52 protein-coding genes and 1 pseudogene (1 of these 53 running past the window's edge) are annotated in these 55,922 nt (G+C 74.3%); 31 read left to right on the top strand and 22 right to left on the bottom strand.

What is annotated here, in order from left to right; translation table 11 throughout:
- Positions 1 to 775 carry the 5' portion of an SIR2 family NAD-dependent protein deacylase gene (locus IQ279_RS18600; RefSeq protein WP_206349757.1) on the bottom strand. 29 nt of this gene lie to the left of the window's left edge, so 775 of the gene's 804 nt are visible here — the first part of the coding sequence; the start codon lies at positions 773 to 775; the stop codon falls past the left edge of the window.
- A 144-nt stretch (positions 776 to 919) separates the two neighbouring features.
- Here IQ279_RS18600 and IQ279_RS18595 point away from each other — a divergent pair, with 144 nt between their 5' ends.
- From IQ279_RS18595 to IQ279_RS18580, 4 genes are all read left to right on the top strand, one after another.
- Positions 920 to 2,725, top strand: a complete 1,806-nt coding sequence (locus IQ279_RS18595; protein ID WP_206349755.1) for a gamma-glutamyltransferase family protein — start codon at positions 920 to 922, stop codon at positions 2,723 to 2,725.
- Positions 2,726 to 2,843: 118 nt separating this feature from the next.
- A complete protein-coding gene (locus IQ279_RS18590) occupies positions 2,844 to 3,653 on the top strand; it encodes an inositol monophosphatase family protein (RefSeq protein ID WP_206349754.1) in 810 nt (269 codons plus the stop codon).
- Between the two features lie 36 nt (positions 3,654 to 3,689).
- A complete protein-coding gene (locus IQ279_RS18585) occupies positions 3,690 to 5,114 on the top strand; it encodes a phytoene desaturase family protein (RefSeq protein WP_206349752.1) in 1,425 nt (474 codons plus the stop codon).
- A gap of 98 nt (positions 5,115 to 5,212) precedes the next feature.
- Positions 5,213 to 5,416 carry a type II toxin-antitoxin system VapB family antitoxin gene (locus tag IQ279_RS18580; RefSeq protein ID WP_206349750.1) on the top strand — a complete coding sequence of 68 codons (204 nt, stop codon included), beginning with the start codon at positions 5,213 to 5,215 and terminating at the stop codon, positions 5,414 to 5,416.
- Between the two features lie 150 nt (positions 5,417 to 5,566).
- Here the strand turns inward: IQ279_RS18580 and IQ279_RS18575 are convergent, their stop codons facing one another.
- Entirely contained in the window at positions 5,567 to 7,282 is a 1,716-nt protein-coding gene (locus IQ279_RS18575) for a BCCT family transporter (protein WP_206349748.1), read from the bottom strand.
- 150 nt (positions 7,283 to 7,432) lie between these two features.
- Between IQ279_RS18575 and IQ279_RS18570 the strand changes: the two genes are divergently transcribed.
- From IQ279_RS18570 to IQ279_RS18545, 6 genes are all read left to right on the top strand, one after another.
- Positions 7,433 to 8,581: a glycerate kinase gene (locus tag IQ279_RS18570; RefSeq protein ID WP_307792421.1), complete on the top strand. Its 1,149-nt coding sequence runs from the start codon at positions 7,433 to 7,435 to the stop codon at positions 8,579 to 8,581.
- Positions 8,582 to 8,866: 285 nt separating this feature from the next.
- On the top strand, positions 8,867 to 9,715 hold the full coding sequence (locus IQ279_RS18565; protein ID WP_241028350.1) for an ABC transporter ATP-binding protein: 849 nt from the start codon (positions 8,867 to 8,869) through the stop codon (positions 9,713 to 9,715).
- Positions 9,716 to 9,777: 62 nt separating this feature from the next.
- Positions 9,778 to 10,542, top strand: a complete 765-nt coding sequence (locus IQ279_RS18560; RefSeq protein WP_241028363.1) for an ABC transporter ATP-binding protein — start codon at positions 9,778 to 9,780, stop codon at positions 10,540 to 10,542.
- The gene (locus IQ279_RS18555) at positions 10,539 to 11,429 is read left to right on the top strand and encodes a branched-chain amino acid ABC transporter permease (RefSeq protein WP_206349744.1); all 891 of its coding nucleotides are present in this window, start codon (positions 10,539 to 10,541) and stop codon (positions 11,427 to 11,429) included. The genes IQ279_RS18560 and IQ279_RS18555 overlap by 4 nt, the downstream gene beginning before the upstream one ends.
- Positions 11,422 to 12,588: a branched-chain amino acid ABC transporter permease gene (locus IQ279_RS18550; RefSeq protein WP_206349742.1), complete on the top strand. Its 1,167-nt coding sequence runs from the start codon at positions 11,422 to 11,424 to the stop codon at positions 12,586 to 12,588. Before IQ279_RS18555 ends, IQ279_RS18550 begins: the two co-directional genes overlap by 8 nt.
- Entirely contained in the window at positions 12,585 to 13,868 is a 1,284-nt protein-coding gene (locus tag IQ279_RS18545) for an ABC transporter substrate-binding protein (protein WP_206349740.1), read from the top strand. The genes IQ279_RS18550 and IQ279_RS18545 overlap by 4 nt, the downstream gene beginning before the upstream one ends.
- 319 nt (positions 13,869 to 14,187) lie before the next feature.
- Here the strand turns inward: IQ279_RS18545 and pssA are convergent, their stop codons facing one another.
- From pssA to IQ279_RS18500, 9 genes are all read right to left on the bottom strand, one after another.
- Entirely contained in the window at positions 14,188 to 15,045 is an 858-nt protein-coding gene (gene pssA / locus IQ279_RS18540) for a CDP-diacylglycerol--serine O-phosphatidyltransferase (protein ID WP_241028349.1), read from the bottom strand.
- Positions 15,032 to 15,679, bottom strand: a complete 648-nt coding sequence (locus tag IQ279_RS18535; RefSeq protein ID WP_206349738.1) for a phosphatidylserine decarboxylase — start codon at positions 15,677 to 15,679, stop codon at positions 15,032 to 15,034. Before IQ279_RS18535 ends, pssA begins: the two co-directional genes overlap by 14 nt.
- A 180-nt stretch (positions 15,680 to 15,859) precedes the next feature.
- Complete coding sequence (locus tag IQ279_RS18530) at positions 15,860 to 17,065, bottom strand: acyl-CoA dehydrogenase family protein (protein ID WP_206349736.1); 1,206 nt, start codon at positions 17,063 to 17,065, stop codon at positions 15,860 to 15,862.
- Position 17,066: 1 nt separating this feature from the next.
- The gene (locus IQ279_RS18525; RefSeq protein WP_206349734.1) at positions 17,067 to 17,600 is read right to left on the bottom strand and encodes a MaoC family dehydratase; all 534 of its coding nucleotides are present in this window, start codon (positions 17,598 to 17,600) and stop codon (positions 17,067 to 17,069) included.
- 138 nt (positions 17,601 to 17,738) lie between these two features.
- The gene (locus tag IQ279_RS18520; protein ID WP_206349733.1) at positions 17,739 to 18,704 is read right to left on the bottom strand and encodes an HpcH/HpaI aldolase/citrate lyase family protein; all 966 of its coding nucleotides are present in this window, start codon (positions 18,702 to 18,704) and stop codon (positions 17,739 to 17,741) included.
- A complete protein-coding gene (locus tag IQ279_RS18515; RefSeq protein ID WP_206349731.1) occupies positions 18,701 to 20,713 on the bottom strand; it encodes an ethylmalonyl-CoA mutase in 2,013 nt (670 codons plus the stop codon). Before IQ279_RS18515 ends, IQ279_RS18520 begins: the two co-directional genes overlap by 4 nt.
- Positions 20,714 to 20,724: 11 nt before the next feature.
- Positions 20,725 to 22,062: a crotonyl-CoA carboxylase/reductase gene (ccrA, locus tag IQ279_RS18510; RefSeq protein WP_206349729.1), complete on the bottom strand. Its 1,338-nt coding sequence runs from the start codon at positions 22,060 to 22,062 to the stop codon at positions 20,725 to 20,727.
- A 387-nt stretch (positions 22,063 to 22,449) separates the two neighbouring features.
- Positions 22,450 to 23,250, bottom strand: coding sequence for a TetR family transcriptional regulator (locus tag IQ279_RS18505; protein WP_206349724.1), 801 nt, complete (start codon positions 23,248 to 23,250; stop codon positions 22,450 to 22,452).
- Between the two features lie 107 nt (positions 23,251 to 23,357).
- Positions 23,358 to 25,142 (bottom strand): 3-hydroxyacyl-CoA dehydrogenase family protein, encoded by a 1,785-nt coding sequence (locus IQ279_RS18500; RefSeq protein WP_206349722.1) that lies wholly within the window; start codon positions 25,140 to 25,142, stop codon positions 23,358 to 23,360.
- Positions 25,143 to 25,481: 339 nt separating this feature from the next.
- Here IQ279_RS18500 and IQ279_RS18495 point away from each other — a divergent pair, with 339 nt between their 5' ends.
- Entirely contained in the window at positions 25,482 to 26,051 is a 570-nt protein-coding gene (locus tag IQ279_RS18495) for a HEAT repeat domain-containing protein (protein WP_206349875.1), read from the top strand.
- A 388-nt stretch (positions 26,052 to 26,439) separates the two neighbouring features.
- On the opposite strand, the gene IQ279_RS18490 is transcribed toward IQ279_RS18495, so the two are convergent.
- A complete protein-coding gene (locus IQ279_RS18490) occupies positions 26,440 to 26,679 on the bottom strand; it encodes a hypothetical protein (RefSeq protein ID WP_206349720.1) in 240 nt (79 codons plus the stop codon).
- A 260-nt stretch (positions 26,680 to 26,939) separates the two neighbouring features.
- Here IQ279_RS18490 and IQ279_RS18485 point away from each other — a divergent pair, with 260 nt between their 5' ends.
- Positions 26,940 to 27,524, top strand: coding sequence for a GNAT family N-acetyltransferase (locus IQ279_RS18485; RefSeq protein ID WP_206349718.1), 585 nt, complete (start codon positions 26,940 to 26,942; stop codon positions 27,522 to 27,524).
- On the opposite strand, the gene IQ279_RS18480 is transcribed toward IQ279_RS18485, so the two are convergent.
- A complete protein-coding gene (locus tag IQ279_RS18480; protein ID WP_206349717.1) occupies positions 27,511 to 28,539 on the bottom strand; it encodes an Rv2578c family radical SAM protein in 1,029 nt (342 codons plus the stop codon). The genes IQ279_RS18485 and IQ279_RS18480 overlap by 14 nt on opposite strands.
- A gap of 187 nt (positions 28,540 to 28,726) precedes the next feature.
- On the opposite strand from IQ279_RS18480, the gene IQ279_RS18475 reads away from it, so the two are divergent.
- From IQ279_RS18475 to IQ279_RS18450, 6 genes are all read left to right on the top strand, one after another.
- Positions 28,727 to 29,197 carry an SRPBCC family protein gene (locus IQ279_RS18475; protein WP_206349715.1) on the top strand — a complete coding sequence of 157 codons (471 nt, stop codon included), beginning with the start codon at positions 28,727 to 28,729 and terminating at the stop codon, positions 29,195 to 29,197.
- A gap of 174 nt (positions 29,198 to 29,371) precedes the next feature.
- On the top strand, positions 29,372 to 30,178 hold the full coding sequence (locus tag IQ279_RS18470) for a class I SAM-dependent methyltransferase (protein WP_307792420.1): 807 nt from the start codon (positions 29,372 to 29,374) through the stop codon (positions 30,176 to 30,178).
- Positions 30,179 to 30,241: 63 nt separating this feature from the next.
- Positions 30,242 to 31,078 (top strand): M55 family metallopeptidase, encoded by an 837-nt coding sequence (locus IQ279_RS18465; RefSeq protein ID WP_206349713.1) that lies wholly within the window; start codon positions 30,242 to 30,244, stop codon positions 31,076 to 31,078.
- Positions 31,071 to 32,399, top strand: a complete 1,329-nt coding sequence (locus IQ279_RS18460) for a M20/M25/M40 family metallo-hydrolase (protein WP_206349711.1) — start codon at positions 31,071 to 31,073, stop codon at positions 32,397 to 32,399. Before IQ279_RS18465 ends, IQ279_RS18460 begins: the two co-directional genes overlap by 8 nt.
- A gap of 97 nt (positions 32,400 to 32,496) precedes the next feature.
- The gene (locus IQ279_RS18455) at positions 32,497 to 34,512 is read left to right on the top strand and encodes a S9 family peptidase (RefSeq protein ID WP_206349709.1); all 2,016 of its coding nucleotides are present in this window, start codon (positions 32,497 to 32,499) and stop codon (positions 34,510 to 34,512) included.
- Positions 34,509 to 35,465 carry a S66 peptidase family protein gene (locus IQ279_RS18450; protein ID WP_206349707.1) on the top strand — a complete coding sequence of 319 codons (957 nt, stop codon included), beginning with the start codon at positions 34,509 to 34,511 and terminating at the stop codon, positions 35,463 to 35,465. The genes IQ279_RS18455 and IQ279_RS18450 overlap by 4 nt, the downstream gene beginning before the upstream one ends.
- Positions 35,466 to 35,517: 52 nt before the next feature.
- On the opposite strand, the gene IQ279_RS18445 is transcribed toward IQ279_RS18450, so the two are convergent.
- Complete coding sequence (locus tag IQ279_RS18445; RefSeq protein ID WP_206349705.1) at positions 35,518 to 36,462, bottom strand: aminoglycoside phosphotransferase family protein; 945 nt, start codon at positions 36,460 to 36,462, stop codon at positions 35,518 to 35,520.
- 95 nt (positions 36,463 to 36,557) lie between these two features.
- Here IQ279_RS18445 and IQ279_RS18440 point away from each other — a divergent pair, with 95 nt between their 5' ends.
- From IQ279_RS18440 to IQ279_RS18420, 5 genes are all read left to right on the top strand, one after another.
- Positions 36,558 to 37,346 (top strand): SDR family NAD(P)-dependent oxidoreductase, encoded by a 789-nt coding sequence (locus IQ279_RS18440; protein ID WP_241028348.1) that lies wholly within the window; start codon positions 36,558 to 36,560, stop codon positions 37,344 to 37,346.
- A gap of 144 nt (positions 37,347 to 37,490) precedes the next feature.
- Positions 37,491 to 38,198, top strand: coding sequence for a class I SAM-dependent methyltransferase (locus IQ279_RS18435; RefSeq protein WP_206349703.1), 708 nt, complete (start codon positions 37,491 to 37,493; stop codon positions 38,196 to 38,198).
- A 28-nt stretch (positions 38,199 to 38,226) separates the two neighbouring features.
- Positions 38,227 to 38,871: a 4'-phosphopantetheinyl transferase family protein gene (locus IQ279_RS18430; protein ID WP_241028347.1), complete on the top strand. Its 645-nt coding sequence runs from the start codon at positions 38,227 to 38,229 to the stop codon at positions 38,869 to 38,871.
- Positions 38,872 to 38,918: 47 nt separating this feature from the next.
- Entirely contained in the window at positions 38,919 to 39,149 is a 231-nt protein-coding gene (locus IQ279_RS18425) for a LapA family protein (protein WP_101254413.1), read from the top strand.
- A gap of 100 nt (positions 39,150 to 39,249) precedes the next feature.
- The gene (locus IQ279_RS18420) at positions 39,250 to 40,173 is read left to right on the top strand and encodes an NADP-dependent oxidoreductase (protein ID WP_206349701.1); all 924 of its coding nucleotides are present in this window, start codon (positions 39,250 to 39,252) and stop codon (positions 40,171 to 40,173) included.
- Positions 40,174 to 40,313: 140 nt separating this feature from the next.
- Here the strand turns inward: IQ279_RS18420 and IQ279_RS18415 are convergent, their stop codons facing one another.
- The 3 genes and pseudogenes from IQ279_RS18415 to IQ279_RS18405 form a co-directional block, all read right to left on the bottom strand.
- Positions 40,314 to 40,658 (bottom strand): VOC family protein, encoded by a 345-nt coding sequence (locus IQ279_RS18415; RefSeq protein ID WP_206349699.1) that lies wholly within the window; start codon positions 40,656 to 40,658, stop codon positions 40,314 to 40,316.
- Positions 40,659 to 40,766: 108 nt separating this feature from the next.
- Positions 40,767 to 41,045, bottom strand: a pseudogene (locus tag IQ279_RS18410) (SAM-dependent methyltransferase); the annotation flags it as partial.
- A 184-nt stretch (positions 41,046 to 41,229) separates the two neighbouring features.
- Entirely contained in the window at positions 41,230 to 42,429 is a 1,200-nt protein-coding gene (locus tag IQ279_RS18405) for a baeRF2 domain-containing protein (RefSeq protein WP_206349695.1), read from the bottom strand.
- Positions 42,430 to 42,530: 101 nt separating this feature from the next.
- Here IQ279_RS18405 and IQ279_RS18400 point away from each other — a divergent pair, with 101 nt between their 5' ends.
- Together IQ279_RS18400 and IQ279_RS18395 are read left to right on the top strand one after the other, a co-directional pair.
- The gene (locus IQ279_RS18400; RefSeq protein WP_206349693.1) at positions 42,531 to 42,758 is read left to right on the top strand and encodes a DUF6158 family protein; all 228 of its coding nucleotides are present in this window, start codon (positions 42,531 to 42,533) and stop codon (positions 42,756 to 42,758) included.
- Positions 42,759 to 43,154: 396 nt separating this feature from the next.
- On the top strand, positions 43,155 to 43,673 hold the full coding sequence (locus IQ279_RS18395; RefSeq protein ID WP_206349691.1) for a ribonuclease FAU-1 family protein: 519 nt from the start codon (positions 43,155 to 43,157) through the stop codon (positions 43,671 to 43,673).
- 139 nt (positions 43,674 to 43,812) lie between these two features.
- On the opposite strand, the gene IQ279_RS18390 is transcribed toward IQ279_RS18395, so the two are convergent.
- On the bottom strand, positions 43,813 to 44,784 hold the full coding sequence (locus IQ279_RS18390) for a TIGR03557 family F420-dependent LLM class oxidoreductase (RefSeq protein ID WP_206349689.1): 972 nt from the start codon (positions 44,782 to 44,784) through the stop codon (positions 43,813 to 43,815).
- A 236-nt stretch (positions 44,785 to 45,020) separates the two neighbouring features.
- On the opposite strand from IQ279_RS18390, the gene IQ279_RS18385 reads away from it, so the two are divergent.
- Positions 45,021 to 45,890, top strand: a complete 870-nt coding sequence (locus IQ279_RS18385) for a SigB/SigF/SigG family RNA polymerase sigma factor (protein WP_206349687.1) — start codon at positions 45,021 to 45,023, stop codon at positions 45,888 to 45,890.
- Between the two features lie 167 nt (positions 45,891 to 46,057).
- On the opposite strand, the gene IQ279_RS18380 is transcribed toward IQ279_RS18385, so the two are convergent.
- Positions 46,058 to 47,209, bottom strand: a complete 1,152-nt coding sequence (locus IQ279_RS18380) for a PAS domain-containing protein (protein ID WP_206349685.1) — start codon at positions 47,207 to 47,209, stop codon at positions 46,058 to 46,060.
- Positions 47,210 to 47,464: 255 nt separating this feature from the next.
- On the opposite strand from IQ279_RS18380, the gene IQ279_RS18375 reads away from it, so the two are divergent.
- The 3 genes from IQ279_RS18375 to IQ279_RS18365 all read left to right on the top strand — a co-directional run bounded on the left by IQ279_RS18375 (position 47,465) and on the right by IQ279_RS18365 (position 50,744).
- Positions 47,465 to 48,232, top strand: coding sequence for an ANTAR domain-containing response regulator (locus tag IQ279_RS18375; protein ID WP_241028346.1), 768 nt, complete (start codon positions 47,465 to 47,467; stop codon positions 48,230 to 48,232).
- A gap of 83 nt (positions 48,233 to 48,315) precedes the next feature.
- Positions 48,316 to 49,641: a pyridoxal phosphate-dependent aminotransferase family protein gene (locus tag IQ279_RS18370; protein ID WP_206349683.1), complete on the top strand. Its 1,326-nt coding sequence runs from the start codon at positions 48,316 to 48,318 to the stop codon at positions 49,639 to 49,641.
- Entirely contained in the window at positions 49,638 to 50,744 is a 1,107-nt protein-coding gene (locus IQ279_RS18365; protein WP_206349681.1) for an MBL fold metallo-hydrolase, read from the top strand. The genes IQ279_RS18370 and IQ279_RS18365 overlap by 4 nt, the downstream gene beginning before the upstream one ends.
- Here the strand turns inward: IQ279_RS18365 and IQ279_RS18360 are convergent.
- Complete coding sequence (locus IQ279_RS18360) at positions 50,741 to 51,376, bottom strand: DedA family protein (protein ID WP_206349679.1); 636 nt, start codon at positions 51,374 to 51,376, stop codon at positions 50,741 to 50,743. The two genes, IQ279_RS18365 and IQ279_RS18360, sit on opposite strands and share 4 nt — an antisense overlap.
- The gene (locus IQ279_RS18355; protein WP_206349677.1) at positions 51,373 to 52,149 is read right to left on the bottom strand and encodes an MBL fold metallo-hydrolase; all 777 of its coding nucleotides are present in this window, start codon (positions 52,147 to 52,149) and stop codon (positions 51,373 to 51,375) included. The genes IQ279_RS18360 and IQ279_RS18355 overlap by 4 nt, the downstream gene beginning before the upstream one ends.
- 276 nt (positions 52,150 to 52,425) lie before the next feature.
- Between IQ279_RS18355 and IQ279_RS18350 the strand changes: the two genes are divergently transcribed.
- Positions 52,426 to 54,504 carry a phage holin family protein gene (locus IQ279_RS18350; protein ID WP_206349865.1) on the top strand — a complete coding sequence of 693 codons (2,079 nt, stop codon included), beginning with the start codon at positions 52,426 to 52,428 and terminating at the stop codon, positions 54,502 to 54,504.
- Positions 54,505 to 54,642: 138 nt separating this feature from the next.
- On the opposite strand, the gene IQ279_RS18345 is transcribed toward IQ279_RS18350, so the two are convergent.
- On the bottom strand, positions 54,643 to 55,464 hold the full coding sequence (locus IQ279_RS18345; RefSeq protein WP_206349675.1) for a helix-turn-helix domain-containing protein: 822 nt from the start codon (positions 55,462 to 55,464) through the stop codon (positions 54,643 to 54,645).
- 51 nt (positions 55,465 to 55,515) lie between these two features.
- Between IQ279_RS18345 and IQ279_RS18340 the strand changes: the two genes are divergently transcribed.
- Positions 55,516 to 55,824 (top strand): 4a-hydroxytetrahydrobiopterin dehydratase, encoded by a 309-nt coding sequence (locus tag IQ279_RS18340; RefSeq protein ID WP_206349673.1) that lies wholly within the window; start codon positions 55,516 to 55,518, stop codon positions 55,822 to 55,824.
- Positions 55,825 to 55,922 lie beyond the last annotated feature (98 nt).

Genomic DNA, 55,922 nt, shown 5'->3' with positions numbered 1-55,922 from the left:
CCGGCAGCGCCCGCCCGATCGGCTCGCGCACCACCCGCTCGGCCAGCGGGTCGTACGGCGTGCGCTCGGCGTTGATGATCACCAGCCGCGCACCGTGCTCGGCGGCGATCCCGGCCAGCGAGGCGGCGGGCTGCACCTGCAGGCTGGTGCCGACCGCGACGAACACCTCGCACGCCCTGGCGATCGCCAGGGCCTCGCCCAGCACCTGCGGGTCCAGCGCCTCGCCGAACATCACGGTGGCCGACTTCAGGACGCCGCCGCACCGCAGGCACTCGGGGTCCGCGACCCCGGCCCGCACCCGCTCCAGCGCCCGCTCCATCTCCGAACGCGCGCCGCACCCGGTGCACACCGCGGCCCGCGCGGTCCCGTGCAGCTCCAGCACCTTGCGCTCGGGCATCCCGGCCATCTGGTGCAGCCCGTCCACGTTCTGGGTGATCACCCGCACCGGCACCCCGGAGCGCTCCAGGCGCACCACGGCCTCGTGCGCGGCGTTGGGCCGGGCCCGCAGCGCCGGGCTCTCCAGCCGCATCCGCCAGGAGCGGCGGCGGATCTCCGGATCGTTCATGTAGTGCTCGTAGGTGACGAGCTTCTCCGCCTCGGGATCCTTGCGCCACACCCCGTCCGGGCCGCGGTAGTCGGGGATCCCGGAGTCGGTGGAGACGCCCGCGCCGCTCAGGAGGGCCACCAGCGGCCTCCGGCCCGCCCCGGCCTCCCCGCCCCGGCCCTCCCCGCTTCCACCGGGGGCCTGCGCGCCCTGCCTGCCCTGCGTGCTCATGCTCCCGAGCCTACGCAGCCGGAAGCCCGGACCTCGACCGCGTTTTCCGGGGTCCCGCCGTGCGGTGGTGGCACACTGCGCCCGGACACGCCCGCACCCGCCGGCCGTGCCGCCCCCTGCCGACCACCCCCGGGAGCCGCGCCGATGACGTTCACCACCCGCCCGACCCTGCAGGGCACCTTCGGAATGGTCTCCAGCACCCACTGGCTGGCCTCCGCCTCCGCCATGGCCATCCTGGAGGACGGCGGCAACGCCTTCGACGCGGCCGTCGCGGCGGGCTTCGTCCTCCAGGTCGTCGAGCCGCACCTCAACGGCCCCGCCGGGGAGGTGCCGATCATCCTGGCGCCCGCCGGCGGCCCGGTGCGGGTGCTGTGCGGGCAGGGGCCCGCGCCGCGCGGCGCGACGGTGGAGCACTACACCTCGCTCGGACTGGAACTGGTGCCCGGCACCGGCCCGCTGGCCGCCGCCGTCCCCGGCGCGTTCGACGCCTGGATGACGCTGCTGCGCGACCACGGCACCCGCGAGCTCACCGACGTGCTGAAGTACGCCGTCGGCTACGCCGAGCACGGCCACCCGGCCGTACCGGGGGTCGGGGCGACGGTGGAGCGGGTGCGCGAGCTGTTCGAGACGGAGTGGACGACCTCCGCCGAGCTGTATCTGCCCGGCGGGCGCTCCCCGGTGCCCGGCGCCCTGCTGCGCAACCCCGCCCTCGCCGCCACCTGGCGGCGGCTGCTGGCCGAGGCGCAGGCGGCCGGGACGGGACGCGAGAGGCGCATAGAGGCCGCCCGGCGGGTGTGGCGCGAGGGCTTCGTGGCCGAGGCGCTCGCCGACTTCGCCGCCCGTCCCGCCGTGGACACCTCCGGCGAGCGCCACGCCGGCACCCTCACCGGCGACGACATCGCCTCCTGGTCGGCCGCCTACGAGGAGCCCGTCACCCACGACTGGAACGGCTGGACGGTCTGCAAGGCCGGACCCTGGTCACAGGGCCCGGTGATGCTCCAGCAGCTCGCCCTCCTGGCGGACCTGCCCGGAAACGGGCCGGAGTACGGCACGGGGGAGTACCTCCACACCGTGATCGAGGCGAGCAAGCTCGCCTTCGCCGACCGAGAGGCCTGGTACGGCGACGCGCGGGGGGCCGGCACCGTACCGCTGGACGACCTGCTCTCGGGCGCCTACACCGCGCGGCGCCGGGCCCTCGTCGGCGAGAGCGCCTCCCACGAGCTGCGCCCCGGCGGCCCCGGAGGACGCACCCCCCGGCTCGGCGCCCACGCGGCCGCGGCCGCCGCACGGGCGCAGGACAGCGCGGCCGGCACCGGCGAGCCCACCGTGGCCCGCGACGGCGCGACCTCCGGCGACACCTGCCACCTGGACGTCGTGGACCGCTGGGGCAACATGGTCAGCGCCACGCCCAGCGGCGGCTGGCTCCAGTCCAATCCCGCCGTGCCCGCCCTCGGCTTCCCGCTCGGCACCCGGCTCCAGATGGCCTGGCTGGAGCCCGGACTGCCGAACACCCTCACCCCCGGCCGCCGCCCGCGCACCACCCTCACCCCCTCGCTCGCACTGCGCGACGGGGAACCGGTCCTGGCCTTCGGCACACCCGGCGGGGACCAGCAGGACCAGTGGCAGACCCACTTCCTCCTCGCCGTCGCCCTGCGCGAGCCGGTGCGCGGCGGATACGACCTCCAGGGCGCCGTCGACGCCCCGAACTGGCACCACGAGGGCTTCCCCGGCTCGTTCTGGCCGCGCGCCATGCGTCCGGGCGCCGTCACGGTCGAGTCCCGTATCGGCGAGGCGGCCGTACGCGAGCTGCGGCGGCGAGGGCATCTGGTGACCGTCGGCGGCCCCTGGACGGAGGGGCGGCTGTGCGCGGTCGCCCGCGACCCGGAGACGGGCGTGCTGTCGGCGGCGGCCAACCCGCGCGGCATGCAGGGCTACGCGGTCGGCCGCTGACGGCGCGGAGCGGGCCGGGCGGCCGGGCGGCCGGGCGGGTGGGCCGCGAAGGGGGCCGTTCACCCCGCGGCCACCCGCCGTCCGGCGGGAACCCCCGGCGGCGTGCTTCCATGGACGGATGATCGACGACGAACTGCTGGCGGGTGTCGAGGAGGCCGTGCGCAAGGCCGCCGCGGCCGAGGTCATGCCGCGCTGGCGGCAGCTTGCCGAGCACGAGGTGACCGAGAAGAGCGGCCCGCACGACCTGGTGACCATCGCCGACCGGCGCGCCGAGGAGTACCTGACCGGGGCCCTGACCGCCCTGCTGCCCGGCTCGGTGGTCGTCGGCGAGGAGGCGGTGCACGACAACCCGGCGGTCTACGGGGCGCTGGGCGGCCAGGCGCCGGTGTGGATCGTGGACCCGGTGGACGGCACGCACCAGTTCGTCCACGGCGACCCCGGCTTCTGCACCCTGGTGGCCCTCGCCCGCGGCGACACGCTGCTGGCCTCCTGGACGTACGCGCCGGCCCGCGAGGAGCTGGCCGTCGCAGTGCGCGGCGAGGGCGCGCACCTCAACGGCGAGGAGATCCGCTCCGGCGGCCCCGTGCCGGGCGCGCCTTTGGAGGTCGCCCACTCCCACCCGGACTTCACCACCGACGCGCAGAAGCGCTCCCTGGAGGGCCTGTACGCCGACGGGATCAGGCCCCGGCCGTGCGGCTCGGCGGGTCTGGAGTACCTGAACGTGGCGCGCGGCGCGCTCGACGCGGTGGCCTTCACCTGGGAGAACGCCTGGGACCACGCCGCCGGGCTGCTGCTGGTGGCCGAGGCGGGCGGCGGCCACGCCACGCGCACCGGGGAACCGTTCCGCCTGGCGGGCGGCAACGCGCTGCCCTTCACCGCCGCACGGGACGCACTGACGGTGCGTCGTATCCTCTCCCTGCTGGCCTGAGCCGGTCAGACCTCAGCGCCGAGGGGAGAATCCGACGTGGCGTCGATGCGGGACGTGGTCGTGGTGGGAGCCGGTCCGAACGGGCTGACCGCCGCGGTGGAGCTGGCCCGGCGGGGCTTCTCCGTCGAGTTGTTCGAGGCGATGGAGTCGGTCGGGGGAGGGGCGCGCACCGAGGAGCTGACGCTGCCCGGCTTCCGGCACGACCCCTGCTCGGCCGTGCACCCGCTGGGCGTCGGCTCGCCCGCCTTCTCCGCGATGCCGCTCACCGAGCGGTACGGGCTCGAATGGCTCCACCCCGAACTGCCCCTGGCCCACCCCTTCCCCGACGGCACGGCCGGGGTGCTGGCCCGCTCGCCGGCCGAGACGGCCGCCTCGTTCGGACCGCGCGACGCGGGGACGTACCGCCGGCTGGTGGCGCCGTTCCTGGGCCGCTGGACGACCCTGGTCGGGGACTTCTTCAAGGTGCCGTGGGACGGGCTGCCCCGCGACCCGGTCACCCTGGCCCGCTTCGGGCTGCTGGGGCTGCGGCCGGTGGACTGGCTGGCGCGCCGCTTCCGCGACGACACCGCCCGCGCCCTGATGTTCGGACTGGCCGCCCACGCCATCGGCCCGACCACCTCGCCCGCCACCGGCGGCATCGCCCTGGTCTTCGCGCTGGCCGCGCACGAGGTCGGCTGGCCGATGCCGCGCGGCGGCTCGCAGTCCCTGTCCGACGCACTCGCCGCCTACCTGCGCGACCTGGGCGGGCAGGTCCACACCGGGGTGGAGGTGCGGCGGCTGGACGAGCTGCCGCCCGCCCGCGCCTACGTCTTCGACACCTCGCCCACCGCACTGGCCCGGATCGCCGGGCTGGGCGACGCCTACCGGCACTTCCGCTACGGCGCCGGCGTCTTCAAGATCGACTACGCGCTGGACGGCCCGGTCCCGTGGACGTCCGAGGCCGCCCGCCGCGCCGGGACCGTCCACATCGGCCCCTCCAGCGGCGAGATCGGCGCCGCGCTGCGCGCCGCCTCCGCCGAGGGCGTCCAGCCCGACCCGCCGTTCCTGATCACCGCCCAGCCCACCGTGGTCGACCCGGGCCGGGCGCCGGAGGGCAAGCACGTCCTCTGGGCGTACGGCCATGTGCCGCGCGGCTGGAGCGGGGACGCCACCGAGGCGATCGAGCGGCAGATCGAGCGCTTCGCGCCCGGTTTCCGCGACCGGGTGCTGGCCCGCGCCACCGCGGGCCCGCCGGAGCTGGCGGCCCGCAACGCCAACTACGTCGGCGGTGACATCGCCTGCGGCGCCTTCACCGGGCTGCAGACGCTGCTGCGGCCCAAACTGGCCCGCGTCCCGTACGCCACCGCCCACCCGGCCGTCTACCTGTGCTCCTCGGCCACCTGGCCGGGCCCGGGCGTCCACGGCATGCCCGGCCACAACGCGGCCAAGGCGGTCTGGCGCCGCCTGCGGGCGCGCGCCTAGCGCGCGGCCCGGACTCCGCACGGCGCTCCGGGCTCCCGGCTCCGGTGGGTTCCCGCGACGGGCTCCCGACCCGGCCGGGCGGTGGCTAGAGTGCCGCCATGGCGAAGACTGAGATCCCGCTCGACACCGAACTGGTCGTCGAGGTGATGGTGTTGAGCGGGATCGGCGATCCCCGCGACGCTATCGAGGCGGTCGTGCGCGACTACGTCGCACGCGGCCACCGCACGGAGACGCGCACGGGCGAGGAGGCGGAGGCCCGGCTGCGGGAGATCGACACGACGCCCAGGATCCAGGAGGGCTGAGCCCGCCGCGGGGGCGGGCCCGGAGCCCGGTGCCGCGACCGGACAGGTCACGCCCGTGAAGAAGTCGCGCCCCCGGCCGTACCCGCCGGGAGCGCCGGGCCCGGCGCTCCCGGCGGGGCGGGGCCCCGCCGGGAGGGGTGCCCAAAGGCGTCAGGAACCCTGGGAGTCCTCCCCGTCCCGTGCGGACGTCTTGCCACCCCCGGCCGCGCGCCGCAGCCGCGGGTGGCGACGGGAGCTCTGCTGCTCGCTGACGGCCTCGCCGACCATCGCCCGGATGGCCGCGCGCGCCCCGTGCAGCGGATGGTGGCGGGGCGGCCCCGCGCCCGGGTCCTCGCGCAGCTCCTTCACCAGAGACCAGCACAGCGCCAGCATCACCATGACGAAGGGCAGCGCCACCAGGATCGTCCCCGTCTTCAGCCCCTCCAGGCCGCCGGCGACCAGCAGCACGGCGGCCACCGACGCCATCAGCACACCCCAGGTGACGACCAGCCACTCGCGCGGGTGCAGCGCGCCGCGGGAGGTGAGCGAACCCATCACCAGGGAGGCGGAGTCGGCGCTGGTGACGAAGTAGGTCATCACCAGGATCATCGCGATCACCGAGGTGACCGTGCCCAGCGGCAGGGCCTCCAGCAGGCCGAACAGCGAGGCCTCCACGCCGTCCTCCAGCCTCCCGGCCAGGTCGGCCTCGCCGGTGGCGTCCAGCCGCATGGCGCTGCCGCCCATCACGCAGAACCAGACGACCGTGGCGCCGCTGGGCACCAGCAGGACACCGGTGAGGAACTCGCGGATGGTGCGGCCGCGGGAGATGCGGGCGATGAAGGTGCCCACGAACGGCGCCCACGACAGCCACCACGCCCAGTAGAAGATCGTCCAGGTGCCCAGCCACTCCTTGCTGCCGAACGCGCCGGTCCGGGAGGAGAACACGACGAGGTCCTGGAGGTAGGCGCCGACTCCGGCCGGGATCGCGTCCAGGATGAACACGGTCGGGCCCAGCAGGAAGACGAAGAGCATCAGCGCGGCCGCGAGCACCACGTTCATGCTGCTGAGCCACTTGATGCCCCGGTGCAGTCCGGAGAACGCCGAGATGACGAACGCGGCCGACAGCACCAGGATGACGAGCAGATGCAGCTCCCGGCTGTCGTCCCAGCCGACCGTCAGGTTCAGGCCCTTGGCGACCTGCAGGGCGCCCAGGCCCAGACTGGTGGCGGTGCCGAAGACCGTGGCGAAGACGGCCAGCAGGTCGATGACCCGGCCGGGCCAGCCGTTCGCGCGGCGCTCGCCCAGCAGCGGGACGAAGACCGAACTGATGCGGTTGCCGCGGCCCTTGCGGAAGGTGACGTAGGCCAGCGCGAGGCCGGCCACGCCGTAGATCGCCCAGGGGTGCAGCGTCCAGTGGAAGAAGGAGTACTCCAGCGCGATGCGCTCGGCGGCGCCGGTGCCGCTCTGCACGTCACCGAAGGGCGGCGGGTCGACGTAGTACGTCAGAGGCTCGCCGACGCCGTAGAACATCAGGCCGATGCCCATACCGGCGCTGAACATCATCGCGATCCACGCAAGGTTGGAGAACTCCGGCTCGTCGGAGTCCTTGCCGAGCCTGATCCGGCCGAAGCGGCTGATCGCGATCACCAGGCACAGCACCAGGAAGAGGTCGGCCGCCAGGGTGAACAGCCAGCCGAAGTTGCCCAGTACCCAGCTCAGCGCCGTGGTGGAGACGGAGGAGAAACCGTCCGTGCCGATGGCAGCCCAGGCCACCACGGCCAACACGGTCACCACCCCGATGGCGATCACCCCGGTGTCCGGGGGCGGGTCCTTCCGGGCCGTCTCCGGGGCGGGTTCCTGGGGCGGATTGCTCACATCGGTGCTCATATCACCCAACTATTAAATGGTTCTTCCGGTTCGCCGGACGGGCGCGCCGAGCGGCCGCGGGCCGTCCAAAGGCGCATCGTGGTCCCGCGTGCCCGCCGCCGGTAGGGTCTAGACGGCGCGACAGCCTGTTCGAGACACAAGAGAGACCGCGTGGAAACGACACACACCGAGACAGGCCGCGTGCTGATCGCCGCGGACAAGTTCAAGGGGTCGCTCACCGCCGCCCAGGTGGCCGAGCACACCGCGGCCGGGATCCGCCGGGTCCGCCCCGGTACCGAGGTCGAGGCACTGCCCGTCGCGGACGGCGGCGACGGCACCGTCGACGCGGCGGTCGCCGCCGGGTTCGCGCTGCGCCAGACGGCGGTCACCGGGCCGCTGGGCAAGGCGGTCACCGCCTCCTACGCGCTGCGCGGCGACACCGCCGTGGTGGAGATGGCCCAGGCCTCCGGCCTCCAGAAGATGCCCGAGGGCGTCCTCGCCCCGCTGTCGGCCACCACCTACGGCACCGGCGAGACGCTGCTGGCGGCCCTGGAGGCCGGAGCGCGCACGATCGTCCTGGGCGTGGGCGGCTCCGCCACCACCGACGGCGGCGCGGGCATGCTCACCGCGCTCGGCGCCCGCTTCCTCGACGCCGGCGGCAGGCCGCTGCAGCCCGGCGGCGGACCGCTGCGCCACCTGGCGACGGCCGACCTGTCGGGCCTGGACCCGAGACTGAAGGACGTGGAGATCGTCCTGGCGAGCGACGTCGACAACCCGCTCACCGGCCCCCACGGAGCCGCGGCCGTCTACGCCCCCCAGAAAGGGGCGCGGGAGGCGGACGTGGAGCTTCTGGACGCCGCGCTCGCCCACTACGCCCGCGTGCTGGAGGGCGTCCTCGGCCCGCGCGCCGCGCACCTGGCACAGCGGCCCGGTGCGGGCGCGGCCGGCGGTGTCGGCTACGCCGCCCTGGCCGCGCTCGACGCCTCCTTCCGCCCCGGCATCGAGGTGCTGCTGGAGGTGCTGGGCTTCGCCGGGGCCCTGGAGCGCGCCGATCTGGTGATCACCGGCGAGGGCTCGCTGGACGCCCAGACCCTGCGCGGCAAGGCCCCCGCCGGGGTGGCCGCCGCCGCCCGGCGGGCGGGCCGGCCCGTGGTCGCGGTGTGCGGGCGCCTGGCGATCGGCGAGGAGGAGATGCGGGCCGCAGGGATCGAGGCGGCGTACGCCCTGACCGACCTCGAACCGGACCCGGCCGTCTGCATGGCGCAGGCCGGGCCGCTGCTGGAGCGGGCGGCCGGAAGGCTGGCGGCCGACCGCCTGTGACCTGCCCCGAGGGCCCGGACCGCACCGCGCGGTCCGGGCCCTCGGCATGTCCGGAGCGGCCTTTCCCCCGCGTTCGACCGCGCCATCTTCCGCGACGCCCCGCCACCCGCCCGGGAGCGGAGGGCGCAGCTCCGCTGTGCCCGTGCACAGCCGGGTCCGGGCACCTCTGGTCACCGGCAGCGATTCGCCCACCGGCCGTGGACGGCCCTTCCGGCCGGTGCTGGGGTGAGCGCCGTGATCCCGGTGGAGCCCACCGGGGGACAGGACGGAAGAAGAGGAGGGCCGATGACGGCCGCTTCGCTGGAGGTCCGGGAGGTGTCCGTGGGCTACGGCCCGGTACGGGCGCTGAACTCGGTCTCCGTTGATGTACCCGAGGGCGCGGTGGTCGCCGTCCTCGGCGGCAACGGCGCCGGCAAGACCACCCTGCTGCGCGCCGTCTCGCGCACCCTGCGCTTCCACGGCGGGACGATCTCCTCCGGCACGGTCTCCTTCGACGGACGGCGGCTGGACGGGCTGACCCCCGCTCAGGTGGTGGCCGCCGGAGTGGTGCAGGTGCCCGAGGGACGGCAGGTGTTCGCCCGGATGACCGTGGCCGACAACCTCCGCGCCGGCGCGCTGGGCGCGGCCGGAGGCCGCCGCGCGGCCGCCGGGGCGCAGGCACGGGTCCACGAGCTGTTCCCGGTGCTGGCCGAGCGGGCGCACCAGCGGGCCGGGCTGCTCTCCGGCGGCGAGCAGCAGATGCTCGCCATGGGCCGCGCCCTGATGGCCCGCCCCAGGCTGCTGCTCCTGGACGAACCCTCCCTCGGCCTGGCCCCCCTGATGGCCGACCGGATCGCCGAGACCGTGCGGGAGATCAATGCCCAGGGCACCTCGGTGCTGCTGGTCGAGCAGAACGCGGCGATCGCGCTGCGACTGGCCTCCTCGGCGGTCGTCCTGGAGGTGGGGGAGGTGGTGCTGTCGGGGGACGCGGACGAACTGGCCGCCTCCGACGAGGTGCGCCGCCGCTATCTGGGCGTCACCGACGACGCCGGGCACCCCGGAGTCCCGGAGGGCGCCGACACCGGGGACGTGCCCGGGAGCGTGTCCGCCGGAGCCCCGCGCCCGGCCGCGACCCTGCGCAGGTGGTCGGCGTGAAGACCTCCGGCACCCCCGAACCGGCCCGGGCACCGGCACCCGCCGGGGATGACGTACCCGCGCTGCGGGTGGAGGACCTCACCGTCCGCTTCGCCGGGCTCACCGCGCTGGACGCCGTCTCCTTCACGGTCGAGCCGGGCAGCGTCCACGCCGTCATCGGCCCCAACGGCGCGGGCAAGTCCACCACTTTCAACGTCCTGTCCGGCGTCTACCGCGCCGCCGCGGGCAGCGTCCGCTTCGGCGACGAGGAACTGACCGGGCTGGCGCCGCACGCGATCGCCTCCCTCGGCGTGGCCCGCACCTTCCAGAACATCGCGCTCTCCCCGTACACCACGGTCGCCGACACGCTGATGCTCGGCCGCCACCGGCTGACCCGCACCGGCTACCTGGCCGCCGGGCTCCGCCTGCCGCGGGCCGCGCGCGAGGCGGCCCGGCACCGCGAACGGGTGCGGGAGATAGCCGAGTTCACCGGTCTGGAGCCCTATCTGGGCCAGCCCGCCGGCTCACTGCCGTACGGGCTGCAGAAACTCGTCGAGCTCGGCCGCGCGCTGTGCATGGAACCCCGGCTGCTGCTCCTGGACGAGCCCGTGGCCGGTATGACCGCCGACGAACGCCGCCGCACCGCCTCCCTGATCGCGGGCGTGCGCGAGGGTCTCGGCATCTCGATCGTCCTGGTGGAGCACGACATGGGAATGGTGATGCGGCTCGCTGACGCGGTGACCGTACTCGACTTCGGCCGCAGGATCGCCGACGGCACACCCGACGAGGTCCAGCGCGACCCCGCGGTCGTCCGCGCCTATCTGGGACAGGAGGCGGCGAGCGCATGACGACCTTCGTCGAACTGCTGCTGAGCGGGCTGTCCATCGGCTCGGTCTACGCACTGATCGCACTCGGCTTCGTGATCATCTTCAAGGCGACCGAGGTGGTGAACTTCGCCCACGCCTCACTGCTGCTGGCCGGCGGCTATCTGACCGCCGTGCTCCGGGACGACATCGGGTTCTGGGCGGCCCTGCTGGTGGGTGTCGCGGGGGCGGCGGCGGTGGGCGCGCTGGTGGAGTTCCTGGTGATCCGCCGCTACCGCGGACACGACCACAGCGTGCTGGCCATCGTCACCATCGGCGTCGACATCGTGCTGGTCACCGAGCTGACCCGGCAGATCGGCGCCCGCGTCATGCCCATGGGCGACCCGTGGGGCGACCGGGTACTCACCTTCGGATCGGTCAGCATCCCGCAGACCCGGGTGGCCGCGTTCGTCACCGCCGCCCTCATCATCGGCGCCTTCCTGCTGGCCTTCCGCTTCACCTCATGGGGGGTGGCGATGCGGGCGGTGGCCGAACACCCCGAGACCGCGGCGCTGATGGGCATCCGGCTGGGCCGGGTCTCCTCCTCGGCCTGGGCGGTGGCGGGAGCGCTGGCCACGGTCGCCGCCCTGTTCCTGACCGTCTTCCCCACCCCCGGCCTGGAGCGCGGCACCTCCCTGGTGGCGCTCAAGGCCTTCCCCGCCGCGATCCTGGGCGGACTGGACTCCACGACCGGGGCCCTGGTCGGCGGACTGGTCATCGGCGTCACCCAGTCCATGGCCGCCGGCTACCAGAGCGACCTGGCCTTCCTGGGCCGGGGCATCGGCGACCTCGCCCCCTATCTGGTGATGCTCCTGGTCCTGCTGGTGCGCCCGGCGGGCCTGTTCGGAACGAGGGAGCTGTCCCGTGTCTGAGTCCACCACCGCAGCGACCACCGGGCCCGCCGGGACGGCCGGGGAGTCCGGAGCCGGCTCCGCCACCGGGCGCGGCCGCCGCGCACGCGTCCGCGTCCGGCCGCCGCGCCGCGCCGCCGCTCGCACGGTGGCCGCGGTGGCCGCGGCGGGCCTGCTGCTGCTCGCCCTGCCCTTCTACCTCGACCGCTTCTGGCTCCAGGCGGGGCTGCTGGCCATGGCCGCCGCCATCGGCGCGATCGGGCTGAACCTGCTGACCGGCGCCACCGGCCAGCTCTCCCTGGGCCACTCCTTCTTCCTGGCCGTCGGCGCGTACGGCTACTGCGTACTGGCCGGCGACCGCGACGGTGAGCTGACCGGCCTGGGCCTGCCCGGCTGGCTGGCGGTGACCGGCGCGGTGGCCATGGCCGGTGCGGCGGGTGGTCTGTTCAGCCCGATCGCCGGACGGCTGCGGGGCGCCTACCTGGGCATCGCCACCCTGGCACTGGTCTTCATCGGCCAGCACGTACTGCTCAACGCACACGACCTGACCGGCGGTTACAACGGCCGCCCGGTCCCGCCGCTGTCGCTGTTCGGCATCACCTTCGACGACACCGAGACCGTGGTCGCCGCCGTGCCGTTCCAGTCGATGGAGAAACTCTGGTACGCCGGGCTGGCCCTGCTGACGGTGTGCGCCTTCTTCGCGCACGGCGTGCTGCGCGACCGCCCCGGCCGGGCGCTGAACGCCATCCGCGACCACCGGATCGCGGCCGGGGTGATGGGCGTGCCGGTGGCCCGCCAGCGGGCCGGGGTGTTCGTCCTGTCCTCGATGTACGCGGGCCTGGCCGGGGTGCTGCTGGCGCTGGTGTTCCAGCAGACCGTGCCCGAGTACTTCGGCATCGTCCTGGCCCTGGAGTACCTGGCCATGATCGTCATCGGCGGTCTGGGCTCGGTCTCCGGAGCCGTCACGGGGGCCGTGTTCGTCACCCTGCTGCCCCAGATCCTCACCCGCTACAGCGAGGCACTGCCCCTGGTCTCCGCCCCCGGTACGGGCGGGGTCGCACCGGGCGAGATGTCCCGCTACCTGTACGGCGCCGCGATCGTGGCGATCGTGCTGTTCCTGCCGGGCGGCCTGGTGCGGCTCGCCGCCCGCCGCGGTCACACCCAGAAAGACGAGGCATGAAGACTGTGAAGACGCAGAAGAAGCGCACGGCGCGCACCGCCGCGGTGGTCGCCGCCACCGCCCTCGCCCTCATCGCGACCGGATGCAGCTCCAAGGCGGGCGGCGGCGACTCCGGCGGCACCGGCGCCGACGGCGTGCGGACCGACAAGGGCGTGACGGACGACACCATCCGCATCGGCGCCCTCACCGACATGACCGGTGTCTACGCCTCCCTGGGCAAGAGCGTCACCCAGGCCCAGCAGCTCTACATCGACAAGATCAACGCCGACGGCGGGATCTGCGGGCGGAAACTGGAGCTGACCGTCCGCGACCACGGCTACGACGCGGGCAAGGCCATCCCGGCCTACACCGAGCTGCAGCCCAAGGTGGTGGGCTTCGTGCAGTTCCTCGGCTCGCCGTTCGTCAGCGCGGTCAAGGAGCGCATCGACGGCCAGCACAAGGTGCTGGTGCTGCCGCAGGCCTGGTCAGCCGACCTGCTGGGCAGCGAGTACATCCGGGTCATCGGCGCCACATACGACGTGGAGACGGTCAACGCGATCGAGTTCCTGCTGGAGGAGGGGAGGATCGCCGAGGGCGACAAGCTCGGCCACGTCTACTTCGAGGGCGACTACGGCGAGAACGCCCTCAAGGGGGCGGAGTACGCGGCCGGGAAGGCCGGGCTGACCCTGGTGGAGCAGAAGATCAAGCCGACCGACGAGGACATGTCCGCCCAGGTGGCGGCGTTCAAGAAGGCCGGTGTGAAGGCCATCGTGATCAGCGCCGGGCCGCGCCAGGCGGCCTCCCTGGTCGGCGTGTCGGCGGCCGGCGGCCTGAACGTGCCGATCATCGGCAACAACTCGGCCTTCGCGCCGCAGCTGCTGAAGACCCAGGCCGGCCCGGTCCTGCAGAAGGACTACTACGTGGCCGCCTCGACCCTGCCCATCGGATCGGAGGAGCCGGAGCCGGCCAGGCTGGCCCGGGAGTACGCCAAGGCATACCCCGACGACATCCTCGACAACGGGGTGGCCGCGGGCTGGAGCGCCGCCTCCGTCTTCGGCGCGGCGCTGAAGCAGGCGTGCGACGACAAGGACCTCACCCGGGAGGGTGTGGCCGGGGCGCTGACGTCCATGGAGGACCACGACGGGGGCTTCGGCATCCGGCACGACTTCACCGACCCGGAGCTGCCCTCGACGCGGGAGACCTTCATCCTCAAGCCGGACGGGAAGACCAAGGGCGGGCTGAAGGTGCTCCGCGAGGCGGAGGCGTCGAAGAACGCGCAGGCGTTCTCCTTCGGGGAGTGACCTTCGGGGAGTGACCGCGCGCCGACCGGGCGTCCGTGCCCGCCGTGACGGGGGCCCCGCGCCGCGGAACGCCTCCCGCTCGCCCGCCGGCACCGTGCCCGCGCCCTGCCCGGAGCGCTCCCGCGGCTCCGCACTCCTTCCGGCGGCCGTGCCGGACCCCGGCACGGCCCGCCGGTGTATTCCGGCAGATCCGCCTGTGTATTCCGGCGAGGGCCGGGAAGGCGCGGAGCAGGAGGAGAAGGCGGGAAAACCCCGGGCGCCGGACGGATTCCATGGAATCCGTCCGGCGCCCGGGGTGCGAACCGGCCGCCGCCGGCGGCTAGGGCTGAGCCGCGGCCCGTGCCTCACGGCGGTTGTCGCGGAAGGTGTTGACCCGGCGCGCGGTGGCGAACAGCGGGATCACCGCGCCCAGCACCAGCTGCAGCGCGCAGCCGGTCTGCAGCAGCAGCTCACCGCCCGGGGCGTCGAAGGCCCAGGCCGTCAGCAGGCCCATGCTCAGCACGATCCAGCCGAGCATCGCCACGGCCAGCAGCCCGCGCGGCTTGGGGTACTCCACCCGGCTCACCATCAGCCAGGCCACTCCGACGATGGCCAGCAGCGTCGGGACGAACGGCAGCTCCAGCAGCACGATCGAGACGACCGTCAGCGCCCCGAAGGGGCTGGGCATGCCCTGGAACACCCCGTTGGGCAGGGTGACGCAGGAGAACCTGGCGAGCCGCAGCACCGCCGCCAGCACCACCACGATCCCGGCGAGCGCCGAGACCCCCTGGTGCGCGTCGTTGGCCACCATCCCCCAGACCAGCACGAAGTACGCGGGCGCCAGCCCGAAGCTGATCAGGTCCGAGAGGTTGTCCAGCTCCGCGCCCATCGCCGAGCTGCGCAGCTTGCGGGCCACGAGCCCGTCGAAGAGGTCGAAGACCGAGGCCAGCAGCATCAGCATCACGGCGGTCGCGGCGCTGTGCCGGGCCATGCCGCCGTCGCCGTTCCCCGTCAGATGGGGGATCAGGACGCCGGTGGTGGTGAAGTACACCGCCAGGAAGCCGCAGGTGGCGTTGCCCAGGGTGAGCGCGTCGGCTATCGACAGCCGCATGGACAGCGGCATGTCGCCCATCTCGTCGCCGTCGTCCTCCGGGCCGGCCTCGGGGACCCACTGGGTCTTGGGGTCAATCACGGTCAAGGCGAGTCACCCCCGCGGTCGTGGGCTGGCCGACCTCGACGTCGACCTCGACGCCCTCCGGGAGGTAGAGGTCGACGCGGGAGCCGAAGCGGATCAGGCCGATCCGCTCGCCCTGCTCGACCTTGGCGCCCTGCTCGGTGTACGGGACGATCCGCCGGGCCACGGCGCCGGCGATCTGGACCATCTCGATGTCGCCCAGCTCGGTGTCGAAGTGCCAGACGACCCGCTCGTTGTTCTCGCTCTCCTTGTTGAACGCCGGAACGAAGCCGCCGGGCACGTGCTCGACGGACGTCACCGTGCCCGCCAGCGGGGCGCGGTTGACGTGGACGTTCAGCGGGCTCATGAAGATCGCGACGCGGGTGCGCCCGTCCTTCCACGGCATGATGCTCTGCACCACGCCGTCGGCCGGGGAGATGACACGACCCTGGGCGATCTCTCGCTCGGGGTCGCGGAAGAACCACAGCATGCCCGCCGCCAGGGCGGTGGCGGGCACTGCCGCCACGGCCGCGCCTCTCGAGCGCCTGGCGCGGGCCAGGCTGAGGGCGGCGGTGGCGACGGTCGGGAGGAGCCACGGCGACGCTCCGCGCGCGAGACGGACGCGGCCGCGTTGTGCAGAGGATGAGCTGTGGGGCATGGATGACCTTCGTAGCGGAGGGTGCCGCGTAAACACGGGGGACGGCGGCTTTCCCGGGATGCTATCGGTTACCGGTGGCAACTGGGCAAGCCAGAGCACCTGTCGGGACCGCGGGCTCCCCGGAAGGCCTCGGTTCGGGGTGTCGTCCCTCTGGAGGGAAAACACCCCGAATAAGGCATTCTACCCCTGGATCTTGTACTCCTCCAGGAGTCGGCGTCCCACGATCATCTTCTGGATCTCGGCGGTGCCCTCGCCGATCAGGAGCATCGGGGCCTCACGGTACAGCCGTTCGATCTCGTACTCCTTGGAGAAACCGTAACCGCCGTGGATGCGGAACGCGTCCTCCACGACCTCCTTGCAGTACTCCGAGGCGAGGTATTTGGCCATCCCCGCCTCCAGGTCGTTGCGCTGCCCGGAGTCCTTCTTCCGTGCGGCGCCGACCATCAGGGCGTGCGCGGCCTCCACCTTGGTTGCCATTTCGGCCAACTTGAACTGAATTGCCTGGTGCTGGGCGATGGGCTTTCCGAAGGTGTGCCGCTGCTGGGCGTAGGAGACGCCCAGTTCGAAGGCGCGCTGGGCCACGCCGCAGCCGCGCGCGGCCACGTTGACCCGGCCGACCTCGACGCCGTCCATCATCTGGTAGAAGCCGCGGCCGGTCGCACCTCCCAGGACCCGGTTCTCCGGGACGCGCAGGCCGTCCAGGATCAGCTCGGTGGTGTCGACGCCCTTGTAGCCCATCTTGTCGATCTTGCCGGGGATCGTCAGACCCGGCTTGACCTCGCCGAAGCCCGGCTCCTTCTCGACCAGGAAGGTGGTCATCGACCTGTGCGGGGCCGTACCCTCCGGGTGGCCCTCGTCGGTGCGGCACAGCACCGCCACCAGCGAGGAGGTGCCGCCGTTGGTCAGCCACATCTTCTGGCCGGTCAGGACGTACTCGTCGCCGTCGCGCACACCCTTGGTGGTGATGGCCGACACGTCCGAGCCCAGGCCCGGCTCGGACATCGAGAAGGCGCCGCGGACCTCGCCGGCCGCCATCCTCGGCAGGAAGTACTCCTTCTGCTCGTCGGTGCCGTGCTGCTTGAGCATGTACGCGACGATGAAATGGGTGTTGATGATGCCGGACACGCTCATCCAGCCGCGGGCGATCTCCTCCACGCACAGGGCGTAGGTGAGCAGCGACTCCCCGAGACCGCCGTACCCCTCCGGGATCATCAGACCGAAGATCCCCAGCTCCTTGAGGCCCTCCACGATCTGCGTCGGGTACTCGTCCCGGTGCTCCAGATCGGTGGCGACCGGGATGATCTCCTTGTCGACGAAGTCGCGGACGGTGGAGACGATCTCCCGCTGGATGTCCGTCAGGCCCTCGGTCTGCGCCAGGCGCCCCATGTCACTTGCCTCCCTTTCCGGAGTCCCGCCCGTCCGTGCGCAGCTCGGGGCGGCCGGGCTGCTCACCTCCGCGCGCCTCGATGTACTCGGCGGTGGGCACCATCACCTTGCGGCGGAAGACGCACACCAGGGTGCCGTCCTGCTTGTAGCCCCTGGTCTCGACGTGGACGATGCCGCGGTCGGACTTCGAGCGCGACGGCGTCTTGTCCAGGACGGTGGTCTCGCCGTAGATGGTGTCGCCGTGGAAGGTCGGCGCCACGTGCCGCAGCGACTCGATCTCCAGGTTGGCGATCGCCTTGCCGGAGACGTCCGGCACGGACATGCCCAGCAGCAGCGAGTAGATGTAGTTGCCGACCACCACGTTCCTGCCGAAGTCCGTCGTCTTCTCGGCGTAGTTGGTGTCCATGTGGAGCGGGTGGTGGTTCATGGTCAGCAGACAGAACAGGTGGTCGTCGTACTCCGTGACCGTCTTGCCGGGCCAGTGCCGGTAGACGTCCCCGACCTCGAACTCCTCGTAGGTGCGGCCGAACTGCATGGTGTGAGTCTCCGTGGTGTGGTGGAAGAACGGGGTACCGGACCGGGCCGCCCCCCTCCCCGGTCCCTCTCCGGCGCCCCCGGGGAGGCGGCGGGGGAGGAGGGGCGGGGAGCCGGGAGCGGCCCGCGGCGGTGGGGCTCAGGCGGCCGGCGGCTCGAACTTCGAGGTCCGCTCCATGCCGGCGGCCCGGCCCTTGCCCGCGATGACCAGCGCCATCTTGCGGCTGGCCTCGTCGATCATCTCGTCGCCGAGCATCGCCGAACCCTTCCTGCCGCCCGCCTCGGAGGTGAAGTACTCGTAGGCGTCCAGGATCAGCTCCGCGTGGTCGTAGTCCTCCTGGGAGGGGGAGAAGACCTCGTTGGCCGCCTCGACCTGGCCGGGGTGCAGCACCCACTTGCCGTCGAAGCCGAGGGCCGCGGCGCGCTCGGCGACGGCCCGGAAGCCGTCCACGTTCTTGATCTGCAGGTAGGGGCCGTCGATGGCCTGCAGGTTGTGGGTGCGGGCGGCCATCAGGATCCGCATCAGGATGTAGTGGTAGGCGTCGGCCGGGTAGCCGGGCGGCTGCTCGCCCACGACCAGGGACTTCATGTTGATGGAGGCCATGAAGTCGGCCGGGCCGAAGATGATGGTCTCCAGCCGGGGCGAGGCGGCGGCGATCTCGTCGACGTTCACCAGGCCCTTGGCGTTCTCGATCTGCGCCTCGATGCCGATGCGGCCGACCTCGAAGCCCATCGTGGTCTCGATCTGCGTCAGCAGCATGTCCAGCGCCCTGACCTGGGCGGCGTCCTGCACCTTCGGCAGCATGATGCAGTCCAGGTTGGGGCCCGCGCCCTCGACGACCGTGATCACGTCGCGGTACGTCCAGTGGGTGGTCCAGTCGTTGACGCGCACGACCCGGGTCTTGCCCGTCCAGTCGCCCTCGTTGAGGAACTTCACGATGGTGTGCCGGGCCTCGGGCTTGGCCAGCGGGGCGCAGGCGTCCTCCAGGTCCAGGAAGACCTGGTCGGCGGCCAGGCCCTGGGCCTTCTCCAGGAAGCGCGGGTTGCTGCCCGGGACCGCGAGGCAGGAGCGGCGGGGGCGCAGCCGGTTGACGGGCGTGGTCATGCGGGGACCTCCAGGGGATCGAGCTTGTTCGCGGTACGGATCTCGTCGACGATACGGCCGATGATCTCCGTGATGCCGAAGTCCTTCGGGGTGAAGACCGCCGCCACCCCGGCGGCACGCAGTGCCTCGGCGTCCGCGTTCGGGATGATGCCGCCGACGATGACGGGGACGTCGTCGACGCCGGCCCGGTGCAGCCGGTCCAGTACGTCGGGCACCAGCTCGGCGTGCGAGCCGGAGAGGATCGACAGCCCCACGCAGTGCACGTCCTCGGCGACGGCCGCCGAGACGATCTGCTCGGGGGTGAGCCGGATGCCCTGGTAGACCACCTCGAAGCCCGCGTCGCGGGCCCGTACGGCGATCTGCTCGGCCCCGTTGCTGTGCCCGTCCAGACCGGGCTTGCCCACCAGCAGGCGCAGCTTGCCCGAGCCCAGCTCGGCGGCGGTGGCCGCCACCTTCCGGCGGACCTCGGCCAGACGCGAGCCCTCCTCGGCGGGGGCCGCCACGGGCGCGGAGCTCACGCCGGTGGGGGCCCGGTACTCGCCGAAGACGTCGCGCAGGGCCCAGGCCCACTCGCCGGTGGTCACCCCGGCCCGGGCGCACTCCAGGGTGGCCGGCATCAGGTTGTCCTTACCCGCCGCGGCCCGCTTCAGCTCGGCGAGCGCCCGGTGGGCGCGGTCCTCGTCCCGCTCGTCGCGCCACCGCTGGAGGGCGGTGACGACGTCGCGCTCCACCGCGGGGTCCACGGTCATGATGGCCGTGTCCAGGTCGGCGGTGAGCGGGTTGGGCTCGGTGGACTCGAAGCAGTTGACCCCGACGATCCTCTCCTCGCCGGACTCGATGCGGGCCCGGCGCTCGGCGTGCGAGGCGACCAGCTGCGACTTCAGATAGCCGGACTCCACCGCGGCCATCGTGCCGCCCATCTCCTGGATGCGCTCGATCTCGGCGAGCGCGCCCTCGGCCAGCTCGGCGGTCCTGGCCTCGACCACGTGCGACCCGGCGAACAGGTCCTCGTACTCCAGCAGGTCGCTCTCGTGGGCGAGGACCTGCTGGATGCGCAGCGACCACTGCTGGTCCCAGGGCCGGGGCAGGCCGAGCGCCTCGTTCCAGGCCGGCAGCTGCACGGCGCGGGCGCGGGCGTCCTTGGAGAGGGTGACCGCCAGCATCTCCAGCACGATGCGCTGGACGTTGTTCTCCGGCTGCGCCTCGGTCAGTCCCAGGGAGTTGACCTGGACGCCGTAGCGGAAGCGGCGGTGCTTGGGGTTCTCGATCCCGTACCGCTCGCGGGTGATCTTGTCCCAGATGCGGGTGAAGGCCCGCATCTTGCACATCTCCTCGACGAAGCGGACGCCCGCGTTGACGAAGAAGGAGATGCGCCCGACGACGTCGCCCATCCGCTCGGCGGGGACCTGCCCGGAGTCGCGCACCGCGTCCAGCACCGCGATGGCGGTGGACATGGCGTAGGCGATCTCCTGAACAGGGGTGGCCCCGGCCTCCTGCAGGTGGTAGCTGCAGATGTTGATCGGATTCCACCTGGGCATGTGCGCCACGGTGTAGGCGATCGTGTCGGTGGTCAGACGCAGTGAGGGCCCCGGCGGGAAGACGTGCGTCCCGCGCGAGAGGTACTCCTTGACGATGTCGTTCTGCGTCGTCCCCGACAGCCCCGAGATGTCCGCGCCCTGCTCCTCGGCGACCACCTGGTACAGCGCCAGCAGCCACATGGCCGTGGCGTTGATGGTCATCGAGGTGTTCATCCGCTCCAGGGGGATGTCCTGGAACAGCCGGCGCATGTCACCGAGGTGGCAGACCGGGACCCCGACCCGGCCGACCTCGCCGCGGGCGAGGACGTGGTCGGGGTCGTAGCCGGTCTGGGTGGGCAGGTCGAAGGCGACCGACAGGCCGGTCTGCCCCTTGGCGAGGTTGCGCCGGTACAGCTCGTTGGACGCCTCGGCCGTGGAGTGCCCGGCGTACGTCCGCATCAGCCACGGACGGTCTTTCTGGCGCTCAGCCATGGGGATGACCTCTACACGTTCCGGAAGCGGTTGATGGCGTCGGTGTGCTTGGCCCGCATCTCGGTGTCGCGCACGCCCATGCCCTCGCGCGGGGCCAGGCACAGCACGCCGACCTTGCCCTGGTGGGCGTTGCGGTGCACGTCGTGGGCGGCCTGGCCGGTCTCCGCGAGGGAGTACGTCCTGGACAGCGTGGGGTGGATCTTCCCCTTGGCGATCAGGCGGTTGGCCTCCCACGCCTCGCGGTAGTTGGCGAAGTGGGAGCCGATGATGCGCTTGAGCGACATCCACAGGTAGCGGTTGTCGTAGCTGTGCATGTAGCCGGAGGTGGAGGCGCAGGTGGTGATGGTGCCGCCCTTGCGGGTGACGTAGACGGAGGCGCCGAAGGTCTCGCGGCCGGGGTGCTCGAAGACGATGTCCACGTCCTCGCCGCCGGTCAGTTCGCGGATGCGCTTGCCGAAGCGCTTCCACTCGCGCGGGTCCTGGGTGTTCTCGTCCTTCCAGAACCGGTAGCCCTCGGCGTTGCGGTCGATGATCGACTCGGCACCCATGGAGCGGCAGATCTCGGCCTTCTGCGGGGAGGAGACCACGCAGATGGGGTTGGCGCCGCCGGCCAGGGCCATCTGGGTGGCGTAGGAGCCCAGGCCGCCGGAGGCGCCCCAGATCAGCACGTTGTCGCCCTGCTTCATGGCGGCGCCGTTGCGGGAGACCAGCTGCCGGTAGGCGGTGGAGTTCACCAGGCCGGGGGCCGCGGCCTCTTCCCAGGACAGGTGGGCGGGCTTGGGCATGAGCTGGTTGGACTTCACCAGTGCGATCTCGGCCAGGCCGCCGAAGTTGGTCTCGAAGCCCCAGATGCGCTGCTCGGGGTCGAGCATGGTGTCGTTGTGGCCGTCGGCGTTCTCCAGCTCCACCGACAGGCAGTGGGCGACGACCTCGTCGCCGGGCTGCCAGGCGTTGACGCCGGGGCCGGTGCGCAGCACCACGCCCGCCAGGTCGGAGCCGATGATGTGGTACGGCAGGTCGTGGCGCCTGGCCAGCTCCGAGGTGCGGCCGTAGCGCTCCAGGAAGCCGAAGGTGGAGACCGGCTCGAAGATCGAGGTCCACACCGAGTTGTAGTTCACCGAGGAGGCCATGACCGCCACCAGGGCTTCGCCGGGGCCCAGCTCCGGCAGGGGCACCTCGTCCAGGTGCAGGGACTTGCGCGGGTCCTTCTCCCGGGTGGGCATCCCGGCGAACATGTCGGCCTCGTCCTTGTGCACGGTGACCGCGCGGTAGGACTCGGGCAGCGCCAGGTTGGCGAAGTCGGCGGGCTTGCTGTCCGACGCGAGGATCGCGTCCAGGATTTCCTTCACTGGGGCCTCCGGCGAGCGTTCGGGGACGCTTGAGGGGTCGCTGGGGTCTTCTTCGGTCTTGGGTGAGCTGCTGGTGCCGTCGGTTCGGCGGTGGTGCTGCGGCTCGGCGCGGTAGCGCTGAAGGTGCCTGTGACGCAGGCGCCCGGGCGCACGGCAGTGACCGCGGGGACAGTGCCCGGACACCGCTCACGTTATGGCACTGCGTGCCAGCACACAAGACACTGCGTGCCAAGAATTTCCCTCAGTTGTCACCGGGGGTGCACGCATGAGCGGGGCGCAGGCGGAAACGACCGCCTCCCGGAGGAGGCGGCCGTATGTCCGTGTCCGATTGTGTCTGATTATGTCCGGTTGTTTCGGTTCTCGCTCACGCTGAGGGCCGTGGGGTGCTCAGCCCCGCCGCAGGGCTTCCTCGATCGCGCGCATCACCTGGTCCAGCGGGGCGTCGGTGCGCGCCACCGTCACCAGCACCTCGCCCTTCCGGCCGCCGGCCCCGTTCGCCCCGCCGGCCCCGGCCGGGAGGTCGGCCGCCGCCCGGCCGGCGACGAAACCGGTGCCGAAGGTCCGCCGCACGGTGGCGAAGGCCCGGTCCAGCTGGGCCTCCACATCGCCCCGGCCGCCCGCGCGCAGCCAGCGCCGCAGCACGTGGTTGTGCGCGGTGACCACCGCCGACGCCGCCACCTCGGCCAGCAGCGGCTCGTCGAGGCCGTCCTCGTCGCCGTCCCGGCCGGCCGCGGCGGACTCGTCGAAGTGGCCCAGCAGATAGCGGGTGAACAGCCGCTCATAGCGGGCCACGGACGCGATCTCCCGCTCCCGCAGCGTGGGCACCTCGCGGGTGAGCCGGTAGCGCTCCACCGACACCGCCGGGGAGGCCGCGTACATCCGCATGACCTCCTTGATGCCGCGGCACACGGTGTCCAGCGGGTTCTCGTGCGCGGGCGCCGCGTCCAGCACCGCCTCGGCGCGCTCCAGGGTGTCGTCGTGGTCCGGGAAGATCGCCTCTTCCTTGGAGCGGAAGTGCCGGAAGAAGGTGCGCCGGGCCACCCCCGCCGCGGCCGCGATCTCGTCGACCGTGGTCTCCTCGTACCCCTTGGTGGCGAAGAGCTCCATCGCGGCCGCGGCCAGCTCACGGCGCATCTTCAGACGCTGGCTGGGCACATTGGGGCGGGCGGACCGAACGGACTGCGACATGTGGGGAACGTTACACGGCGCACCGCCGCCGGCGGGCGGGCCGCCGGGGTCCAGCAGCCCGCCCCACCCGGAGTCCGCCCGCGGCGGGAACGCCGGGTTCGCCGGGCTCACCGCCTCGCGTACTCGCGGAAGCCGCGCCCGCTCTTGCGGCCCAGGCAGCCCGCCGCGACCAGGTGCTCCAGCAGCGGCGCCGGGGCCAGGCCCGGCTCGCGGAACTCTTCGTGCAGCACCCTCTCGATCGCCAGGGAGACGTCCAGGCCCACCACGTCCAGCAGTTCGAACGGGCCCATCGGGTAGCCGCCGCCGAGCTTCATGGCCGCGTCGACGGCGTCCATGTCGGCGTAGTGCTCCTGCACCATCTTGATCGCGTTGTTCAGGTACGGGAACAGCAGCGCGTTGACGATGAAGCCCGCCCGGTCGCCGCAGTCCACCGGGTGCTTGCGGATCCTTCCGCACACCTCGCGCACGGTGGCGTGGACGTCGTCGCCGGTCAGGACGGTGCTCACCACCTCCACCAGCTTCATCGCGGGGGCGGGGTTGAAGAAGTGCATGCCGATCACGTCCTGCGGGCGCGAGGTCGCGCGGGCGCAGGCGACCACCGGCAGCGAGGAGGTGGTGGTGGCCAGCACCGCGCCCGGCTTGCACACCTCGTCCAGCGTCGCGAACAGGCCCTTCTTGACCTCCAGGTCCTCGGCCACCGCCTCGACCGCCAGGTCCACGTCCGCCATCGCCGACAGCGAGCCGGCCGGGGTGATCCTGGCGAGCGTCTCGTCGCGGGCCCCGGCGCTCATCCGGCCCTTCCTCACCGACCGCTCCAGCGAGGAGGCGATCCGCGCCCTGGCCGTCCCGGCCTTCTCGTCGCTGCGCGCGACCAGCACCACGTCGTAGCCGGCCTTGGCGAACACCTCGGCGATGCCACTGGCCATCGTCCCCGAGCCCGCCACACCGACGGAGCGCACCTGGCGCGGGGTGCCCCGCAGCTCGCCCTCGCGCGGGGTGAGCGCGTCCGGCACCACCGTCGCCGAACCCGGCGCCCGGTAGGTGTAGAAGCCGCGCCCGGCCTTGCGGCCCGTCAGGCCGGCGGCGCTGAGCTGGCCCAGGATCGGGGCGGGGGCGTGCAGCCGGTCGCGGGACTCGGCGTACATCGCCTCCAGCACGGTGCGGGCGGTGTCGACGCCGATCAGGTCCAGCAGGGCGAGCGGGCCCATCGGCAGACCGCAGCCCAGGCGCATCGCGGCGTCGATGTCCTCGCGGGTGGCGTACTTCGACTCGTACATCGCCGCGGCCTGGTTGAGGTAGCCGAACAGCAGCCCGTCGGCGACGAAGCCGGGCCGGTCGCCGACCGGGATCGGCTCCTTGCCCAGATCGGCGGCGAGATCGGTGACCGCGGCGACCGCCTCGGGGGAGGTGAGCACGCAGGAGACGATCTCAACCAGCCTCATCGCGGGCGCGGGGTTGAAGAAGTGCATCCCCAGCACGCGCTCGGGGTGCGCGGAGTCGGCCGCGAGCCGGGTGACCGACAGGGCGTTGGTGCCGGTGGCGATGACGGCCGACGGCTTGACGATGCCGTCCAGCTCGGTGATGACGCGCTGCTTGAGCCCGTAGTCCTCCGGCACCACCTCGATGACCAGATCGGCCTCGGCCGCGGCCTGGAGGTCGCAGAAGGTGCGGAAGCGGGCGAGGGCGTCGCGCCGCTCCTGCTCGGTGATCCGCTCGCGCTCCACGGCGCGGGCTGTGGAGGACTCCAGCGCGGTGACGGCCCGGCGGGCGGCGTTCTCGTCGGTGTCGATGCCGATGACCTCGCGGCCGGCGCGGGCCAGGACCTCGGCGATGCCGGTGCCCATGGTGCCGAGGCCGACCACGGCGACAGTGGTGAGGGTGGGACGGTCCATCACGGGACTCCAGAGAAGAGGAAGAGACGGTGACGACTGCGGGGGAGAGAAGGGGAGAAGGGCGGGCGGGGGCGCGTGGGAGCGCCGGGCCCGCGGCGTCGCGCAGGGGTGGCACGAGCGAGAGCGGCCCTGTCCCGGGGCCGTGCTCGACCTGCGTGTACGCGTGCTGAACCGACTGCACACCGGACGGCTGCGTCACCAGGCCGTCCGACTGAGCGGGGGTACCGCTCCGATGAGCAGGCTAACCTGCGGGTAACCCGAATGCCAGAGGGTAGACCGCTTCCAGGAATGTGGCACATACCACAGGGAGGTGACGTGCCGGTGGGCAGGGCGGGCACGATGGACCGCGAAATGGTGGACCGGCTGCGGGCCGAGGCGGATTCGGAGGAGTACGGGCGGCTGCTCGCCCTGGCCCGGCGGGACACGGCCGCCGCCCGTGACGCGCTGGCCGCCGAACTCACCGCACCCGCCCGGCCCCTGTGGGTCCGGGAGCTGGCCGCCTGCACCCTGGGCCGGGCCGGGGACCCCCGGGCCTTCGAGACGCTGGTGTTCCTGCTCAACCACCGCGAGCCGGCCCGCTGCGCCGCGGCGGCCCGTGCCCTGCTGCGCCTGGGTGATCCGCGTACCGCCCGCGCCGCGGCGGCGCTGGCGACCAACGAGCTGCGCACCTCCTACGCGTTACACCCCGTCCGGCTGCTGGCCGCCCTGCGCGCACCGCAGTCCGCGCCGACCCTGATCCGCGTCCTGGACCGGCTGCTGGCCGGCCCCGTCCACCACTGGCAGGTGGCCCGCGCCTGCGTGGACGGGCTCGGGGCGCTGGGCGACGCGCGGGCCCGGCTGGTGCTGCTGGCCGCCCGGGAGCGCGAGGAGCTGCGCGCGGCGGCCGACGAGGCACTGCGCAGGCTCTGACCCGGGGCCGGCGCCGGACCGGTGCCGGTGTCCCCGCGGAGGCGGGACGCGGCGGTCGGTTGCCGGCCGGACGTCGGAGGGGGCGCGGGTTGGTCGGCGCCGGCCCGGAGCCCGGAGGGCCGGGACCTTCGCCGGCCCCGGCCGGGCGGGAGGCGGGGAGCGGGAAACCCTTCCCCGACGTAAGGGATGGGACGGCCCTCGGGGTGTGAAACGCAGGCCGTTCCCGTGTGAAGCCTTGTGAAATGCGACATAGGAGGCTTGGAAGCGATGCTTCCAAGGTGGAGGCGGGCGGGGTGGATCGACGGGGGCGGGGTGGGTGCGCGGCGCGCCCGGGGTGTCCGGCGCGGAGGCGGCGGCCCTGACCGGCCGGCCCGGGCCGCGGGAGCCGTCAGTAGCTCCACCAACTCCCCTCGGAGGGCTGCGGGATCCAGGTGTAGATGCCGCTCTCGGCGGGACCGCGGCGCCAGACCGCCCTCACGCGGTCGGCCGGGTACTCCTCCAGGCAGTCCCACACGCCCAGGGAGTCGGTGTCCTCGATGACGATCTGGCCGTCGGCGGTACGTCCGGCGCGCCCGGCCTCGACCAGCCTCTCCCGGCCATCCGTGAGTTGCAGCTTGAAGACGGCCATCCCTGATGCCTTTCCCCCGGCGGGACCGCCGTACGGTGGCGGCGGACCGCGGGTCCTTGCGGTGTCTGCGGTGCGGTTGGGGCGGCCACCCCCGAGGCTCCGGACGACGACGGAGCGGTGGCCCCGGAGGTGGCGTGGAAGCAGGCCGACCATGTCGGCGAGCAGCTTTACTCTAACGCAGGGGGAGGGTTGCACCACTTCCTCGCGCCCCGGTGGAGGCGTCCGAACGGGGAACGGAAGCGGGAAGTGAGGGGGCGACGGTGAACGGACGGGAGCCGGTGCGCGTACGGGAGGCGGCCGAGGCGGACCTGGAGGCGGTGGCGGCACTGCGGGTGCGGGGCTGGTGGTACGCGTACCGCCGTCTGATGCCCCGTGAGTACCTGGAGGCAATGGACGCCACCGCGTACGCCGCCCGGCGCCGGGAGACCTTCGCCGAGACGCGGGAGACGGTCACCGACCTGGTCGCGGTGGACGGCGGCGGCCGTATCACCGGATGGGCCGCCCTCGGCCCGTGCCGGGGGGAGGGCGGCGGCAGCGGCGGTGGTGGGTGCGAGGAGGAGGACTGCCGCGACGGCGAGCTGTACGCCCTGTACGTGGAGCCGGAGCTCATCGGCTCGGGTCTCGGGCGCGCGCTGCTGGCCGAGGTGGTGCGGCGGGCGGACGCGCGCAGGATGCCCCGGCTGCGGCTGTGGGTTGTGGAGGGCAACGAGCGGGCCCGCCGCTTCTACGCGGCGGCGGGCTTCGCCCCGGACGGGGCGAGGTCGCTCTTCGACGCCGGAGGGACGCCCGTGGCGGAGGTGCGCTACACGCGTGAACCGGGCGGGGCGGGTCTCACAGCAGGGTGAGCTGCGTCGGGCCCGGCTCGGGGGCGCACCGGGGCTCGGGGACGCCCCGGTGCGCCCCCGGCCCGGACGGCCCGATGCCGTACTCCTCGGCCAGTTCGTGCACCTGCCGGGTGATCCGGCGCTGGTACCACCTCGGGGCGTAGGCGCCGTCGGCGTACAGCCGCTCGTAGTGGCCCACCAGGCCCGGGTGGTGCCGGGCCAGCCAGGCGGTGAACCACTCGCGCGCACCCGGCCGCAGGTGCAGGGCCAGCGGCGTGACGGAGGTCGCGCCCGCCGCCGCGATCGCCCGCACCGTCGCACGGAGCTTGCCGGAGCTGTCGGAGAGGAACGGGATCACCGGGGCCATCAACACCCCGCAGCCGATGCCGTGGTCGGTGAGGGCGCGCACCACCTCCAGGCGCCGTTCGGGTGCGGGGGCGCCGGGCTCGACGGTGCGCCACAGCTCCTCGTCCAGGAAGGCCACCGACACCGAGACGCCCACCTCGGCCACCGCTCCGGCCGAGCGCAGCAGGTCCAGGTCGCGCAGGATCAGGGTGCCCTTGGTGAGGATGGAGAACGGGTTGGCGTGGTCGCGCAGGGCGGTCAGGATGCCGGGCATCAGCCGGTAGCGGCCCTCGGCGCGCTGGTAGCAGTCGACGTTGGTGCCCATGGCTATGTGGTGGCCCGGCCAGCGCGGGGAGGCCAGCTCCCGGCGCAGCAGCCGGTCGGCGTTGGTCTTCACCACGATCTGGGTGTCGAAACCGGTGCCGGTGTCCAGGTCCAGATAGCCGTGGCTGCGGCGGGCGAAGCAGTACACGCACGCGTGTGAGCAGCCCCGGTAGGGGTTGACGGTCCACTCGAACGGCATCCGGGAGGCGCCCGGCACCCGGTTGATGATCGAGCGGGCCCGCACCTCGTGGAAGGTGACGCCCCTGAACTCCGGGGTGTCGATGGTGCGTGTGACCACGTCGGAGCCGAAGAGGGCGGCGGTGCCGCTCGCGTCCGGTGTGTCCCGGTGCAGATTGTCCCAGCGCATGCGACCTCCTCGTTCGGTCCGCACAAGAATAGAACATCTGTTCCCATCGGTGGTAACCCCGATTTGGGCGGGCGCGTCACGGGTGGTTGGCTGGCGCCAGCGGCTCCGCCGTGACGGCCGGCCGTCACGGCGGAGCCGCTGGACCACCCGGACCACCGGAATCACCAGGACTCCCAGGGGAGCAGCCATGGCGCAGGTCGAATCCACCACGCAGCGCGAGATCGCGGCCCGCCCGGAGGACGTGTTCGACGCGCTCGCCGACTACAGCGGCACCCGGGGCAGGCTGCTGCCCGGGCAGTTCGGCGAGTACGAGGTGCGCGAGGGCGGCGACGGCAAGGGCACGCTCGTCCGCTGGAAGCTCCAGGCCACCTCCAAGCGGGTCCGCGACTGCCTGATGGAGGTGGACGAGCCCATGGAGGGGCAGCTGGTCGAGCGCGACCGCAACTCCTCGATGGTCACCACCTGGACCGTCACCCCGGGCTCGGCCGAGGGCGCCTCGCGGGTCACCGTCACCACCGCCTGGAAGGGCGCGGGCGGCGTCGGCGGCTTCTTCGAGCGCGCCTTCGCCCCCAAGGGGCTCGCCCGCATCTACGACGAGCTGCTCGCCAACCTCGCCGCCGAGACCGAGACCGAGGCCGAGGGCCGCGCGGGCGCCTGACCGCCCGCCTCGCCTCCACCCCGCCTCGCCCCGCTCCGGCCTGGCGCGTTCCGCCCCGCGGCGCCTCCGGCCGGACGGCACGGCACCCGGATGCACGAACCGCGCCGGACGGGGTAGCCGGGTTCTCCCGGCGGCCGTACCCGCGGCCCGCGGACGCGACGAGGGAGAGACCCCGTGAATGCCACACTCGAAGACGGCGGCTCCTCGCAGGGCATCCGGAGCACCGACCCCGCGATCACGGCCGCCGTGCACATGCCGATCTTCGAGAAGCACTTCGCCCCGGACCTCCCGCTGGTCGACGCCGACTGCGGCAACGGGGCCCAGACGGTCTTCCTGGCCGGGCGCTTCCACCCGTGCGTCGGAATCGACCGCTCGGCCGCCGTCCTGGAGCGAGCCCGGACGGCGGTGGGGGAGGGGGCCGGCGGGCGCTCCGCGCCCGACTTCCGGCAGCTCGACGCCGCCGACCCCGCCGCGATGCGGCGGCTGCACGGTGAACTCGGCGACGCCAACGTCTACCTGCGCGGCGTCCTGCGGCGCAGCGGACCCGCCGGCCGCGCCCGTGTCGCCGAGTCCGTCGCGGCGCTGGTGGGGGAGCGCGGCCGCGCCTTCGTGGTGGAGGCCGCGCCCGAGGCCGAAGCGGCCCTGGCCCAGGGGGCGGGCGCCACCCACCCCACCGAGCTGCCCGGCTCCCTCGACACCCCCGGCCTCCTCGATCTGCCGCACACGCAGGGCGCCCCGCGGACCCCCGGGCGGGAACCGGCCGCATCCGCCGAACCGGCCGAACCGGCCGAACCGGCCGAACTCACGGAACAGGCCGCGCCGTTCACCGCGGCCGGACTACGGGTGCTCGCCGGGGGCTCGCTGCCGCTGTCCACGACCGGCTTCGAACCGGACGGCTCACGCCTGGACCTGCCGTCGAACTGGCTGGTGGTGGGCCGGGGCGACCGACGCCGGACTGGCGCCGAAGGCGTGGACCGGTGACACCGGCCCGGCACTCCCCCCTGGTCTTTGACGCCGCCCGGGCTGGGCGTAACGTGGCCTTCCATGACGAAGATCCTGATCAGCGCCGACATGGAGGGCGCCACGGGGGTGACCTGGCCCGCCGACGTCCTGCCCGGGACCCCGCAGTGGGAACGCTGCCGCCCGATGTTCACCTCCGACGTGAACGCGGCGATCGCCGGCCTCCTCGACGGCGGCGCGGACGAGGTGCTGGTCAACGAGGCGCACTGGACGATGCGCAACCTGCTGCTGGAGAAGCTGGACGACCGCGCCCAGATGCTCACCGGCCGCCACAAGTCGCTCAGCATGGTCGAGGGCGTCCAGCACGGCGACGTCGACGGCATCGCCTTCGTCGGCTACCACACCGGCGCCGGAGCCGAGGGCGTCCTGGCCCACACCTACCTCGCCAACTCCCTCACCGGCGTGTGGCTGGACGGCGAGCGGGCCAGCGAGGGCCGCCTGAACGCCGCGGTGGTGGCCGAGTACGGCGTCCCCGTCGTCCTGGTCACCGGCGACGACCGCACCTGCGACGACGCCCGCGGCTACGCCCCCGCCGCGCGCGGCGTCGCCGTCAAGGACTACGTCTCCCGCTACGCCGCCGTCTGCCGCACCCCCGCCCGCACCGCCGCCGACATCCGCGCGGCGGCGAAGGAGGCGGCCGCGCTGGCGGTGCGCCACGAGCCCACCGGCCCCCGGCCGCACACCGTCGAGATCGAGTTCGACGCCGAGCACCTGGCCGGCGCGGCCACCGTCGTGCCCGGCGTGGAGCAGACGGGTGAGCGCCGGGTGGCGTACACATCGCCGTCCATGTACGAGGGGATCCGCACCTTCAAGGCGGTCACCACCGTCGTCTCTGCCGCAGTGGAGGAGCAGTATGGCTGAGCGCATCGACAACCGGGCACTCGACGAGGCGGTCGCCTTCACCTCCGAGCTGATCCGCATCGACTCCGTCAACCTCGGCAACGGCGACGGCACCGAGCGCAAGGCCGCCGAGTACGTCGCCGGGAAGCTGTCCGACGCCGGGATCGAGCCGGTGGTGCTGGAGAAGGTCCGCGGCCGCACCAACGTCGTCGCCCGCATCGAGGGCACCGACTCCTCCGCCGACGCGCTGCTCGTCCACGGCCACCTGGACGTGGTGCCCGCCGAGCCCGCCGACTGGACCGTCCACCCCTTCTCCGGCGAGATCCGCGACGGCGTGGTCTGGGGCCGGGGCGCGGTCGACATGAAGAACGCCGACGCGATGGTCCTCGCCGTCGCCCGCGCCTGGGCCAGGGCCGGGGTGCGCCCCCGCCGCGACATCGTCCTCGCCTTCACCGCCGACGAGGAGGACACCGGCCAGTACGGCGCCGACTTCCTCGCCCGCGAGCACCCGGAGCTGTTCGAGGGCTGCACCGAGGGCATAAGCGAGTCCGGCGCCTACACCTTCCACGCCGGCGGCGGCCTGCAGCTCTACCCGATCGCGGCGGGCGAGCGCGGCACGGCCTGGATGGAGCTGACCGCCAACGGCCGGGCCGGGCACGGCTCCAAGGTCAACCGCGCCAACGCGGTGAGCCGGCTGGCCGCCGCGGTGCACCGCATCGGCGAGCACGACTGGCCGGTGCGGCTGTCGAAGACGGTGCGCGCCGCCCTCACCGAGCTGTCCCGCATCCACGGGCTGGACGCCCCGGACTTCGACGCCCCCGACTTCGACGTGGACGCCCTGCTGGCCAAGCTGGGCCCGTCCGCCAAGCTGGTCGAGGCCACCGTGCGCAACAGCACCAACCCCACCGGACTCAAGGCCGGTTACAAGATCAACGTCATCCCCGGCACCGCCGAGGCGCATGTGGACGGGCGGATGCTCCCCGGCACCGAGGAGGAGTTCACCGCCACCATGGACGAGCTCACCGGCCCGGACGTGGACTGGCAGTTCTACCACCGCGGCCCGGCCCTCCAGGCGCCGGTCGACTCGCGCACCTTCGCCGTGCTGCGCGAGTCCCTGGAGCACTTCGACCCCGACGCCCACGTCATCCCGTTCTGCATGACCGGTGGCACCGACGCCAAGCAGTTCGCGGAACTGGGCATCACGGGCTACGGCTTCACCCCGCTGAGGCTGCCCGAGGGGCTGAACTACCAGGCGATGTTCCACGGCGTCGACGAGCGCGTCCCCGTGGACGCCCTCCACTTCGGCGTCCAGGTCATGGACCGCGCCCTGTTCGCCCTCTGAGCCCCGGTACGGCCGGGGCGGCCCCGAGCCGCCCCGGCCGTACCCCGCCGCACCCCTTTTCCGAGGAACCCGCCGAGCCCGCGAGGAGCCGCGCACGATGACGTACGCCACCGCCCCGTACGGCACCTGGGAGTCGCCGATCGACGCCCGCCTGGTCGCCGCGCACGACGGCCACCCCGAGTACGCGGGCACCGTGGGCGCGGAGGTGTGGTGGACCGAGCCCCGCCCCGCCGAGGGCGGGCGGCGGGCGCTGATGAGGCTGCGCCCGGACGGGTCCGGCCCCGCCGAGTCGGTGCTGCCCGAGCCGTGGAACGTCCGCAGCCGGGTGATCGAGTACGGCGGGCGCCCCTGGGCCGGGGCAGCGCGCGAGGCGGGCGGACCGCTGATCGTCTTCGTCCACCACGCCGACCAGCGGATGTACGCCTTCGAACCGGACGCCCCCGGCGCCGAGCCGCGCCCCCTCACCCCCGTCTCGGCTCTCGGCGAGGGCCTGCGCTGGGCCGATCCGGTGGTGCCGGCCGGCCGGGACGAGGTGTGGTGCGTGCTTGAGGAGTTCACCGGCGAGCGGCCCACCGACGTACGCCGGGTGATCGCGGCCGTCCCCCTGGACGGCTCCGCGGCCTTTGACCGCTCCCGGGTCCGCGAACTGACCGGCGACACCGACCGGTTCACCACCGGCCCCCGCCTCTCCCCGGACGGCGGACGGGCGGCGTGGCTGGTGTGGGACCACCCCCGGATGCCCTGGGACGGCACGGTCGTCCGCCTCGCCGACGTCACCGCCGAGGGCACCTTCGCCGGCGTCCGCGCCGTCGCCGGCGGTGAACGGGAGTCGGTGGCGCAGGCCGGCTGGGCGGCGGACGGCTCGCTGCTGTACACCGGCGACGCGAGCGGCTGGTGGAACCTGTACCGCCTGGACGTGGACGCCGCCGGCGCCGCCGATGGACCCACTCCCCTGTGCCCGCGCGAGGAGGAGTTCGGCGGGCCGCTGTGGAAGATCGGCCACCAGTGGTTCCAGCCGCTGGAGGACGGCACGGTCGCCGTCCTGCACGGCCGCGGCTCCCTGCGCCTGGGCATCCTGGAACCGGCCACCGGCGAACTGGCCGACGTCCCCGGCCCGTGGACGGAGTGGGCTCCGGCCCTGGCCGCCGCGGGCACCCGCGTCATCGGCGTCGCCGCGAGCCCGCGCGGCGCGTACGAGGTCGTGGAGCTGGACACCCGCACCGGTCACACCCTGGTCGTCGGCTCCGCCCACACCGACCTGGTCGACCCGGCGTACTACCCCGACCCCGCCGAGCGCGTCTTCCGCGGACCGGACGGCCGCGAGATCCACGCCCACCTTCACCCCCCGCGCCATCCCGCCGCCGCGGCCCCCGAGGGCGAGCTGCCGCCGTACGTGGTGTGGGCCCACGGCGGGCCCACCGGACGGGCGCCCCTCGTACTGGACCTGGAGATCGCCTACTTCACCTCGCGCGGCATCGGCGTGGTGGAGGTGAACTACGGCGGCTCGGCGGGCTACGGCCGCGCCTACCGCGAGCGGCTGCGGGAGAGCTGGGGCGTGGCCGACGTCGAGGACTGCGCCACCGTCGCCCGCGCCCTGGCCGCCGAGGGCACCGCCGACCCCGCCCGGCTCGCCATACGCGGCGGCAGTGCGGGCGGCTGGACCACCGCCGTCTCCCTCACCTCGCCGCTGACCGAGGGCCTGTACGCCTGCGGGACCATCAGCTACCCCATCCTCGACCTGGCCGGCTGGGCGACCGGCGAGACGCACGACTTCGAGTCGCAGTACCTGGTCTCCCTCGTCGGCCGCGCCGAGGAGCACCCCGAGCGCTACCGCGACCGCTCGCCCGTCCACCACGCCGACCGCGTCACCGCCCCCTTCCTGCTGCTCCAGGGCCTGGACGACGTGATCTGCCCGCCCGCCCAGTGCGACCGCTTCCTGGCCGAGGTCGCCGGCCGCGGAGTGCCGCACGCCTACCTCGCCTTCGAGGGCGAGAGCCACGGATTCCGCAGGGCGCAGACCATCATCCGGGCCGTGGAGGCCGAACTCTCCCTGTACGCACAGGTCTTCGGCTTCGACCGACCGGACGTCCCCAGGCTGGAGCTGACCACGTGACACCTCCCTCACCACCGAGCCCCACCCCCACCCTCACCCGGCCCGGGCGGCTGCGCCCCGGCGACCGGGTGGCGATCGTGGCGCCCAGCGGCCCGGTGGAGCGCGAGCGGCTGGACGCCGGGGTGGACGTGCTGCGCGGCTGGGACCTGGACCCGCTGGTCATGCCGCACGTCCTGGACGTCCACCCGCGCCTGGACCACCTGGCCGGCACCGACGCCGACCGCGCCCGCGACCTGACCGAGGCCTGGTGCGACCCGTCCGTCACCGCCGTCCTCGCCGCCCGCGGCGGCTACGGCGTCCAGCGGATGGTGGACCTGGCCGACTGGGACGCGATGCGCGCGGCCGGCCCCAAACCCTTCGTCGGCTACAGCGACCTGACCGTGCTGCACGAGGCGTTCGCGGCCCGGCTGGGCCTGGCCACCCTGCACGGCCCGATGCCCGCCACCGTCTCCTTCCTCAAGGACGGCCCCACCCAGGAGCATCTGCGCGCCACCCTCCTCGCCCCGGAGACGGTCACCGCGATCACCTCCCCGACCGCCCGCACGCTGCTGCCCGGCCGGGCGTCCGGCACCACCTACGGCGGCTGCCTGTCGCTGCTGGCCGGCCAGACCGGCGTCCCCGGGCGGGACCGCGCCCGCCCGGACGGCGGCATCCTGCTGCTGGAGGACGTCGGCGAGCCGCCGTACCGCCTCGACGGCTACCTCACCCACCTGCTGCGCTCCGGCGAACTGGACGGAGTGGCGGGCGTGGTGCTCGGCTCCTGGCACGACTGCGGCCCGTACGAGAAGGTCCGCGAGGTGCTGCTGGACCGACTCGCCCCGCTGGGGGTGCCGGTGGTGGAGGAGATGGGGTTCGGACACGGCCCGGCGACCCTGACCCTGCCGCTGGGGGTCCGTGCCACCCTGGACGCCGACACCTGCACGCTCACGTTCGACGAGCCCGCCCTGCTCTGAGCGGCGCCCGCTCCCGCCGGGCCGCGGCTCACAGCCCCGCCCGCTCGGGAAGCTACAGCCCCGCCAGATCCGCCAGGGTGCGCACCTGGGCCATCATCGCCGTGCCCGCCTCCAGGTCGCCGCCCTCGGCCACGGCCCACAGCGCCGACTCCACGCGGCGGGCCACCGCCCACGCCATCAGCCGTCCCGTGTCCTCGCCGAGCGCGCCGGCCACCAGCGAGCACCGCGCGGCGACCACGCCGCGCGGGGCGGGCTGCCCGAAGGCGTAGCCGATCTGCTCGATCAGCGGCCAGGGGTCGTACAGCGGATCGCCGGTCATCGGCTTGGCGTCGACCGCCAGCCAGGGTCGCCGCCCGGCGGCCAGGACGTTGCCGGGGTTGAGGTCGCCGTGCACCACCACCTCGCGGGCGGCCGTCCCCGGCAGCTCGCGCAGCAGCCGTACCCCCAGCGCCACCAGGGCCGGATCGAAGCCGGGAGGCCGCAGCCGCGCCATCCGTCCCTCGGCCAGATCCGCCCACCCGGCGGTCACCTCCGCCACCGTCTCCAGCCCCGCGTCCGGCGGAACGGGCGCGCTCCACAGTTCGCGCAGCACCTCCGCCCCGGCCAGCAGCCGCTCCTCGGCAGGCGGTTCCGCGGCCCGGCCCAGCTCGGTGCCCGGCGTACAGCGCTCCAGCAGCAGCGCGTACCGCCCGGCGTCGTGCTCGTACAGCCGCACCGCGCCCCGCCCGTCCCACAGCCGCAGGGCCTCGCCCTCCCCGGCCGCCTCCCGGTGCGGCCAGCTCACCTTGAGCACCGCCTCCGAGCCGTCCGCGCGCCTGATCGGCGCCACCCACGAGACGCTGCCCCCGGTGAACGGCTCGCCGCGCACCAGCTCCCACCGCTCGGTCAACTCACCGATCAGAGCGGGCAGTCGGACCAGCCACTCGGGCCCTCCCGGGTAGCCGGAGACGGTCCTCACCACGGGCAGGCCGGGCGGCACCGGATCCGCGGACGTCATGGGGGCGAGCATAGGCGGGCCGCCGCCCCCCCGCCGCCGAACGCGACGTCCGAATGCCGCCGGACCCCCGGACCGCACCGCGCCAGGATCGAGCCATGTCCACGAAAACGACCGAGACGACCGGCATGAACGACACAGCGGACATGAACGACCTGTACGGCAGGGCGGCGCTGGTGACCGGCGGCAGCCGCGGCATCGGCGAGGCCGTGGCGCTCCGGCTCGCCCGGGACGGCGCCGACGTGGCGCTGACCCACCGGGACTCCGAGGAGAGCGCGCGGCGGGTGGCCGAGAAGATCAAGGCGATGGGCCGCCGGGCCCTGGCGGTGCGCGCCGACAGCGCCGACCCGGAGGCCGTACGCGCCGCCGTCGATGCGGCCGCGGCGGAGTTCGGGCGGCTCGACATCCTGGTGAACAACGCCGGGATCGGCCTGGTCGCACCGATCGGCGAGATCGCTGCCGAGGACGTCGACCGGACGCTGTACGTCAACGTCCGCGCCCCCTTCCTGGCCTGCCAGGCCGCCCTCGCCCACATGGGGGAGGGCGGGCGGATCATCACTGTAGGAAGCTGCGTGGCCGAGCGCGTCGCCTTCCCCGGCGCCTCCCTCTACGCCACCGGCAAGGCCGCGCTGACCGGCCTGACCAAGGCGCTGGCCCGGGAGCTCGGCCCGCGCGGCATCACGGCCAACCTCGTCCACCCGGGCCCGGTCGACACCGGGATGAACCCCGCCGACGGGCCGGGCGCGGACTACCAGAGCGGACTGACGGCCCTGGGGCGCTACGGGAAGCCCGAGGAGATCGCGGCGACGGTGGCGCATCTGGCCGGCGCCCAGGGCCGGTACATCACCGGCGCCTCCATCGCCGTGGACGGCGGTCTCACCGCCTGAACCTGGCGGCGGACGGCAGGGGGTCGGGGCGGTGACGAGGCCGCCCGACCCCCGGCCTCCCCGAGCACACCGTCCGCCACGCGCCCGGCGGCACGCGCTGAAAACCCCGTGCGGACCGTGAGCCCCGCGTGCCAGGATCGGCCCATGACCGCTCCCGAGCCCTGGATGATCGACGAGCTCGCCCACGCGGGTCCCGAGCATCTGGACCCGGCCTTCGTGGCGGGCTTCGACCGCAAGCAGGGGCACCCCGACCCGGCGCCGGACGTCGGCGCGCTGCGCCGCCACGGCGTGGGGCCGGGTGCCACCGTGGTGGATCTGGGCGCCGGAACCGGGCGGTTCGCGCTGGCGGCGGCCCGTGAGTTCACCCGGGTGGTGGCCGTGGACGTCTCGCCCGCGATGCTGGAGCACCTGCGGGCGCGGGCCGGGCAGGAGAGTGCGGCGAACCTGGAGTGCGTCCGGGCCGGTTTCCTCACCTACGAGCACACCGGGCAGCCCGCCGACGCCGTGCACACCCGGCACGCCCTCCACCAACTGCCGGACTTCTACAAGGCCCTGGCGCTGGACCGCATCGCCCGCGTGCTGCGGCCCGGCGGTGTGCTCCGGCTGCGCGACCTCGTCCTCGACTTCCGGCCGCACGAGGCCGGGGAGGTCCTGGAGGAGTGGATGGCGGGCGCGGCCGCCGACCCCGCGCTCGGCTACACCCGACAGGACTACGCCGAGCACCTGCGCACCGAGTACAGCACCTTCCGCTGGCTGCTGGAGCCGATGCTGGAGACAGCCGGGTTCGAGATAGTGGAGGTGGAGTACGAAGGGCGCCTCTTCGGCGCCTACACCTGCGTCAGGCGCCCCTGACGGGCGGCGCGACACCCAAGGAGGCGGGTTGAAGCTGCACCTGTTGCGCGTGTCCGAGCACGCGGCCGGCGTAACCGACGGCGCGGTGCTGTCGGAGGAGGAGCGCGCCCGCTGCGCGGCGTTCGTCCGGGAGGCCGACCGCGACCGCTACCGCGTCGCCCACACGGCCCTGCGCCTGGAACTGGCCGCGGTCCTGGGCACCGAGCCCGCCGCCGTCCCCCTCACCCGCGAGCCGTGCCCGCTGTGCGGCGGGCCGCACGGCCGCCCGGCCGTACCCGGCAATCCGGTCCACTTCTCGCTGTCGCACGCCGGCGACGTGGTGCTGATCGCCCTCGACGACGCGCCCGTCGGGGCCGACGTGGAGGCGTATCCCACGGCCGCCACCGTCGCGGAGACCGTCTCAGCCCTCCACCCGCGCGAGCGCGCCGAGATCGGCGGGCTGGCGCCGGTCGATCGCCCGGCCGCCTTCGCCCGCTGCTGGACGCGGAAGGAGGCGTACCTCAAGGGCACCGGCACCGGCCTGGGCGAGAGTCCGGACACCACCTACGTCGGCAGTCTGGCGACCCCCGCCGCGGTCCCCGGCTGGGAGCTCACCGACGTGGCCGCGCCCGAGGGCTACGCGGCGGCCGTGGCGGTCGCCGTCGCACGTACGGGGGAGGGGAGCGTTCCGTAGGGGCGGCCCGGCGGGCGGGCGGCGGCCCTCGCACCCATGGTGGTGGCATGAGCACACACAGGAGAACGGGCGACGGTGGCGCGCGCGGCTTTCTGACCCCGGGCAGGGTGCTGGTCCTGCTGCTGCTGGCCGCCACCCTGGTCTTCGTCTTCCAGAACACCGAGCAGACCGAGATCAGGCTGCTGGTCCCCATCGTGACCATGCCTCTGTGGGTGGCGCTGCTGATCCCCGGTGTGATCGGGCTGCTGTCCGGGATGTACCTGGTGCGGCGCAGATAGCGGGGCCGGGGGCACACGGCGGACGGCGCGGTGCCGCCGTTCGCGCGCCTGTGGGGCGGGCGGGGGAATGATCTTCCCGGACGGGGAAGTTGTGCGGGGTATGAAGGCAATCGCTCTGAACGAGTATGGCGGACCCGACGATCTGACCCTCACCGAGCTCCCCGACCCCAAGCTGGGGCCCGACGCGGTCCTGGTGCGGGTGAAGGCGGCCGGGGTGAACCCGGTGGACTGGAAGGTCGGGGCGGGCTACCTAGACCCGGTCCTCGACGCCCACTTCCCGCTGGTGCCCGGCTGGGACGTGGCGGGCGTGGTGGAGAGCACCGGCCCGGACGCGAAGGAGTTCGCCCCCGGTGATGAGGTGATCGGGTACGTCCGCAAGGACTGGGCGCAGAACGGCACCTACGCCGAGCTGGTCGCCGCGCCCGTGCGCACCCTGGCACGCAAGCCCGCCGCGCTGAGCTGGCAGCAGGCGGCGGGGCTGCCGCTGGCCGGGCTCACCGCGTACCAGTCGCTGAGGCGGCTGGGCGTGGGCGAGGGAGAGACGGTACTGGTCCACGCCGCGGCCGGCGGCGTCGGCTCGCTGGCGGTGCAGATCGCGGCCGCGTGGGGCGCGCGGGTCATCGGCACCGCCAGCGAGCGCAACCACGACTTCCTGCGGGAGCTGGGCGCCGAGCCGGTCACCTACGGCGAGGGGCTGGCCGACCGGGTGCGCGGGCTGGCGCCCGATGGTGTGGACGCGGCCTTCGACTTCGTCGGCGGCGAGTCGATCGAGGTGTCGCAGCAGGTGCTCAGGGACTCCTCGCGGGTGCTGTCGGTCGTGGACGCCGAGGTGATGGCCAAGGGCGGCCACTACCTGTTCGTGAGGCCCGACCCGGCCGACCTCGCCGCCCTGGCGGACCTGGCCGACGCCGGGAGGCTGACGGTCGGCGTCGACCGGGCGGTGCCGCTGGCCGAGGCCGCCGAGGCGTGGCGGCTGAGCCAGTCCGGGCGGACCAGGGGGAAGGTCGTCATCGACGTCTCCTGACGCGACTTCCCGGCGCGGGGCCCGCCTTCCGGCGGCCCCGCGCCGGTCGCCCCGCCGGTCGCCCCGCCGGTCGCCCCGCCGGTCGCCCCGCCGGTCCGCCCCCCGCGCCCGCCTACCGGCGGGCTGTCTCCCGCGCCCGCCTACCGGCGGTCGACGTATTCGAAGACCGAGCCGTCGGGGTGGCGGGCCACCATGTTCCGGCCGATGGGGGTGGACTGCGGGCCGGCGATGATCTCGGCACCGACGGCCCGCAGATCGGCCGCCGCCTCCTCCACGTCCCGCACCGCCAGCGTGGCGGCGACCTTGCTGAGGACCTCCATCGGCCCGGGCGGGCCGCTCATCAGCAGAAAGGGGCCGACGGCGGCCGCCGAGACGGGGCCCTGTGTGAACCGCATGGCCTCGGCGCCGGTGAGCCGCTCGTACACGCCCGCCGCCGCGTCCAGGTCGTCGACACACACGCGCAGCGCAGTACCCAGAATCTCCATACGGAGGAGCCTAGTTGGGGGCGCGTACGGTGTCAGGCGCGCCCCGCCGCCCCGGTGCGGGCCCGCCTCGGAGCCACTTCACCGGGGCCGGGCCGCGCCCGTCCCGTCTCAGGCCCGGCACAGGATCTGCCCGTGCGGCACCGAGAACCAGCCGTCGGGCCGTCCGCCCCACTCGCGCCAGGCGGCGGCGATCCGCTCCAGCTCCGCCCGGTCCGCGTGCCCGCCCTCGACGGCGAGGCGGGCGTAGGCGGAGCCGGTGGTGCGTTCCGCCCACAGGCCGCTCCACCAGGCGCGGTCCGCCTCCGTGGCGAAGCACCAGACGTCCGCGTCCGCGGTGACGTCGGTGAAGCCGGCCTCGCGGGCCCAGGACAGCAGCCGGCGGCCCGCGGAGTTGGCGGCGGTGCGCCACCGGTGGGAGCGCAGGACGGACTCGTGGTGGCCGTGGGTGTACACGGCGTTCGGTCTCGGCATGCGCGCACCGTATCGCGCTGTCTTGCCATGCGAGCAAGATAATTCCATTATGTGGACAGCAGCGGAGTGTGCCGCCGGCCGGGCCGGTGGTGCCGGTGCGTCAGGACGGGGCCGAACCGCCCGTCGCCCCCTCGGCCGGCGGCCCGCCGTAGGGCCAGCGCAGCAGCGCGCCGAGCCCGCCCACAGGCAGCCCCTCCGGAGTGCCGGGCTCCTCCGCGAGCGGCCCCACGGAGATCACCTCGGCCCCGGTGGCCACCGCCGACCGCAGCAGCGCGTCGTCCGCGCGGGCGCTGACGGGACGGGTCTCGCCCAGGTACTGCAGGTCGGTGCGGCGCACCGACACCTGGTCGGGCCCGTCGCCCACCCACACCTCGCGGTGCAGGTCAGGGCCGTCGGGACGGACCAGCAGGGCGGAGATGCGGTGCTCCCTGGCGGCGTCCACCAGCGCGGGCACCCCTTCGGCGGCGCCCACCCTGCCGTCGTCGGTCGGCACCCGCCTGGCCTGGAACCGCTCCATGACATCGGCGGCGTGGCGGTGCACATAGGAGGCGCGGGCCTCCTCCACCTCCTTCTCCAGCTTCTCCTCGCCGGCCGCCGCGTTGCGGCCCGGGGCGCGCACCCCGTGCTCGGCGATGACGGCCACCCCCCGGAAGTCGGGGGCCAGCCGGTCGTGCACGGCGTGACACTCACGGGTGTCGCCGGCCAGGACCAGCACCTGTGCGCCGGTCTCGGCCTGCTGGGCCTTCAGACCCTCCGCGATGAGGGCGGCGTTGTGCTCCCAGGTGTTCTCCACCGAGTTCTGGAACCGGCGCTCGGACCAGTCGGCGTTCGGGGTGCGGTGCACCGGCCACTCCTCGCCCTGGATCTGGCCGGCCTCGCGCCTGCCGAAGGGACCCCGCAGCTCCAGGTCCGCGCCGGTGCGGTCGATGCGGGCCAGCAGGCAGGTGGGGGCGGTGTCCATCAGTTCCAGCAGCGGCGTGGTGTGCGGCAGCGGCCCCCAGGTCGCGTGCGGGCCGCCGCTCGGCGCCCGGGCCAGCGCGGGATCGAGCACCACCTCGCCCGCGGTGGCGAACAGCGCCCGCCCCGGCGAGGCCGAACTGCGCGGCAGCGCCAGGAGGGCGTCGTACACCGCCTTGCGGGTGCGTTCGTCCGCTCCCTGGCTCTTCAGCAGGTCGTGGACCTCGCGGGCGGCGAGTTCGCGGCGGGCCGCCGCGTCCTCGGTCAGCCACGAGGTGTCGAAGTAGACCGAGGCCCAGGGGCCGGGGCGGTCGAAGACAGGGTTCAGGAATCCGAGTTCCACGGGCTCTCCCTCCTTGTGGTGGGCGGGTTTCCGGGTACCCGGACCGGTGCAAAAGACACGGAGCGACGCCGGAGAGCACCGACTGAGGAGGCGACCGGACCATGGGCATGGGAGTGGACCCGGAGAAGCTGTCCGAGACCGCGCTGATCGAGGAGCTGGAATCCCTGCACCGGACCCGCCACGACACCCTGCTGCACGGCTCGTCGGACGCGCTGGCCGCGCACACCCGGCGCACCGCCGAACTGGAGGGCGAGTACCTGCGGCGCCACCCCGACCGGGCCGTCTCGGCGGGCCGCACGAGGGAGGGCGCCCGGGCGCGCACCGAATGAGGTGAGGGCGCGGCGTGGGAGCGGGCGGCCGCGGTGGTGGCGGCGTGGTGGTGGCGTTGCGACGGCCGGGTGAGCGGGTGTTTGCCCCCGGAAGGCGGGGGCACCCGGACCGCGGCCGAGCGAGCGGCCCTGTGGGGGAGTGAGAAGGCTCCGGGCACGGAGGTCAGGGACCGTGCCCGGAGCCGCTCCCGGACCCGGGTACCGCCCTGTTCAGGGCGGTACCCGCGGCTGCCCGCGGGACTGTCGGGGGCACAACACCGGCCCGGGGCGCGCGGCGCACGGGGAGGGAGCACACGAGCACGGCGGACGCGAGGGCGGGGCGGGAGGGCGGAATCCGAGAGGGGCGAACCCGAAAACCAGGTGCGCCTCCTCTCGTCCGTCGGGGAGGGTGGGCCCATGAGCGATGCGCACACCGGCCCCGAGACCACTCTGGCGCCGGACGACACGGTGACCGTGGTCCTGCACAAGTCCCATGGCCGACAGGTCCATTACCCGGCGACCGTGGAGCGCGACGACGGCGTCCACGCCGTCGTGCGGGCGCCCTGGGCCGGCCCGCCGGTACGGGACTTCGGCTTCGTGCGCTTCGAGAGCGGCGACGTGTTCACCGAGCACTACTGGCGCGACCGCTGGTTCTCGGTCAAGGAGGTGCGCGGCCCGGACGGCGGCCTCAAGGGCTGGTACTGCGACGTCACCCGTCCCGCCGCCGTCGCACCGGGCACGCTGACCACCTGGGACCTGGAGCTGGACCTGTGGGTGTCGCCCGACCGGTCCGCCGTGCTGCGCCTGGATGAGGACGAGTTCGCCGAGAGCGGGCTGCCCGAGAGCGAACCGGAGACGGCCGCCAGGGCCCGCCGCGCACTGGACGAGCTCGAACGGCTCGCCCGGGAGGGCGGTTTCGGCTCCCTGCTGAGCTGACCTTGGCTCCGGGGCTCCGGGGACCCCGGACGCGGGCACGGGACCGGCGCGGGGCAGGCGAAGGGGGTGCGGAGAGCCGCACCCTCTCCGCACCCCCGTCCATGGGCCCCGGCCGCCGCCGGGCCGCCCGGCGGCCGGTTCAGTCCTTCAGCCGGGGCAGGACGTCACTGCGGTAGAAGTCGAAGAAACCCCTCAGGTCGGGGCCGATCTGGTTGACGTGCACCACGTCGAACCCGGCATCGGCGAACCCCCGCAGGGCGCTCGCGTGCTCCTCGGGGTCGTCGCCGCACGGCAGCCCGGAGCCGGCCACCACCTCCTCGGTCACCAGCCGCGAGGCCTGCTCGAAGTGTGCCGGGGTGGGCAGGACCTGCCCCAGCTCGCCGGGCAGGAACATGTTGGGCCAGCGGCGGTGGACGGTGCGCACGGTCTCGTCGCGGTCGGTGCCGTAGCAGACCTTCGTCCCGGCGAAGGCCGGCCCCTGCCCGGAGCCGCGGCCCCCGCCGCTGCGGCGGAAGCGCTCCAGCCCCTCCACGTCGGGCATGGTGGTGATGAACCCGTCGCCCACCCGCCCGGCCAGTTCGATGGCGGCCGGGCCGAAGCCGGAGACGTCGATCGGCACCGGCCGGCCGGGCACGTCGTACAGCCGGGCGTTCTCCACGGTGTAGTGCCTGCCGTGGTGGCTGACCTCCTCGCCGGTCAGCAGGCGCCGGATGACGCCGATGGCCTCCTCCAGCATCTCCATCCGCACCGACGCCTGGGGCCAGGGGCCGCCCAGGATGTGCTCGTTGAGCGCCTCGCCGGTGCCCACGCCCAGCCGGAAGCGCCCCTCCAGCATCACCGCGCAGGTGGCGGCGGCCTGGGCGACCACCGCGGGGTGGACGCGCACGGTCGGGCAGGTGACCGCCGTCTGGACGGGCAGCGAGGTCGCCTGCGAGATCGCGCCGATGACGGACCACACGAACGGACTGTGCCCCTGGACGCCGTTCCACGGGTGGTAGTGGTCGGAGATCCACAAGGAGGTGAAACCCGCCTGCTCGGCCATCCGGGCCTGCTCCACCAGCTCGTTCGGTCCGTGGTCCTCACAGGCCAGGAAGTAGCCGTACTCGGTCATCGACGCAGTCCTCCACAGGTCCGGCGGTGCGGGCACCGGGTAACCGGGTGCCGGTGTGAAAAACATCGTTTGAAGGGGTGGGCCCCGGGCATCCGAACCCTCGTGCTTCGGACCGCAGGCACATCCGCGGGAGCGGTGACATTCCCCGCCCCGGGTGTTTCGGCCCCGGTCCCCCTGTGCCCGGTCCCGCGGTAACCCCCACAGAGCCACAGTCCACAGTTCGGGAGAGACCGCACATGACCCCCGTACGAGCACGAGCAAAGCACGCGCGGCACCCGCACGACGACGCCCCCGACACCACCGCCGAGTTCCAGCGCATCGCCGAGCTTCCGGACGGCCCGGAGCGCGAGGAGCTGCGGCAGCGGGTCGTGCGGGCCTGGATGCCGATGGCCGAGCGCCTCGCCCGGCACTTCCGCAACCGCGGCGAGTCCCTGGAGGACCTGGAGCAGGTGGCCGCCCTCGGCCTGGTGAAGGCCGTCACCCGCTACGACCCGGCGCGCGGCAGCGCGTTCGAGAGCTTCGCGGTGCCGACCATCGTCGGCGAGATCAAGCGGCACTTCCGCGACCACATGTGGGGTCTGCACGTGCCGCGGCGGGTGCAGGAGCTGCGCAACCGCGTACGCGCCTCCAGCCGCCAGCTCAGCCACTCCCTCGACGGCCGTACCCCCGGAGTCAAGGAGATAGCGGAACACAGCGGGCTGACGGAGGAGGAGGTGCGCATCGGCTCCGAGGCCCTGGAGAGCTACAGCACCCTCTCCCTGGACGCCGAGCTGCCCGGCGCCGACGACGGCTACGCGCTGGTGGACACCCTCGGCAGCGCCGAGCCCGGCTTCGACCTCGTCGTCTACCGCGAGTCGCTCAAGCCCCGGCTGCGCAATCTGCCCGAGCGCGAGCGCAAGATCCTCTACCTGCGCTTCTTCTGCGACATGACCCAGAGCCGGATCGCCGAGCAGCTCGGTATCTCCCAGATGCACGTCTCCCGGCTGATCAGCCGCACCTGCAACCGCCTGCACGCCGAGGTCGAGGCGGATCTGGAGCGTGAGCAGGCCGCCCCGGAGGGGGAGCGGGAGCGCGAACGCGTCTACGCGGGCTCCCGGGCCGCCTGACGCGCCGCCGGCGGGTGGAGCGGGATGCCGGCGGCGCGCCCCCGCCCCGCGCACCCGCCGCGCCCCCTGCCCCGCCGCGCCCGCGCAGCCGCGCGGGCGCGGCACACGCGCGCCCGGCGTCCCGTTCCACCGGCCGGACCGGCCGGTGGAACGGGACGCCGGGCGCCTCACAGCCCGCGCAGAGCGAGGGCGACATGCCGTGCGATCCGCTCCACGGCGCCGGCCTCCGCCAGCCCGAAGGCCCGCCGGCCGCCGGTGCGCAGCAGCGTCAGCGCGCCGAGCACCGGGCCCCCCGCGCCGTCGGACAGCGGCACGCACAGCAGCGAGCCGGCCTCGGCCCGCACCAGGACGGGGGTCCCGGCGGCGTCCCGGCCCAGGAGCCCGGGGTCCTCGGGCCGCACCCGCAGCGTCGTGCCGCCGTGCCGCACCGCGTCCACCACCGGCGGCCAGGAGGACGGGTCCTGCGCGGCGACCGCGTCGCGCAGCCGCCCGGCCGGGGCCAGGACGGCGGCCCGGCGCAGCGCGCCGCCGGGCACGGCGGCGTCGACGACCACCCAGTCGGCGAACCGGCCGTAGAGCGCCTCCGCCACCCGCTGCGGCACCTCCTTGGGGGAGTCGGCCCCGAGCAGCGCCGTCGTCGTCCCGTCCAGCAGATCCATCAGCTCGGCGCCGCGGGCGGCCTCGGACGGGTCGGGGCGCGACTCCCCGCGCTCCACCGCCGCGGCCGGCCCGGCGGGGCCGGTTCCGGCGGGCGCGCCGGGCACGGTCGGCTGGAGGACGGCCAGGACGATCGCGCCCGGTTCGTGCGGGGGGTGCAGCGCCGTCAGGGTGGCCCGCAGCGCGGTGCCGCCCTGCCGGGACGGACCCGGCAGACGGACGGTCAGGCCGCGGTCGCCCTCGCCGCGGGCGACGGCCGCCACCTGGGAGCGGAAGGCCGCCCGGGAGCCGTGGGCCAGGGAACCGGTCAGTGCGCGCCCGGTGGCGTATCCGGCCCGTACTCCCAGCACCTGCCCGGCGGCGGGGTTGCAGCGCCGTACCACCGTGTCCCGGTCCAGCAGGGCCACCGCCACAGGCAGCCGCTGGAACAGGGTGCGCAGCAGCCGGTGCTCGTGGTGCTCCTCCGGGCCGCCGCGGTGCCGTCCGGCGGCCAGCTCCTCGTAGCGCGGCCACAGCACCTCGGCCGCGTGCCGGAGCTCCAGGAGCGCGGCCTCCAGGGCGGGGAGCCGGTCGGCCTCCGGCAGGGCAGGTGCCGATCGCAGTTCCTCCACCCGTCGGCGGAAGTCCGCCAGCTCGGTTCCGAACTCCTCCGCCTGCGCCATGTCCTCAACGTAACCCGCGGGCAGCCGGAGGTCCTGTCGGCTGCACAGAAAAAATATTACTCATCACTCTTTGTTGGGATGATGGTGGTGGGAGGGTTCGCGCGGGTGTGGTCCCCGGGCGGCCCGTGCCCGCCCGGGGCGGCTCGGCGCACCGGCCGTTTCCCGGCCGCCGTGCGGGGCAGCCGATCCCACGCGACCGGACGTCGGGGGCCGGCCCGAACCGGCCGGAGAACAGGGAAAGGACCGGACAGCGCCATGCCGGACCGATGCGACGCGATGCCGTTCGAGTCCGCTCCGACCCGGCCGGGACCGGAGCCGGAGCCGGTGCTCGACGCCGCCTCCCCCGCCCGGAGCCTCGCCCGGCTGGCCGAGCAGGTCGTCCGCTCCACCCCGGGCTGCTGCGGCGCCACCGCCACCGCCCACACCGGCGGCGATCCGGCCGAGGGCACCACCGCCGTCACCCATCCGGACCTGTCCGAGCTCATCGCCGTCCAGTGGGAGGACGGGGACGGCCCCGTGCCGCAGGCCCTGCGCACCGGACGCCCCGCCGGCTCCGAGGACCTGCTGCTGGACGACCGCTGGCCCGGCTACCGCGCCAGGGCGCTGGAGACGGGGCTGCGCTCCGGCGCCGCCCTGCCGTACCGCCGGGACGGCCTGACCCTCACCGTCACCGTCCACGGCTTCCGGCCCCGCCCGCTGGAGGAGACCGTCCGCTGCCCGGCGGCGCTCCTGGGCGACCTGGCCGCCACCGGGCTCGCCCGCGACCTCCGCCACCGCGCGGCGCTGGCGGAGGCGGAGCAGCTCAGGGGCGCGCTGCGCAGCAGACCCGTCGTGGACCAGGCGTGCGGGATCGTGATGCACGTGCTCGGCTGCGACGCGCAGGAGGCGTTCGCCCTGCTGCGCGGGATCTCGCAGCACACCAACCGCAAGCTCTCCGACCTGGCCGGCGCCCTGGTGCGCACCCGGGGCCACGGCATGGAGCAGGAACTCCGGCGCTTCTCGGAGCTGTCCCGGCGGCCCTGAAGGCCCGGAGGGAGGACCGGAGGCAACGGCGGAACCAGACAGGGCGGCCGACGGGCCGCCCCCGGACACGGCGGAGACACGGAATGCAGCAGACCCGGCCCGGCGGCCCCACCCCCACCCCCGCGGCCGTGACCGCGCCGGACCGGTACGGCGTTCACGGCGCCGTGGCCGAGGCGGCCTGCGGCTACTGGGGGCGGCGCGGCCTGCCCACCGAGCCCGGACAGGTGGTGGCGGCCCCCACCGCGCCCCTGCTCCTGCTGGCGCTGCTCGCGGCGGCCGAGCCCGGACACGCGCCCGGACGCGGACACGGACGCGAGCGCGGGCAGGGGGAGGCCGGTCCGGACAGCGGCGGGGTGGTGCTGCCCAGGCCGGGCCCGGCCTGGCACGCCGACCAGGCGCGGCTGCTCGGCCGACCGCTGCACCCCGTGCCCGTACCGGCCGAGTGCGGCGGGGTGCCCGACCCCTTCGCGCTGCTGGAGACCGTGGGCCGGGCCCGCGCGGCCGGCGGCGACCCGCGGGTGCTGCTGCTGTCCGTGGCCGACGGACTGACCGGGACGGCCGCGCCGCCCGAACTGCTGCACGAGGTGTGCGAGGCGGCCGTCCAGGAGGACCTGCTGATCATCAGCGACGAGAGCTGGCGCGACACCTCCCACGACCCCCGCGACACGGTGATCGTCAGCCCCGCCGAGATCCTGCACCGGTCGGCCCGCCTCACCGGCGCGGGCACCCACGCCGACGCCCTCCACGGCCACGCCCGCACCGCCGTGAACGGCGGCGGCGAGAGCGGCGACGAGGGCGGCGACCACGACTGCGTCGTGGTCCTCGTCGACCTCGGCGCCGACCCGGAGCACGCCCTCGGCCCGGGCACCGCCGTGGGCGTGGCCCGCCTGCCGGCCACCGCGCGCGGACGGGAACTGGGCGAGCGCACCCGCGCCGTCCTGACCGCCCTGCACGCCCGCCCCCGCGGCCGCGACGCCGGCGCCGCCGCCGAGGCGCTGGGCGAGGCGGAGCCGCTGCGCGCACACCGCGCCGCCGGAAACCGGGCCCGCGCCGCCCGCGCCGCCGAACTCCACCGCGTTCTGACCGGGGCCGGCGCGGTCTGCCGCCCGCCGCACGCCGGACGTCACATCTACCCCGACTTCGAGGCGCTGCGCCCCGCGCTGGCCGCCCGCGGCATCGAGGACGCCCCCCGGCTGGAGGCGGAACTGGTGCGCGGGCTCGGCCCGTACGCACTGGGGGGCCACCGCTTCGGCGACGATCCGCACGCCCTGCGGGTGCGCCTGTCGACCGACGTGCCGCCGGAGCGGCTGGAAGAGGTACTGCGGGGCCCGGCGGCCGCGCGCCCGGCGGCCCCCCGCCCCGTGACACCACCGGACGCAGCACCGGACGCAGATGGGAGCCCCGCATGACCGAGCGGACGGACAAGCCCGCACAGGCCGTTCTCGACGCCCCCGCCGCCGGCTCCCCCCGGCGGCCCCCCGCCCTGTCCGAGCCGCGCCCGCTGGGCGAGCGGCGCACCTGGCCGGCCACCTTCGCCGACCGGCTCACCGAGCCCCTGCCCGGTCTGCGCTCCCTGTCCCGCATAGCACGGGAGGGCAGCACGCGCCCCGATCCCGCGACACTGCGCGAGGTCCCCCTGCTGCCCTGCGAACCGGCCCCCCTGCCGCCGGTCGACGCCGCCACCGCCGCCGTCACCTGGGCCGGGCACGCCAGCTGGGTGGTGCGCATCGGCGGCCTCACCGTCCTGACCGACCCCGTCTGGTCCCGCCGGATCCTGGGCACCCCGGCGCGGGTCACCCCGGTCGGGGTCCCCTGGGAGGACCTGCCGCCCGTCGACGCCGTGGTGATCTCCCACAACCACTACGACCACCTCGACGCCCCCACCCTCAGGCGGCTGCCGCGCGACACCCCGCTGTTCGTCCCCGCCGGGCTCGGCGCCTGGTGCCGCAGGCGCCGCTTCGCCCGCGTCACCGAACTGGACTGGTGGGAGGCGGCCGAACTGCCCTCCCCGGGCGGCGGCACCGTCCGCTTCGACTTCGTCCCCGCCCACCACTGGTCCCGGCGCACCCTCACCGACACCTGCCGCTCGCTGTGGGGCGGCTGGGTGCTCACCGACCGCCACGGGCAGCGGATCCACTTCGCCGGCGACACCGGGTACGGCCACTGGTTCGCCGAGATCGGCCACCGCCACCCCGGCATCGACCTCGCCCTGCTGCCGATCGGCGCCTACGCGCCGCGCCGGATGCTCCGCCCGGTGCACACCGACCCGGAGGAGGCCGTACGGGCCTGCCTGGACCTCGGCGCCCGCCGCATGGCCCCCATGCACTGGGCCACCTTCCTGCTCTCCGCCGAGCCGCCGCTGGAGCCGCTGAGCCGGGTACGGGCCGCCTGGGCCGCGGCCGGCCGGCCGCGCGAGGACCTGTGGGACCTGCCGGTCGGGGCCTCCAGGATCCTGGGACAGCCGAACCCGCATCCGCGTCCACGCCCGGATCCCGGCCCCCGGCCCCTCTAGCGCGGGACCCGCGCCGGGCGCAGCCGCCGCCACGCCGAGGGCGCCGCCCCGACCAGCAGCGTCAGGCCGACCGCCGCGGCCACGCCCTGCCACGGCTCGGGGAACAGCGACCCGCCCAGGATCCCGATCAGCTGGTAGGTCGCCGTCCACACCAGGCAGGCCGGTGCGGCACCGCGCACGAACCGCCGCACCGGCACCCGCGACAGCAGGCAGGCCACCATCACCGGGATCCGCCCGGCCGGCACCAGCCGGGAGAGGACCAGCACCGTCACACCGTGCTCGTCCAGCCTCCGCCGCGAGGCCTCCAGCCGTTCCGGCTCGGCCCGCTCGCGCATCCGCTCCAGCCAGCGCTCCCCGCTCCTGGAGTGACCGCCGCGCCGCCCGAGCCAGTACAGCAGCAGATCGCCCAGGAACGCCGCCAGCGACGCGACGGCGAACACCAGCAGCAGCGGGAGGGCCGGAGGACTGCGGTGGAAAGCCACCGCCGACGCCGCGCTGACCAGCGCCCCCGTCGGCACCACCGGCACCAGCGCGCCGAACGCGACCAGCAGGAACAGCGACGGATAGCCCACCGCGCCGGGCGCCACCTGACCCGGTATCTCCCGCACCGCGCCCAGCAGTGCCTCGATCACCCCGCTCCCTCCAGCCGTACGCTCTCACCGTGCCCCAGCCGGCGCACCGCCGCGGCGGGGGCCGAACGCGCCGCCAGCCGCACGAACTCGTCACCGGGGGAGTGGAACTCGTGCGGCCGGACCGCGTCCAGGCCGATCGGCCAGTACGTCCCGTAGTGCACCGGCACCGCCAGCGGCGCCCCCAGCCGGGCCAGCGCCTCGGCGGCCCGGCGCGCGTTCATGTGCCCGGCGCCCAGCTTCGGCCCCCAGCCGCCGACGGGCAGCAGCGCCGCGTCCACCGGGCCGACCGCCTCCGCCATGGAGTCGAACAGCCCCGTGTCACCGGCGAAGTACGTCCTGGAATCCCCCTCGACCACATAGCCCAGGGCGGGTGCCCGGTGCGGCCCGTACGGCAACCGCCGCCCGTCGTGGTCCGCGGGCACCGCGCGTACGGTCACGTCCCCGGCCCGCACCCGCTCGCCCACGTCGGTCTCCTCGATCCGCAGCCGCCCCGCCAGCCGCCGCAGCCCCGCCACCGAGACGAGCGCGCCGCGCGGCACCACCACCCGGGTGCCGGGCGCCAGCCGGGCCAGGGAGGGCAGATGCAGATGGTCGGCGTGCAGATGGGAGACCACCACCAGATCCACCCGCGCCGCCGACTCCGGCGGAGGCTGTCCGCGCCGCCTGCGCAAGTGGGCCAGCCGCCGGACGAACACCGGGTCGGTGAGCACCGTCACGCCGCGGTCGCGCACCGTCGTCGTGGCATGGCCCCACCACGTGATCTCCGCGGGCACCGGACCCTCCTTCCCTCCGCTCGCCCCTTTCCCGTACCGATCCTCTCATCACACCCCCGTGCTTCCGGGAGCCTTCGCGAAGAGACCGGACGCGCCCCCGGAATCGGGAGACGCTGTGGAAAAGTGGGACGTGCCGGACCGGGTACGGCGGTTTCCGGCGCGCGGGGAGCATGGACCTCCCCGGCGCGGAGAACGCGGACGGCAAGGGCCGGCCGAGGCCGGCGCCGGACCGGAGCGGGACCGGTCCCGGAGGAGGGAAAGGCGGACGGCGTGCGGATGGCGGCCTGGCGCAGGGCGGGCGGTGCGGTGCTGCGCGTCCTGGTGGTGTGGGCGGTGAGCACCCTCACCATGCTGGTGCTGGCCGGCGTGCTCCCCGACTTCCGGCTCCAGTCCGCCGACGGCGACAGCGCCACCAGCATCGGGATCACCGCCGCCCTCGGAGCCGGCGCCTTCGGCCTGCTCAGCGCACTGGTGTGGCCCGTGCTGGTCAGAGCCCTGCTGCTGGTGCCCGCCCTGGTGCTGGGCCTGCTGGTGTTCTTCCTCAACGGCTCGCTGCTGTGGCTGGCACTCGCCCTCCTGCCCGACTACCGGGGCGAGGCCGACCCGCAGACCGCCGTGGTCGTCGCCGCCGCGATGTCCGCCGCCTCCTCGGCGGCCAACACCTTCCTGGCCGTCCGCGACGACCGGGCCTACCGGCGGCGCCTTGCCCGGCTCGCCGACCGCCGCTGGCGCCGCTCCGGGCGCCGCCGGATGCCCGCCACCCCCGGCACCGTCTTCCTCCAGCTCGACGGGATCGGCCACGACGTACTGAGCGACGCGGCCGCGGCGCCCGCCGACGGCGAACCGCTGATGCCGAACATCGCCGCCATGCTCCGCGACACCCACCGGCTCGTCCCCTGGCACACCGACTGGTCCAGCCAGACCGGCGCCAGCCAGCTCGGCATCCTGCACGGCTCCAACGAGGACGTGCCCGCCTTCCGCTGGTACGAGAAGGAGACCGGCGAGGTGGTGATCAGCAACCGGCCCTCCAGCGCCGCCCGGCTCCAGCGCCGCGCCGCCGAGCACAGCGGCGAGCCCGGACTGCTCGCCCACGACGGCGCCAGCCGCGGCAACCTCTTCAGCGGCGGGGCCACCCAGGTGGCCCTGGTTCTCTCCGTCTCCGCCCGGCGCGGCCGGCACAACCGGTCGCGTGCCGGGTACTTCGCGTACTTCTCCGACCCGGCCAACGCCACCCGTACGGCCGCCTCCTTCACGGCCGAGGTCGTCCGCGAGATCGTCCAGTCCACCCGCGCCAGGCTGCGCGGGGACAGCCCGCGGGTGCCGCGCGGCGGGCTCTACCCGTTCATCCGGGCCTTCGCCACCGTCGTCCAGCGGGACGTGGTGGTCGCCTCCGTCCTCGGCGACATCCTCAGCGGGCGTACCGCCGTCTACGCCGACCTCGTCGCCTACGACGAGGTGGCCCACCACTCCGGGCCGCGTGGCCGCGACACCCACCAGGTGCTGCGGCGTCTGGACCGGTCCGTCGGCCTGATCGCCAAGGCCGCCGCCCAGGCCCCCCGGCCCTACCGCCTGGTGCTCCTGTCCGACCACGGGCAGAGCCCCGGCGAGACCTTCACCTCCCACTACGGGCTCACGCTGGAGGACCTGGTCCGCGCCGGATGCGGGCTGCCGGTCCCCCGGCGGGCCAGGTACACGGCCAGCGGCGCCGAGGCCCGCGCCGCCGCCCGCGCCGCCCTGCACCGGCCCGAGGACGGGCACGGCGCCGAACCTCACTGGCCCGCCCCCACCTCCGACCCGGTGGTGCTGGGCTCGGGCAACCTCGGGCTGGTCTCCTTCCCCGGCATCCAGGGGCGGGCCACCCGCGAGGAGATCGACCGCCGCCACCCCGCCCTGCTGCGCACCCTCGCCAACCACCCCGGCATCGGCTTCCTGCTGGTGGACACCGAGCGCCACGGACCGGTGGTGCTCGGCCCCAAGGAGAGCGAACACCGCCTGGACACCGGCGAGGTCACCGGCGAGGACCCCCTGAAGCCCTACGGCCCGCGCGCCGCCGCCCTGGTGCGGCGCACCGCGCGCTTCCCGCACGCCGCCGACGTCATGGTCAACTCGGCCATCGACCGGGCCACCGGCGCCGTCCACGCCTTCGAGCAGCAGATCGGCTCCCACGGCGGCCTGGGGGGCGAGCAGTCCCGGGCCTTCATCCTCTACCCGCGCCTGCTGTCCCCGCCGGACGCGGACGGCGAGCCGGTCGGCGCCGAGCAGGTCCACCGGGTGCTGCGCGGCTGGCTGCGCGAGGCGGAGGCCGCCCCGGCCGTGACCGCCCCCTTCGTCCCGGCCCGCGCGCCCCTGCGCTGATCCGTCCGGTCGGCCCGCCGCGGTTGGGCCCGTACGAGCGGGCCACTGGGTTAAAAAAGTGTGCCAAGCGTCTTGTTGCTTCGGAATGCCCGGCTCCGGCCGGTGCCCTCCGGCCGACTCCCGGACCGGACAGGGCGGCTATCCCAGCAGCTTCGGCAGCAGGGCCGCCGTCCCGGGGTCGGCCGGGACGAAGGTCTCCATCGCCAGCTCGGAGACGGTCACGTCCACGGGGGTGTTGAAGGTGGTGATGGTGGAGAAGAACGACAGGACGTGCCCTTGGTGCTCGATCACCAGCGGCAGGGCGAAGGGGCTCGCGGCCTCACGCCGTTCGGTGCCCTCCCCGGGCACCGGATGGGCGGCCACCTCCTCGTACAGCTCGCGCAGCGGCGCCGACCGCAGCAGCGCGAGCTGCCGCCGCATCTGCTCCAGCAGGTGCTCGCGCCACTGGGGGAAGTTGCGGATGCGCGGGGCCAGGCCTTCGGGGTGGAGGGTCAGGCGCATGGCGTTCAGCGGGGGGCGCAGGAGGTGTGCGGCCACGCCCTCCAGCAGGGCGGCGATACCGCGGTTGGCGGCCACCACCTCGTACCGGCCGTCGACCACCAGGGCGGGGAAGGGCTCGTACGCCGTCAGCATCCGCTCCAGGCCTTCGCGCAGGGCGGCCAGTGAGGGGTCGTCCACGGGGGTCTCGGGGTAGTGCGGGGCGTGTCCGGCGGTCAGCAGCAGCGCGTTGCGCTCGCGTACGGGGACGTCGAGGTGCTCGGCCAGCCGGAGCACCATCTCAGGGCTGGGGCGGGTGCGCCCGGTCTCGACGAAGCTGATGTGCCTGGCGGAGGAGTCGGCACGCAGGGCCAGTTCGAGCTGGCTGAGTCCGGCGCGCTCCCGCCAGTGCCGCAGCAGGAGCCCCACTCCGTTCGCCGGTCTGCTCGTCCCCGTGCCCGTGTCGGCCGCAGCGGATCCCATGCCGCGACCCTAGGCTGGGAGGGTCGTCCACGGGAAGTGAGATTTCGTGCCATGGCACCCCGACAGCTGACCTCGCAGGAGATCGAAGCCGCGCTGGCGGAGCTGCCCGGCTGGGAGTTCGCCGAGGACCGGCTCGGGAGGACGTACTCCTTCGCCGGGCACTTCCCGGCCGCGGCGATGGTGCTCCATGTCGCGCAGATCCAGGAGGAGATGAACCACCACGCGGATCTGCTGCTGGGCTATGACGCGGTGGGTGTGTCGGTGAACACCCACAGCGTGGGCGGGAAGGTGACGGAGCTGGACGTGGGTCTGGCGCGGCGGATCGAGGGGATCGCCCCCGCGCACGGCGCGCGCCCGTAGCCCGTACCCGCTGCGTGTACGGCGGAAGCCGCCGCCCGGCCGGCCGGGCGGCGGCTTCCGTTCGTGCTGCGGCGGTGGGTCACCGCTTGAGGGTCAGC

This window comes from Streptomyces verrucosisporus (assembly GCF_017114865.1).
Classification (GTDB): Bacteria; Actinomycetota; Actinomycetes; order Streptomycetales; family Streptomycetaceae; genus Streptomyces; species Streptomyces fenghuangensis.
The sequence above is the reverse complement of the archived record's forward strand: the minus strand, read 5'-3'. Positions and strand labels throughout refer to the sequence as shown.

Bases quoted from the DNA above. Each gene is read 5' to 3' on its own strand.
- IQ279_RS18475 (WP_206349715.1), top strand. From the start codon at position 28,727: ATGGCGCAGGTCGAATCCACCACGCAGCGCGAGATCGCGGCCCGCCCG.
- IQ279_RS18545 (WP_206349740.1), top strand. From the start codon at position 12,585: ATGAAGACTGTGAAGACGCAGAAGAAGCGCACGGCGCGCACCGCCGCG.
- IQ279_RS18595 (WP_206349755.1), top strand. From the start codon at position 920: ATGACGTTCACCACCCGCCCGACCCTGCAGGGCACCTTCGGAATGGTC.
- IQ279_RS18435 (WP_206349703.1), top strand. From the start codon at position 37,491: ATGACCGCTCCCGAGCCCTGGATGATCGACGAGCTCGCCCACGCGGGT.
- IQ279_RS18565 (WP_241028350.1), top strand. From the start codon at position 8,867: ATGACGGCCGCTTCGCTGGAGGTCCGGGAGGTGTCCGTGGGCTACGGC.
- IQ279_RS18525 (WP_206349734.1), bottom strand. From the start codon at position 17,600: ATGCAGTTCGGCCGCACCTACGAGGAGTTCGAGGTCGGGGACGTCTAC.
- IQ279_RS18460 (WP_206349711.1), top strand. From the start codon at position 31,071: ATGGCTGAGCGCATCGACAACCGGGCACTCGACGAGGCGGTCGCCTTC.
- IQ279_RS18490 (WP_206349720.1), bottom strand. From the start codon at position 26,679: ATGGCCGTCTTCAAGCTGCAACTCACGGATGGCCGGGAGAGGCTGGTC.
- IQ279_RS18535 (WP_206349738.1), bottom strand. From the start codon at position 15,679: ATGCCCCACAGCTCATCCTCTGCACAACGCGGCCGCGTCCGTCTCGCG.
- IQ279_RS18440 (WP_241028348.1), top strand. From the start codon at position 36,558: ATGTCCACGAAAACGACCGAGACGACCGGCATGAACGACACAGCGGAC.
- IQ279_RS18590 (WP_206349754.1), top strand. From the start codon at position 2,844: ATGATCGACGACGAACTGCTGGCGGGTGTCGAGGAGGCCGTGCGCAAG.
- IQ279_RS18530 (WP_206349736.1), bottom strand. From the start codon at position 17,065: ATGGGGCGCCTGGCGCAGACCGAGGGCCTGACGGACATCCAGCGGGAG.
- IQ279_RS18505 (WP_206349724.1), bottom strand. From the start codon at position 23,250: ATGTCGCAGTCCGTTCGGTCCGCCCGCCCCAATGTGCCCAGCCAGCGT.
- IQ279_RS18340 (WP_206349673.1), top strand. From the start codon at position 55,516: ATGGCACCCCGACAGCTGACCTCGCAGGAGATCGAAGCCGCGCTGGCG.
- IQ279_RS18495 (WP_206349875.1), top strand. From the start codon at position 25,482: ATGGACCGCGAAATGGTGGACCGGCTGCGGGCCGAGGCGGATTCGGAG.
- IQ279_RS18400 (WP_206349693.1), top strand. From the start codon at position 42,531: ATGGGCATGGGAGTGGACCCGGAGAAGCTGTCCGAGACCGCGCTGATC.
- IQ279_RS18480 (WP_206349717.1), bottom strand. From the start codon at position 28,539: ATGCGCTGGGACAATCTGCACCGGGACACACCGGACGCGAGCGGCACC.
- IQ279_RS18455 (WP_206349709.1), top strand. From the start codon at position 32,497: ATGACGTACGCCACCGCCCCGTACGGCACCTGGGAGTCGCCGATCGAC.
- IQ279_RS18390 (WP_206349689.1), bottom strand. From the start codon at position 44,784: ATGACCGAGTACGGCTACTTCCTGGCCTGTGAGGACCACGGACCGAAC.
- IQ279_RS18515 (WP_206349731.1), bottom strand. From the start codon at position 20,713: ATGGCTGAGCGCCAGAAAGACCGTCCGTGGCTGATGCGGACGTACGCC.
- IQ279_RS18350 (WP_206349865.1), top strand. From the start codon at position 52,426: ATGGCGGCCTGGCGCAGGGCGGGCGGTGCGGTGCTGCGCGTCCTGGTG.
- IQ279_RS18395 (WP_206349691.1), top strand. From the start codon at position 43,155: ATGAGCGATGCGCACACCGGCCCCGAGACCACTCTGGCGCCGGACGAC.
- IQ279_RS18575 (WP_206349748.1), bottom strand. From the start codon at position 7,282: ATGAGCACCGATGTGAGCAATCCGCCCCAGGAACCCGCCCCGGAGACG.
- IQ279_RS18385 (WP_206349687.1), top strand. From the start codon at position 45,021: ATGACCCCCGTACGAGCACGAGCAAAGCACGCGCGGCACCCGCACGAC.
- IQ279_RS18380 (WP_206349685.1), bottom strand. From the start codon at position 47,209: ATGGCGCAGGCGGAGGAGTTCGGAACCGAGCTGGCGGACTTCCGCCGA.
- IQ279_RS18420 (WP_206349701.1), top strand. From the start codon at position 39,250: ATGAAGGCAATCGCTCTGAACGAGTATGGCGGACCCGACGATCTGACC.
- IQ279_RS18415 (WP_206349699.1), bottom strand. From the start codon at position 40,658: ATGGAGATTCTGGGTACTGCGCTGCGCGTGTGTGTCGACGACCTGGAC.
- IQ279_RS18500 (WP_206349722.1), bottom strand. From the start codon at position 25,142: ATGGACCGTCCCACCCTCACCACTGTCGCCGTGGTCGGCCTCGGCACC.
- IQ279_RS18370 (WP_206349683.1), top strand. From the start codon at position 48,316: ATGCAGCAGACCCGGCCCGGCGGCCCCACCCCCACCCCCGCGGCCGTG.
- IQ279_RS18445 (WP_206349705.1), bottom strand. From the start codon at position 36,462: ATGACGTCCGCGGATCCGGTGCCGCCCGGCCTGCCCGTGGTGAGGACC.
- IQ279_RS18365 (WP_206349681.1), top strand. From the start codon at position 49,638: ATGACCGAGCGGACGGACAAGCCCGCACAGGCCGTTCTCGACGCCCCC.
- IQ279_RS18425 (WP_101254413.1), top strand. From the start codon at position 38,919: ATGAGCACACACAGGAGAACGGGCGACGGTGGCGCGCGCGGCTTTCTG.
- IQ279_RS18465 (WP_206349713.1), top strand. From the start codon at position 30,242: ATGACGAAGATCCTGATCAGCGCCGACATGGAGGGCGCCACGGGGGTG.
- IQ279_RS18520 (WP_206349733.1), bottom strand. From the start codon at position 18,704: ATGACCACGCCCGTCAACCGGCTGCGCCCCCGCCGCTCCTGCCTCGCG.
- IQ279_RS18375 (WP_241028346.1), top strand. From the start codon at position 47,465: ATGCCGGACCGATGCGACGCGATGCCGTTCGAGTCCGCTCCGACCCGG.
- IQ279_RS18580 (WP_206349750.1), top strand. From the start codon at position 5,213: ATGGCGAAGACTGAGATCCCGCTCGACACCGAACTGGTCGTCGAGGTG.
- IQ279_RS18345 (WP_206349675.1), bottom strand. From the start codon at position 55,464: ATGGGATCCGCTGCGGCCGACACGGGCACGGGGACGAGCAGACCGGCG.
- IQ279_RS18555 (WP_206349744.1), top strand. From the start codon at position 10,539: ATGACGACCTTCGTCGAACTGCTGCTGAGCGGGCTGTCCATCGGCTCG.